The organism is Pseudomonas sp. 43(2021) (assembly GCF_017490805.1).
Taxonomy (GTDB): domain Bacteria; phylum Pseudomonadota; class Gammaproteobacteria; order Pseudomonadales; family Pseudomonadaceae; genus Aquipseudomonas.
In genome coordinates, this window is sequence record NZ_JAFGYJ010000012.1 from 57,672 (window position 1) to 114,656 (window position 56,985).

Genomic DNA, 56,985 nt, shown 5'->3' on the forward strand with positions numbered 1-56,985 from the left:
TCTCCGCCTGCACGGCCATCTGCCCGATCACATTGCCCACGCCAGTGTCCACCAGCATCTGCTTGAAGCCGCCACCGGCACCCACGATCAGCACGATCGCCGCGGTCGGAGCCAGGCTCTGGTCAAGCATCTTCATGATCTGCTGGCGGTTGAAGCCACGGGCCGCGCCGAAGGTGTAGAAGGCCAGCAGCAGGGCGGCGAGCAGGGCGGTGATGGGGTGGCCGATCAGGTCCATCCACTGGCGCACGATGTGCTCGGCGGGCAGCACCACGTCGGCGAAGGTCTTCAGCAGCATCAGCACCACCGGCAGCAGCACGGTGACCAGGGTGATGGTGAAGCTCGGCAGGTTGCCCTGGTCGGACTCCTTGGCGATCTGGTCCATCAGTTCCTGGGACGGGGTACCCGGGATGTAGCGGGAAATGAAGTTACCGAACAGCGGGCCGGCGATGATGGCGGTAGGCAATGCCACGATCAGGCCATAGAAGATGGTCTTGCCGATGTCGGCATGGAAGATGCCGATCGCCAGCAGTGGGCCCGGGTGCGGGGGCACCAGGCCGTGCACCACCGACAGGCCGGCCAGCAGCGGAATGCCGATCTTGATCAGCGACACGCCCGAGCGCCGGGCGACGATGAACACCAGTGGAATCAGCAGCACGAAGCCGATCTCGAAGAACAGCGGGATGCCCACCAGGAAGGCGGCGAACATCATGGCCCAGTGCACGTTCTTCTTGCCGAAGGCGCGGATGAGGGTTTGCGCGATCTGGTCGGCGCCCCCGGAGTCGGCCATCAGCTTGCCGAGCATGGTACCCAGGGCGAGCACGATGCCGACGAAGCCCAGCACGCCGCCAAACCCATCCTGGAACGATTTCATGACCTTGGCCACCGGCATGCCGGAGGTCAGGCCAAGGAAGCCGGCCGCGATCGTGAGGGCGACGAAGGGGTGAACTTTGAAGTGGGTGATCAGCAGGATCAGCCCGACGATGGTAACCAGCGCGTCGAGCAGCAGGAAGGTATCAGTAGCCAGTCCGAACATGGTTTGAAGGCCTCGGTCTTATCGTTGTTTTGGCGTAGCTTTTTTGGAACTTTGCGCGCGTTTACGGGGCAGGATAGCGCTGTCTTTAGTGAACCAGGAAAGTCGGCAAGGTCAGGCCGTTTGTGCCAGGCCCCGCTCACCGCGGCCCTTTAGCCAGCTGTCCACCGCTTCGGCAAGCGCTTCGATGGGCTGGGTGGCGTCAAGCGCCAGGGTCAGGGGTTCGCCGTGTGGCGGTTCCAGCGCAGCGAACTGGCTGTCGATGAGGCTCGCCGGCATGAAATGCCCGGGGCGGGCCAGCACGCGTTTTTCGGCCTCGGCGGGCGACAGTTCGAGGAACACGAACACCAGCCCCGGCATGGCATCGCGCAGGGTGTCGCGATAGCGGCGCTTGAGGGCTGAACAGGTCAGGATCGGACGCTCCCCAGCCTGGGTCGTGGCTTGTAGTTCCTGACCAAGACGCACCAGCCAGCCGGCACGGTCGCTGTCGTCCAGAGGGATGCCAGCGCTCATCTTGCGGATGTTTTCGGCAGGGTGGAAAGCGTCGCCTTCGATCAGGCGGCCGCCACTTCGGGCGGCAATGGCAGCGCCGATGCAGCTTTTGCCGCAACCGGCCACGCCCATCACCACGATGGCGGACAGGGGAGAATTCATCAGTACCTCCTGCGGGTGAGACAGCGCTGTCTCGTCGTCGACGAACAGCCACCTCCCCGGTGTTATTGATCTTGTCCTTACGCAGTATGGACGCTTGGCGGCGAGCGCGTGATGGCGGCTACCAAAGATTACATTGCCTGCGTCCTGAGACAGCGCTACCTTAGTGGCCGTTCCCTTTCCTTGCAAGTAGTAAAATTACAACACTCATGTCCCGCACCGGCTCCCGTACCACAGGTCGTCCCACCCTGGCAGAAGTTGCCAAGCTTTCCGGGGTTTCCCCGATTACCGCCTCGCGCGCCCTGCGTGGGGTCAGCACGGTCGCGCCGGAGCTGGTCGAAAAGGTCGTTGCGGCTGCAGCGAGCCTGGGTTATGTGGCCAATCCGGCGGCCCGGGCCCTGGCTTCGGCACGCAGCCAGTCGGTGGTGGTGTTGATTCCGTCGCTGTCCAACCAGCTGTTCATCGACACCCTGGAAGCCATTCATGAGGTCATGCGCCCGCGCGGGCTCGAGGTGCTGATCGGCAACTATCACTACGACCTTGCCGAGGAAGAGAACCTGATCCGCAATTACCTGGCCTACCAGCCTTGCGGCATGCTGCTGACCGGTTTCGAGCGCAGTGAGGGATCGCGGCAGATGCTGGCGGCCAGTGGCGTGCCCTGCGTGCACATGATGGAACTGAATGGCGAGGCCGGGGCCTTGTCGGTCGGCTTTTCGCAGCAGCAGGCCGGGCGCGCTGCGGCCCGCCACCTGATCGAGCGCGGGCGCAAGCGCCTGGCATTCATTGCCGCGCAGCTCGACCCGCGGGTGATGCAGCGTGCCGAGGGGTTCCGCCAGGCGTTGGCCGAGGCCGGCTTGCAGGCGGCCGAGCTGGAGGTGCTGGCGCCGGAGCCTTCTTCCATCGCCTTGGGCGGCGCGCTGTTCAGCCAGCTGCTGCAGCAGGCGCCGGATGTCGACGGTATCTTCTTCTGCAACGACGACCTGGCCCAGGGCGCGGTGCTGCAGGCATTGCGCCAGGGCGTGGAGGTACCGCGACAGGTGGCGATGGTCGGTTTCAACGACCTGCCGGCTTCGGCGCACATGGTGCCGCGGCTGACTTCGATTCGCACGCCTCGGGCCGCCGTGGGGCGCGGCGCGGCTCAGGCGCTGCTGGCGTTGCTCGATGGCAAGCGGGTAGCAAATGCGCAGCAGGACCTGGGCTTTGAGTTGATGGTGCGGGAGAGTTCCTGAGCTCGTCTTGAGGGGTGGGGTGGTTTCGAGACCGAGCGCCGCCCGCGCGGCGCATCGCGAGCGAAGCTCGCTCCTACATCTGTTTCGGGCCAATTATTCCTGAGGCAGAGGCGCGCGGCCCTTTGGCGTCCACCTCGATATCGTGCGAAACAAACAAGGCGGTCGCGCGCGCTGGTGCAGGCGTTACTGGCCCGAAACAAATGTAGGAGCGAGCTTCGCTCGCGATGCGCCGCGCGGGCGGCGCTCGATTTCACAGGCGCCACAAAAAACACGACTTACACCAGGCGAACTATGCTCAGGACACCGCGCATACAGGAGCCCGGCGTCATGTTCGATTTCCACCGCAAGTCCGACCTGGTAGAGATCCAGCGCAGTCATCAGGCCTTGGCCAGCTTGCAGGCCAAACTGGCGGCGATCAGCCGTTCGATGGCGATGATCGAGTTCGCCCCCGACGGAACAATACTCGATGCCAACGAGCGCTTCTGCCAGGCCATGGGCTACAGCGCCGATGAGTTGCGCGGCAAGCACCACCGGCTGTTCTGCGATCCGGACTACGCGAAAAGCGCCGAATACCAGCAACTGTGGCGTGAACTGGGGCAGGGCAAGGCTATCAGCGGTACCTTCGAGCGCATCGACAAGGCCGGCCGCGAAGTCTGGCTGGAAGCCAGTTACATGCCGGTACTGGATGAGCAGCGCCAGGTCAGCAGTGTGATCAAGGTGGCATCCGACATCAGTCAGCGGGTGGTGGAGGAGCACGAGAGCGAAAGCCTGCTAAAGGCCATCAGCCGCTCCATGGCGGTGATCGAATTCACGCCGCAGGGCCGGGTGATCAAGGCCAACCAGAACTTTCTCGACACCATGGGCTATCGCCTGGACGAGGTGGTCGGCCGCCATCACGGGCTGTTCTGCCTGGCGCATGAGCGCGAATCGGCCGAATACCGCGAGTTCTGGGCGTCGCTCAACCGAGGCGAATACCATTCGCACCGTTTCCAGCGCATCGACAAACATGGCCAGACGGTCTACCTGGAGGCGTCCTACAACCCGATCTTCGACAGCAAGGGCCGCTTGTACAAGGTGGTGAAGTTCGCCAGCGACATCACCCGCCAGGTCAGCACCCAGCAAAGTGCCGCCGATGCTGCCCATGCCAGTTCGGTGCAGACCGACGCCTGTGCGCGCAAGGGCACCGAGGTGGTACAGCAGGCGGTGCAGGTGATCGAGCAGATTTCCCATGAGCTCGACGACGCTGCACGCAGTATCGATGCGGTGAGCAAGCAGTCGGATGTGATCGGGCAGATCGTGTTGACCATCCGGGGCATTGCCGACCAGACCAACCTGCTGGCCTTGAACGCAGCCATCGAGGCGGCCCGCGCCGGCGAGCACGGCCGCGGTTTTGCCGTGGTGGCCGACGAGGTGCGCAACCTGGCGGCGCGAACCAGCAAGGCAACCCTGGAAATCGTCGATGTGGTGAGGCAGAACCACGACCTGTCACTGTTGGCTGTAGCCAGCATGCAGTCGAGCCTGAAGCGCACCGGTGATGGCGTGGCGCTGGCCAACGAGGCTGGCACGGTGATCATGGAAATCCAGCAGGGTTCACGGCACGTGGTGGATGCCATCAGCCAGATCAGTTCGACGCTTCAATTGAACTGAGCGCATCACCCAGCTCGTCCAGCAAGGCCTCCAGGCTGGCTTGTAATTGCAGGCGCAAGTCAGCCGTCGACAGGCCTTGGCCGTGGGCCTGTTCGATGGCTTCGCAATCCTTGACCAGCGTGCGCACCTTGAGCATCTTTGCCCCACCCTTGATCCGGTGAGCCAGTGCGCGCACCGCCTCGCCGGGGGCGTCTGCTGCCAGTGCACGCAAGGTGCCCAGGTCTTCGCTGATGCTTTGCGACAGCTGTTCCAGCAAATGCCGAATCAGTTGTTCGTCGTCCTGGGTCAGGTGGCGCAATTCGCTCAGGTTGAAGCCGCTGCCGGGCCGCGCCGGCGGCTGTTGCCGGGCAAGGGCCTGGGGCAGGTGGGTCTTGAGCGTGCGCAAGCCAATCGGTTTGAACAGGCATTCGTCCATGCCGCTGGCCAGGCAGCGGGCACGCTCTTCGGCCTGGGCGTTGGCGGTGACGCCGAGAATCCGGCATGCCGCCAGGCCGCGCTCGCCCTCGAGGTTGCGGATGCGGCGGGTCAGTTCATGGCCATCCATGACCGGCATGCTGCAATCGGTGATCACCAGGTCAAAGCGCGCTGCCTGCCAGCGCGCCAGAGCGATTTCGCCGTTTTCCGCCAACGTCACGTGGTGCCCCAAGGTCTGCAGTTGCCGCTCCAGCAGCAGCAGGTTGGCGGGGTAGTCGTCGACCACCAGTATGTTCAACGGGCCGCTGCTGCTTTCCAGCACCGGGGCGTGCAGTTGCACCTGCTCCGGTGCTGCGCAGGCGGGCAGTTGCAGGTTGACCTGCACCTTGGTGCCAACGCCTTCGACGCTCTGCAAGCCCAGGTTGCCGCCCATCAGCTCGGCCAAGGTGCGGCTGATGACCAGCCCCAGGCCGGCGCCCTGGCGTGCTCGAGGGCCGTCGGCCTGGACGAAGGTATTGAACAGCCGGGCCTGGTCGGCCGGGCTGATGCCGATGCCGGTGTCTCGCACACTCAGTTCCACTGCCAGGTGGTCGTTGTCGGGGGGCGTGGGCAGCAGCAGGCTGGCGTGGACTTCGCCGCGATCGGTGAACTTGATGGCGTTGCTGATCAGGTTGGACAAAACCTGCTTGAGTCGTAGCGGATCAGCCAGCACCCAGACCGGCGCAGCCGGCAGTTCGCTGTGCAAATGCAGGCCTTTGGCCCTTGCATTGCCTTCGAACACCCGCACGGTGGCACGTACCAGTTCGACCAGGTTGGTGGGCACCGGCTGCAGGGTGATATGCCCGGATTCGATGCGGGAAATGTCGAGAATATCGCCAATCAGTTCAAGCAGGCCGATGGCCGAGTCATGGGCGGTCTGCAGGGTCTGGGTGTCGCAACGGCCGCCGCGGCTGTCTTCCAGGGCCAACTCCAGCAGGCCGATCACGGCATTCATCGGGGTACGGATTTCATGGCTCATGGTGGCCAGGAAGGTGCTCTTGGTCTGGCTGGCCTGTTCGGCGTCGTCCTTGGCCTGGCGCAGTTGTTCGAGCAGGCCGCGGCTCAGCGCCAACTGGGCTTGCAGCGCGTGCTGGGCCTCGGTGCGCTGGTTGATCAGCTTGCGCAGGTAGCTGTTCCAGAACACCACCCCGGCCAGCAGCAAGGCCGACAGCACCAGCACCTGCAGGGCCAGGGTGCGGTAGTCACGCCAGAGGCTGTCACTGACCAGGGTACTGGTGCGCCAGCGGTTGACCAGCTGGTCCAGCTCTTCGGGTGGAATGCTCAGTAGTGCCTTGTCGAGGATTGCCTGCAGCTGGGGTTGGTCCGCGGCCACGGCGAAGGCGGCGACAGCCGGGTCGTCGTCGAGCACACTGGCGATGCGCAGGCGGTCCTTGAATACATGGCTGATGTAGTAGGCGGCATTGATATGGCTGCTCAGGGCGACGTCGGCGGCACCGTTGGCCACGGCTTCCATCAGGCCGAGCGGGTTGTCCACTTCGACCATCCTGGCCTGCGGGTAGCGTTGTTGCAGCAGGGCCCGTTGCGGCGAGCCGCGCACCAGGGCGATGCGCTGGCCATCCAGCGCCTTGGCCTGCGCCGGTGATGCGTTGTCGCCGCGGGTGACCAGCACCCGCGGGCTGACCAGGTAGGGGCGGGTATAGCGCAGTTGTTTCGAACGGTCCGTACCGTAGCCCAATGCGCCGATCATCTGCGCATCGCCGCGTGCCAGACGCTCGACCATTGCCTGTGCCGAAGTGCTTTCGACCGGCTTGAAATGCAGCCCCGTGCGCAGCGAGATCTGCTTGAGCAGGTCGAGGGTAATGCCACTGGGGTGGTGCTGGGCGTCGTTGAAAGTCAGCGGCGCCAGCGATGTGTTGACCAGTACGCTGATGCTGGGGTTGGCAGCGATCCAGGCTTCTTCTTCTGCGGTCAGGTCGGTGACGTGGCGCTGCAGCAGCAGGCTGGTGTTGCCGCTGCCCCAGCGGCGCAGGATGTTCAGGCGTTCGCTTTCGCTGATGCGCGCCAGCGCCTTGTCGACCAGTTGGCGCAGGCGCGGGTTGTCACTGGCCAGGGCAAAGGCAAACGCCCCAGGGGCGACCTGGCAGAAATGGTCGATCTTCAGCGTGCCCTGGTAACTCTTGCCAATCGCGAAGTCGGTACTGATGGCATCGCCCAGGTAAGCGTCGGCCTCGCCCAGTTCGACCGCGGCCAGCCCGGCCAGGGTCGAGCGATACAGGCTCAATTGCGCCTTGGGGTACAGGGTGCGGACGCTACTGGCTGGCAGGTAATGATCGACCATGGCCAGGCGCAGGCCGGCAAGGTCGGGCGTGTTTTTCAGGCTGTGCCCCTCGCGGGTGACGATGACCGGCAGGTCGTCGGCATAGGCCGCACTGAGGCTGAGCTGGGCATCCGCCGCCTCGAAGGCGTTGGAGCTGCCCAGCAGGTCGATTCGGCCCTCGCGTAGCGCAGCGATGGCTTCGTGGCGGCTGTCGTAGCGTCGCACTTCGATAGGGATGCCCAACTGTTCAGCAATGATGCCTGCGTAATCGGCGCTCAGGCCTTCGTAGTCGCGCTGGCTGATATTGATTTCGAGCGGTGGGTAGTCGGGCCGCGAACTGCCCAGCACCAGGTGCTGGCGTTGCTGTAGCCATTGCCGCTCGTCGTGGGACAGCGCGAGTGGGGCGGCGGCGCTGACCGAGCGGGCCAGCAACTGGCGAGGTTCGCTGTTGGCCAGCAGCGCGCCGGAACCGGCCAGGCTGATGGCCAGGAGGGCGCTTGCCAGCAGGCGCTTCATCGCCGTCAAGTGCTCAGCAGATGCCGTTGCGCTTGGCCAGGTCGACCATTTCAACCAGCGATTCGGTCTTGAGCTTTTCCATGATGCGGCCCCGGTAGGTGCTGATGGTCTTGGCACTGAGGTTCATGCAGGTGCCGATATACTTGTTGCTCTCGGCGCGCGCCAGGCGCCGCAGCACTTCCATTTCCCGGTTGGACAGGCTGGCCAGGCGCACCGGCTCGCTTTCCAGCGAGTTGCTGTTGACCGACATCTGCGGGAAGGTCGAGTAGCCCTTGACCAGGGCCTTGAGGGCGAACAGCAACGCCTCGTGGTCTTCTTCCTTGGTCACGAAAGCGCCGATACCGGCATCCAGACAGCGCCGTACATACAGGTCGGTGGCCTGGCCGGTCAGTACCATGATCTTGGGGACCGGCTCCAGGCATTGCAGGCGCTTGATCACTTCCATGCCGTCCAGGCCGGGCAGGCCGATGTCGAGAATGACCACGTCCGGGCGCAGTTCGCGGGCCACCTGCGCCACCTCGCTACCATTGCCGACCTCGCCGATGACATGGAAGCGCTCGCGTTCGAGCAACATGCGCAAGGACAGCCGGACGATGGGGTGGTCGTCGACGATCAGCACGGTAGTCATGAGGAAAACTCCTGTCGGGGTGTGGTCCGCTTCCTGGATCACTCAGGAATACGTCTGCAAGTGGGGTTATCGGAAGCGCTGCACGATACGACCATTCCCGAAATTTGGTAATGCCGAGTATAGAAGTGTTGAAAGTCCCCGCGCTTGTTGTTGAAAAGTCCTACAAAAAAGGGGAAAGACATCACCCTACCAAAGCGGCAATGTCTGTTTTTTGAGGTCGGTCAAGCGCAGGCGGAGTGCGATTTGCTCACGCGCTGGGTCGAGGCGGGGTTGTTGGCCAGCGCCTGGCCGACCCGTGTCGGCCGTGCCACCAACTGGCCAGTGCAGTTCGGGCAACGGCCCTGGAAACGGGTTTCGGCGCAGGTACGGCAGAAGGTGCATTCGAAGGAGCAGATCAGCGCGTCGGGGCTGTCACCCGGCAGGTCGGTATCGCAGCACTCGCAGTTGGGGCGTAGGTCGAGCATGGGCATGACTCCTGTTTGCAGGCGGGAACCTGGAGTCTGCTACGTCCGCGGCGAAGCTGGCAATGCCTGGTCGCCAGGGCGATACAGGTGGGCGTGCCCCGCGCGGTACAAGGCTGATTCGGCAAACGGTGTGTCGCCCAGCACGTGGCCCACCAGGATCAGCGCGGTGCGCCGGAAGTCTTTGGCCGCGACACGTTCGACGATATCGCCGAGGGTGCCGCGTGCCCAGTCCTGGTCCGGCCAGGTGGCGCGATGCACCACCGCCACCGGGCAGTGCGCGCCGTAGTGCGGCAACAGTTCATCGACGATACGCGACAGGTGCTTGACCCCCAGGTGAATCGCCAGGGTGCTGCCGTGGCGCGCCAGGTCGCCCAGTTGTTCGCCGGGCGGCATTGGCGAACTGTCGCCATAGCGGGTGAGGATAACGGTCTGCGCGACCTGCGGCAGGGTCAGTTCGCAGCCGAGCAGGGCGGCGCTGGCCGCCGTGGCGGTGACCCCGGGGATGATCTGGTAATCGATGCCCAGCGCCTGCAGGTGGCGGATCTGCTCACCGATGGCGCCGTACAGGCTGGGGTCGCCACTGTGTACCCGGGCTACATCCTGACCTTGCTCGTGCGCGCTGCGCATGGCGGCAATGATCTGTTCCAGGTGCAGTTCGGCACTGTTGATCACGGTCTCGGCCTGGTGGCCCTCGAGCACGGCGGCCGGCACCAGCGAACCGGCATAGATGATCACCGGGCACTGGCGGATCAGCCTTTGGCCCTTGACCGTGATCAGTTCCGGGTCGCCGGGGCCGGCGCCGATGAAGTAGACCGTCATGGAAAGTCCTTGCAAGAAAGAGGGGGAGAACGTTCAACAGGCCAGGGCGAGAGTGGCCGGGCCCAGTACCTGGCGCGTCAGCAGCAAACTGGCCGTGCCAAGCCGCTGACTTGCCAGGGCCAGCGCCGCACTCTCGGCCACGCCCCAGCAGCCGCTGTGGGTATGGGCTGTGGCGGAGCGGTGGCTGAGTTGGTGTTCGTAGGGTTGCAACTGCGCGGTATCGTACAACACCAAGGGCACGTCGAGGCGTTCGGCCAACTGCTGCAAGCCGGCTTCGTCGGCCTTCAGGCCGATGCTGGCGATGCCATGCAGGTCGGCCAACGCCAGGCCCTGGTTGTCCAGGGCCTGGCGTAGCAGGGTTTCCAGCGTATCCGCCGGGCAACCCCGGCGGCAGCCGATGCCGGCGTAAAAGGCTGGCATCAGGCCTTGCTGGAGCGTCCGAACAGCCAGGCGCTAAGCAGGCCCAGGGCCAGCCAGAAGGCAGCGTTGGTCAGCCAGGAGGCCACTTTGAACTGGGTTTCCAATGCGGCAGGGGCCAGGCTCTCGTGCACCTCGGGTTGCGGTGCACCGATTACATGGGGAATGACCAGCAGCACGGCCCCCAGCGCCTTCAGCAACCAGTGGCGGGCGAACACCAGCAGGGCCAGGCCCAGCGCAGTGGCACTGGCGGTGCCGACCCACCAGGCCTGGCGTTGTCCCAGGTCGGCGGCTGCGGTACCTGGCAGTTCCGGCGGCAGGCCCAGGGTCGGGGCCAGGCAGAACACGGCAAAGCCGGCCAGGCCCCACAACGCACCGGTGGCGGCACGCTTTGGTTCGCGCAGGTTGTAAAGGGCGGTGAGGATCAGGGCGAAACCGACCGCGACCACCAGGTTGCCGCCGGTGGTGGACAGTACCCGCTGCCAGCCGTCTTCCGGCGACCAGGCTTCGGCGCTGTGTTCATGGGCGGCCACTTCGCCAGCATGTTCGTGCTGGGCGGCCGGGGCCGCGGACTCGTAGGTTTCTGCCTCGAGAATCAGCGGGGCGACCCAGAAGCTTTGCAGCAGGGTCAGCAGCAAGGCCGCCAGTAGCCCGCTGAAGCCCGCGGTACGGGCAATGCGTGTGATCATCGGGCGTACTCAGTGGCAGGGGAAGGCGGCGCTGTGGCGGGTGTCGTGGGCGGCGTTGTGCACGGCCTCGATGTGCGAGAAGCCGGCGAAGTACACCAGGCACAGGCCCAGCAGGCTGGCGCCCACGGCGATAACGACACGCTGGCTGAGGGTGACGGGGGTGGTGATGCTATGTTGCTTGGCGCTGGTGACGGGCATGACGCGTTCCTCTGCTTTTTGTGGGCAATGGGCAAGCGCGGCAGCCCCGAGCGTGGCGGCCCAGGGGAATGCAACAGCGCCCGCCCACCGCGGGGTGTTCATGAACGCCAGGCCGGTCTCCGGGCTTGCGAGGAGGAGCCAGGCTCCTGGAAGGCGTCACCTTCCCATGCCGGGTGACCGGGCACAGTGGCAAAGACGCTTCGCTCGCTTACCGTTGCGGGGGCAGCACCGGCCTTGTCCGGCCCTGCTGGAGGGCCTGCGACGCACCGGTTTCCCGTTTCACCCCCATGGGGGGCACCTGAACGCGAGGCATAAGGAGAGCATGGGGCGGGGCTGGCGTCAATTGCCAGAATTGAGTTTGCGGGGGCTCCGGGCATCCTGTGGGAGCGGCTTCAGCCGCGAAGAATCCAACGCGGTGCATGGCACCGGCTGCGCCGGTGTTCGCGGCTGAAGCCGCTCCCACAGTGCCCCTGCCGAGTGATGCGCAGTTCCAGGAGAGCGGGCTTGACCGGAAACCGGACGCAAGCGCCCCCGGTTATCCCCGGGCAAACGCCGCCAGCTTGTCCCCATCCAGCCGGTAGCGCACCCACTCATCCTGCGCCTCGGCCCCCAGCTTCTGGTAGAAGCCGATCGCCGGTTCGTTCCAGTCCAGCACGCTCCATTCCAGCCGCCCGCAATTATTCGCCACTGCCTCGCGGGCAATGTGTTGCAGCAACTGTCGCCCGGCGCCGTCGCCGCGTTGCTCAGGGGTGATGTACAGGTCTTCCAGGTAGATGCCGTTGCGACCTAGCCAGGTCGAGTAGCTATAGAAATACACAGCAAAGCCGATTGCCCGGCCATCGCGTTCGCAAATCAGGCTGTGCACGGTGCTGCCCTCGCCAAACAGGCTGTATTCGATATCGGCAACGCTCGCGATCACCTCGTGGCGGGCGCGTTCGTACTCGGCCAGCTCGGTAATGAAGGCCAGGATCTGCTCGGCATCGGCGCGTACGGCAGGGCGAATGGTGAGACTCATGGTGACGGCTTCCTTGGTCTGGTGGTAGCGGTACAGCGATGTGTATCTACACAATTTAGTAGAACTGTACCGGTCGCAGAGGAGGGCGACTCCATTAGTGTGACAGGACCCATAAAGAATGTGGAATGCCTGCCATGCTTGCCTCTGCCGACCTGCTGACCGCCTTCGTGCTGTTTGCCTTTGTATCTTCCATCACGCCTGGCCCCAACAACACCATGCTGCTGGCTTCGGGGGTGAACTTCGGCGTGCGCCGCTCGATCCCCCATGCCATGGGTATCAGCGTCGGGTTCATGGTGATGGTGCTGGCTGTTGGCCTGGGCCTGGGCGAGGTGTTCAAGGCCTGGCCGCCACTGTACACGGTACTGCGCTACACCGGCGCCACCTACCTGTTGTACCTGGCCTGGAAGATCGCCACCTCCGGGCCGGTCGGCACAGCCTCGTCCAGTGCCCGCAAACCGCTGGGCTTCTGGGGGGCGGCGGCATTCCAGTGGGTCAACCCCAAGGCCTGGGTGATGGCAGTGGGGGCAATCACCACCTACACGCCGGCGCAAGGCTATGTAACCAACGTTATTGTCATTGCCGCCTTGTTCGCCTTGGTCAACCTGCCCAGCGTGGGGGTGTGGGTGATGTTCGGCAGTGCCCTGCGCAACCTGTTGCAGAACCCGCGCTGGCTGATGCTGTTCAATGTCCTGATGGCCTTGTTGCTGGTGATTTCACTGTACCCGCTGCTGTTTGTAGAATCGGCGTTTTCCTGACCTGCGAGTACAGTAAGCCGATGCAGTTGATTCCCTGGTCCCACGAATGCGCCGAAGGCTTCACCCTGCGTGGTTGGCGAACCCCGGCCAGTGGCAGGCCGCTGCTGCACTTTCTGCACGGCAACGGCTTCTGCTGCCTGGCCTACCAACCGTTGCTGCTGCGCCTGGGCGAGCATTTCGACCTGTGGCTCAGCGATGTCCAGGGCCATGGTGACAGTGACCATGGCGGGGTGTTTCGTGGCTGGAACCGTACCGCTGCGTTGGCAGTGGACGCTTTCGAAGCCGGACGAGGCGAGTATGGCGACGTGCCGCGCTTTGCCGTGGGCCACAGCTTCGGTGGCGTACTGACCGGCCTGATCCTGGCCAGTGAACCGCAACTGTTCAGGCGTGCGGTGCTGCTTGACCCGGTACTGTTCAGCCGGCGCATGCTGGGTGTAATGGGGGTTGCAGCCCTGGTCGGCTTGCACCAGCGTCATGCCCTGGCGCGCAAGGCCGCCAGCCGTCGCAGCCACTGGCCTGACCGCGAGGCAGCCCTGGCTTCGCTGCAAGGGCGGGGGATCTTCAAGGGTTGGACCGATGCGGCGCTGCGGGCCTACATCGAGCATGCCATTGGCGACTGTGGCGAAGCGGTGGTGCTCAAGTGCCGGCCCAGCCGCGAAGTGGAAATCTTCAGTTCGTTCCCCAAGCGCATGTGGGCAAGCCTTACGGCGATCCGCACGCCCACGCGGGTGCTGTATGGCGAGCAAACCTACCCCTTCGTGCCCCATTCGGTGAACCGCCTGGCGGCGCTCAACCACAACGTGACCGCACAGCAGGTTGCCGGCGGGCACTGCTTCATGCAGGAAGACCCGGCCACGGCTGCCGAACAGGTGCTCGGTTTCTTGCAAGGCTAATTGTTCCATTGGTGGAACGATGAATGCCAATCCAGCCAGCTACCGCCTGATTGGCGTCATTGATAAGGTTGTCTCAACCAAGAGAGGAGCCTTCTCATGAAAACGATTCTGGGTGTTCACCGCAGTCCTCATGCCCACTGGGTAGGTGATGGCTTCCCGGTGCGCAGCCTGTTCACCTACGACAACCTGGCCAGCAAGATCAGTCCGTTCCTGCTGCTGGACTATGCCGGCCCTCATGACTTCACCCCCACCAGTGCGCGGCGCGGCGTTGGCCAGCATCCGCACCGCGGCTTCGAGACCGTGACCATCGTTTACCAGGGCGAGCTGGAGCACCGTGACTCCACCGGCGCCGGTGGCTTGATCGGCCCCGGTGACGTGCAGTGGATGACGGCTGCCAACGGCATCATCCATGAAGAGTTCCATTCCCCGGGTTTTGCCCGCAGTGGCGGTACGCTGGAGATGGTACAGCTGTGGGTCAACCTGCCGGCGCGGGACAAGCGCGCAGCGGCTGGCTACCAGACGCTGCTGGCCGAGGACATCCCGGTGGTGGCGCTGGACGGCGAGGGCGGTAGCCTGCGGGTGATTGCAGGTGACTATCGTGGCCACTCTGGGCCGGCGCGGACCTTTACCGCCATGGATGTCTGGGACCTGCGCCTGAATGCCGGTGCAGCCTTGCAGTTGCCGGTGGCCGCCGGGCGCAATGCGGCGCTGGTGGTGTTGCGCGGCAATGTGCGGATCAACGGCGAGCGCGAAGCCGGTCCATCCAGCCTGGTGCTGCTTGACCGGAGCGGTGAGGACGTTGCCGTCGAAGCGCTGGAAGGTGCCAGCCTGCTGCTGCTCAGCGGTGAGCCGATCGACGAGCCGATCGTGGGTTATGGCCCGTTCGTGATGAACAGCCAGGCAGAGATTGCCGAGTCGTTCGACGACTTCCATGCCGGGCGGTTCGGGCAGATGCAGGATGCGCGGGACGGTGCGGCGCATTGACCCTGGTTGATTGAATGGCTTGTCCGGCCCTGTCGCACAGATAACTGAATTTGCAAGCGATCCTCGTACCCTGTGCGAGCGGCTTCAGCCGCGAAGAATCCAACGCGGTGCATGGCACCGGCTGCGCCGGTGTTCGCGGCTAAAGCCGCTCCCACAGGGGCCCTGCCAATTCAATGAGTCATGTGCAGTTCCATGAGAGCTGGCTTGCCGGCGACAGGGCCGGTACAGGGCATTAGATTTGCTGGCATGATGCAGCCATGCCCAAGCTAACTCCTTTGCACGCCGTGCGCCGATCATTGCCCACCCCCGGCCACCACACCCTGTGGCTGCGCTACCGTGCTCCTTACCACTGGCCCTCGACCCTGGCCTTCCTTGCTGCACGCTGCATCCCCGGCATCGAGACCTGCTTCCATGGCACCTACCGGCGTACCCTGGTGGTTGCCGGCCGCCACGCCGTGCTGCACGCGACACCTTCGGGCAGCCAGCACCTGCGGGTCCGCCTTGAAGGCGTCCCGGCGCTTGTGCTACCCGGCCTTGTCGCCAGGCTGAGGCGGGTCTTCGACCTCGATGCCGACCCCGCTCGCATCAATGCCGAACTGTCCCGCGATCCACTGATGGCCTGCCTGATACAGCAGCGCCCAGGCCTGCGCGTGCCACAAGGCTGGGACGCCTGTGAGCAGGCCATGCGCACTGTGCTGGGCCAGCAGGTCAGTGTGGCCGGGGCAATGACCCTGGCCGGCCGCCTGGTGCAACGCCACGGCGTGGCCCTGCGCCGGTCCGCACCGGGCCTGAGCCATGTGTTCCCGGCGCTGCCGGTATTGGCAACTGCGCAGTTCGACGGCATGGGCATGCCGCGGGCGCGCGCTGCCACCCTGGGCACGCTGGCCAGTGCCTTGCTGGCCGAACCGGGGCTGCTACGCAGCGGGCAGGTGCTGGACGAATTGCTACGCAACCTGTGCCAACTCAAGGGTATCGGCCCCTGGAGCGCGCACTACCTGGCGCTGCGCCAGGCCGGCGCGGCCGATGCCTTGCCGCTGGGCGACGTGGCGCTGGTCAAGGCGTTGCGCTTGCTCGAAGGCGATGACGCCCAACTGGCGCAAAGAGCCCTGGCCTGGCGACCGTGGCGGGCCTATGCGGCCCAGCACCTGTGGGCATCGCTGGGGCCTGCCGGGACCGCTCGTCGTTAAGTCTGCCATTGCGTTCGAACCCTCCGCCTGCGCAAGCGATCTTCCACTAAGGTGCTAGAGGATTCCCCGCACGATCATTGCCCCGGCGCATGGACGCCTGCCCGGGCATGCGCAATATCAATTGGCGCCTCGCCTGACAAAGGCGTACTCACACAACAGGCCATCCCACAGAGAGGGTCGTACCATGTCGTTGATAGGAGTTTCGATGCTAGAAATGCGGCAGATGATCGAGCAGGCCTGCCTGCCCGACCGTTGTGAAGTCAGCTGCCCGGACGGCGCCAACCTGACCATCCGCCTGGGTCAGGGCCAGAGTCTCGATGAGGGCGTGACCCTGAGCGGGGTTCCGCTGCAAAGCCTCAACAGTTGCCGTGACCTGGTCAACCTGGTCGGGCAGCTGCACGCGCTGCGTGACAGCCACCCGGCGCCGCTCAAGGCGATTGCCTGAGCACGCCCACCGCGCCCTGCTCAGCCCACAGGCTGGCCGGGCGCATCTATCCGCCAGTTGTGCGGCACTGCCCATGCTCAGGCACACTCGCTGATCGCCTCACTGCAGCTCCAGCAGCAGGTTCAGGCCGCCATCACCGCATTTTCCCTGGTCGCGGACCACACCGTGGTAGCTGCGCCCGTCCCAGACAAAGGCCACGCTGTGGGCACGGTCAACCTTGTCAGGCAACGGCGGGCAGATGTGCAGGCGCAGCCCCGGCCGGCCTTGCAGGTTGAGGGCGGCGAGCTGGCATTGGCACACCACGCTCTGCGCCACCGGGCCGAACAGGGTGTCGCGTACGTAATCGAGTTGCAGCGAGGCATTGGGTGCGCGGCAGGGCATTTTCATAGGCGCGCGGCTCCGCTGTGTAGGGTCGGGGAACAGGGCTTGCAGGGCATGCTGGGCTCCAGGCTGAAGAGGGCGTGGCTTATCGTTTGAAGCTTGCCTGGCCAAGATGTTCAACGTGTTTCATGTGCGTTCATCCTGTTTGCGCCGGGTGACGGAGCGCGGGGCCGATTCAGCCACCGGCCTTGCGCAAGGTCAGGTTGATCCGCCGCTCGCCCAGGCGCGGATGCACGCCAGGCTTGATCGGCAGCACGCCGTGAAAGCGCAAGCGGTCTTCGCCACCCCAGACCAACACATCGCCATGGCTCAGCGGGATGCGCCGGGTCTTGTCGACGCGCTGCAGGCCACCGAACAGGAACACCGCCGGAAGCCCCAGCGACACGGACACGATCGGCTGGCCGAAGTCCTGCTCGTCGCGGTCCTGGTGCAGGCTCAGGCGGGTACCCGGCAGGTAATGGTTGACCAGGCAGGCGTCCGGCACGAAATCGTCGAACCCGGCCATGGCCGCGGCGCGGGCGGCCAGGTCGAGCAACACTGGGGGCAGGGCAGGCCACGGTTTGCCGCTGAGCGGGTCGCAGGGGCTGTAGCGGTAGCCGTGTTCATCACTGACCCAACCCAGGGTGCCGCAGTTGGTCAGGCCGACCGCCATGCGCAGGCCGCCCGGGGTGTGCATGTGCCGGAACGGCGCGGCACGCAGCACCGGACGCAGGGCGTCGAGCAGCGCCTCGATATCGGTCAGGGCGAAGCCGGGCAGCAGCACGGTGTGGCTGGCCAGGCGTTGCGGCTGGGGGCCGAACAGGTCGAGGTCGGACTGGATCATGGGCTTTGTATCGGGTTGGGTGGGGTCCATTGTAATGCCCTTGGCAGGCTTGGCCTAATTCGCGGGCACGCCCGCGCCCACCAGGTTTGCACAGGCTTTGACGGCAGTGGAGTACCTGTGGGAGCGGGCGTGCCCGCGAACAGGCCGGCAAAGAAAAGGAAGTTCTGACGAGAATAAAAAGGAACCGCGGCACCAGGGAGAGGAGCACCGCGGTTCAAGGGGGGAGCGATCTACTGCTGGGTCACAGTGGCCAGGTTCGTGCTGCCCAGCTGGCTGATGGTTGCGGTCTGGTTGACACCGCTCTGGTCGACGTACGCTTTGTTGCCCTGGCCTCCCTGGGTCACATAGGCCATGTTGTAGCTGTCAGCCTGCTTGATGGTGGCTTCGTTGCCGCTACCGTACAGCTGGTTGGTGTAGCTCTGGTTGCTGTAGCCGGACTGGTCCAGGTTGATGACGTTGTCCTTGCCCTGGCTGTTGCCGTAGGCATAGTTGTCGGTGCCACGCTGGTCGGCGATCAGGAGGTTGTCAGTGCCGTTCTGCTCGAAGTACAGCTCGTTGTTCATCTCGGACTGTTTGGTCTCCATCTGGTTGCCGGTGCCTTTCTGGGTCAGCGTGGCCAGCTGGTTGTCACCGTTCTGGGTCAGGTTGACGCCGTTGCCATTGCCGTCCTGGTTGATGGTGGCGTTGTGGTTGGTACCGAACTGGCCGCCCATCTTGGCGCCTTTCCAGTTGCTGGCGGTGATGCTGTTGCCATTGCCCTTGGTGTTGATGGTCAAATTGAGGTTTTCACCGTTCTGGTAGGTGAAATGCAGGTTGTTGCTACCGGTCTGGGTGATGGTAGTGGTCGAGTTGTTGGTCTCGAACTGGTCCGACCAGCTGGCGTTGGCCGTGCCCTGTTGTGACAGGCTGACCTTGTTGTTCATGCCGAAGCTCTGGTCGATATAGCCTTCGTTCATCTGGCCGGACTGGGTCACGAATGCCTGGCTGCCGGTCTGGGTGTCCTGCCACACTTCCACCGAGTTGCCGCCACCGTACTGGCCAATGCCGATGGTGCCGCCGGTGCCGTCACGCTGGTCGCCATACGCCCAGTTGCCCTGGCCATCCTGGTAGATCTGGATATCGCCATCGACGTGGTTCAGGTGCTCTGCGGCGGCATAGTTGTCCTGGCCGGTCTGGTTGATGCTGCTGCGGTTGTTGCTGCCACCAAAGGTCTGCTCGATGAAGGCTTCGTTACGCTGGCCGGATTGCCAGGTGGTGGCCTTGCTGCCTTCCTGGCTGTCCTGCCACACGGTCGAGGTGTTCTCGGCGCCTTGCTGGGTTTGCAGCGATTCGTTGCCCAGGCCCAGCGACTGGCTGGCGAAGGCATCGTTGTAGCTGCCGCCGGCGTGCTGGGTGATATGGCTGCCGTTCTCGAACAGTTGCTCGGCGTAGCCGGCGTTGTACTGGCCGGTGGCGCTCTGCCGGATATCGCTGGTGCTTTCGGCCTGCACCGCCATGTGGTTGTGGCCCTTGCCGGTCTGGGTCTGGGTGGCCGAGGCGTAGGGTGCCAGGGTCTGGCTGACTTCGGCGATGTTTTCCTTGCCGTCCTGGGTCTGGGACGAGGTACTGTCAGCAGCCATGGCCTGACCTGCAAGGGCCAGGACGATAGCGGCACTTAACGGAGCGAGCTTGTACATGGTGGTGCCTCCAGGTCTATCGGTATTGGGTGATCTGAACATGCTGGCCACTGCCGGCCTGGGTCACGGAGCTGTTGAGGCCTGTGCCGGACTGCACGATGCTGGCGCTGTTGTCGTTGCCGATCTGCTCGATGGCTGCGCTGTTGCTGCTGCCGCTCTGGCGGATCGACGCGCTGTTGCCATTTCCCTGTTGGCTGATGATGGCCATCAGGTCACTGCCTTCCTGCAGGATGTACGCTTCCTGTGCACCACCGGCCTGGACGATACGGCCCAGCAGGGCCTGGCCGTTCTGGTCGATGGCGGCGCGGTTGCCCGAGCCTTGCTGCCCGATCACCGCAGCCTGGCCGGCACCGGCCGGCAGCAGGCGGATGATCACCGGTTCGCCGAGGTCGTTGCCGGGTGCGAGGTCGGCATTGTCCATCAGGTCCTCGGCCCAACTGGCCTGGCCTGCCAAGGCCAGGCTGAGCAGCAGGGAGTACAGGCGTTTCATTGCAACCTCCGGCCTTCACTGCACCACAACGTTGACGGTGCGCGTGGTGCCTTGGCTGGTGGTGATCGTCGCCGTTGGTGCCGCGGTCGGGATGATCGTGGTGCTATTGCTGACTGCCAGGCGCCAGCGACCGGTCAGCGCTACCGTGGCGGTGCCAAGGGTCTGCACGCCGGTCGTGGTGGTCACCCGTACGGTCACGGTGTTGCCGGTGGTGACCGACGAGGTGCCGCTGAGGTCCCAGTTGTAACGGTTGTTGGAGCGCGCCGTGACCGTGGCTGCCGTGACCGCGAAGGTTTCGGCCGCAGGCCGTGGCGACACGTTGACAGTAACGGTGCCGGGGTTGGACAGCGCCCCCAGCGAGTCACGTGCCTGGTAGGTGAAGGTGGTGGTGAAGGCCGTGGTTACCGTGGCCGGTGGGGTGTAGGTCACCGTGGTGCCGTTGGTGCTGACTGTGCCCCGGCCGGCAGCCGGCTGGGTGAGGGAGGCAGCGGGCACCGTCAGCGGCAGGTTGCCTTCCGGATCGGTGTCGTTGGCCAGCACATTGATGGTCAATGGCACGCCCAGGGTGGCGACGGTTTCCGGGTTGGCGGTCGGTGCCCGGTTGGGCGCGACGTTGATGGTGACCGTTGCCGGTTCCGACTTCAGCCCTTTGGCGTCCACCGCCCGATAGCTGAAGGTGGCCACCACCGGTTGTGTGGCTCCGGTTGGCGGGGTGTAGGTGACCGAGGTGGTGCCGTTCATCACCACGCCGCCAAGACCTGTACCGGGCTGGGTCAGGTCGCTGATGGTCAGCGGCACGTTGCCGTCCGGATCGCTGTCGTTCTGTAGCAGGTTGAGGGTGATCGGGATACCGACGCTGGTGCTGCCAGTATCGGCCTGGGCCAGCGGTGGCTGGTTGGCCGCCTCGACCGGAGCGTTGCCGACCACGACCACTGGTTCGACATCGCTGCCGCCACGCGCCGACTTGACCGTGATGGTGGCCGGTGGCTGCGGCACGTCGTTGACGGTCAGGCTTTGCAGCGTGCCTGCCTTGGACAGGCGACCGTAGCCCTGGGCGAGCAGGTCGGGGATTGCCACCTCGTCACTGGAACTGGCTTCGATCAGCAGGCGCTTGTTGGCCCAGTCATAGCGTGCGGTGCTGACCTTGACCACATCGGTGAGCTTGCTCGACAGCGCGGTCGGCTGGGTGCCGCCGGCGCTGTTGCTGGCGGTGACCACCACCAGCGCAGGCGGTGCGACCTGGCCGAACTGCTGGTGGAAGAACAGCCCGTTGTTGTCGGCGGTGAGGGTGTACTGGCACGGCGAAGGCGGGGTGCCGACCAGGGCGATGCCATTGCGCATGCACAGGCTGGCTGCACTGGGAGCCTTGGCGAATACTTCAGTACGGGTGCCGGTGGCGTTGCGCGAGTAGGTGGCGCGCTCCAGGGTGACCGGTGTTTGTGCGCGCGGGTCCAGCACCTTGCCCGAGACAGTGAAGGCGTTGGTCTGGATGGTGCCAGCGGGGCCTTGAATGCGCACGAAGTTGGTATTGAAGGGGCTGCCCGTCACCGCTTCGGTGATGTTGGGGTCGCCGATGTAGGTTTCGGTGGCGCCAGTGTCGGGATTGACCTCGGTGTAAGGCCCGCCAACCCCCTTCAGCCAAGGGCCGATCGCCCCCGCCAGTGCTCCGCGGAAGTTGCCCGGCGCGCCGATGCCGATGTCGCGGGTGATGTTGATTGCCCGTCGGCCTGGTGTGGTGACGTTGACCGTCTCTACGCCATAGGGGTGGGTGATGGTGTAGGTACCGGCAGTGGGCACCGACACGCGGATACGGATGCGGGCGAAGCTCTGTTGGTCTCCATCCACCGGGTTTTCGGCGGCAAAGGCTGCTTCCACGCCAGCGACGTAAACTTCCAGTTCATAGCCGCTGTTGCCCACGGCCGGGATGGAGGTCTCGGCCAGGAACCAGAACATTTCCGGTGGCCAGTTGTCCGGGAACACCAGCGGCAGGGTGTCGTCGTAGATGCCGGGTTCGGGCAGCAGGGTGCACATGTAGGCCGGTGTACCCGGGGCGCCTGCGGCCCGCGAACTGACGGCACGTGACTGGCACAGCTCCAGGGACTGGTCGAGGCTGTCCTTGTACCACATCGGGAAGCCACCGGTGGCGAAGGTGTAGGGCCCCGGGTCGACATCAGACAGCGCGGCAAAGGCAGCGCTGGTAACGGTAAGGGAGAATCCGGCGGCCAACAGCGCACGGCGCGACCAAGTGTTCATGCTGCCTCCTTGAAGGCTGAGCCTTTGTCTGTTCATGGCACCAGCACCACGTCTTCGGTGTCGCTACCGCCATTGGCACTGGTGACCTGCACCTTGGCCGGCGGGATGGGTGACAGGCTGGTGCTCAATGTCTTCACGGCGCCGTTGCCGCTCAGGTTGCCGATCAGCGTGCCGTTGCCGGTGTGCGCGGTGAGTACCGGCGGCGTGGTTTCGTCGCTGGTGCTGGCCACCAGGGTCAGCTCGCCGGTGGACAGGCGGTACTGGGCCTGGGTAATGGTGACCAGGTCGGTCAGTGGCACGTTGGCGGTGGTCGGGCTGCTGGTGGGGATCGCCACGCTGTTGTTGGCGGTCAGCGTCAGGATCGTCCCGGCGGCCGGGTCGAGGACCGACTGGGCGTACCAGGTGCCAGTGCCGTTGGCCTCGGTGAGGTTCAGGTTGGGAGTCTGGCTGGTCAGGGCGACGCTGGCCGGTGGCGGCGGGGCCATGACGAAGATGTCCTGCTGGGCGCGCAGGTCGCCGTTCTCGGTATGCCGCGAGTAGGTACTGCGTTGCGGCATCAGCGGGGTTGGCAGGGCCACTTCGGAAAGCTTGCCCGAAATCGCGAACAGCTCGGTGCGCAGGTCGATGCCGCCGGGGCCTTCGATGCGTACATAGTTGGTGTTGAACGGGCTGCCGGTCACCCGTTCTTCCAGGTTCGGGTCGCCGATGAAGCGCTCGCTGCCCTCGGTGTAGGGGCCGTTGACACTGCGCAGGAATGGCCCGACATCGCCTTTGAGGGCGCCGGTGAAGTCGCCTGCGCCGCCAATGCCGATGTCGCGGGTCATGTTGATCGCCCGCCGCCCGCCGGCTGGCACGTCGAATACTTCGACGCCGTAGGGGTGGGTGATCACATAGGTGCCGGCGGTAGGGACATCGACCCGGATACGCACCCGGGCGAAGCTGACCTGGTCGCCATCGACAGGGTCTCCGGAGCTGAACGCAGCTTCTATCGCCGTGCCATAGCCCAGGTTGATGCCGCGCGCTGCGTCGACGATGGTGGCGTCGGCGGTGAACCAGAACGCCTCATCGGGGAAGTTGCCGGGGAAGGCGATGGGTTGGGTATCGTCGAACACGCCGGGTGTGGGCAGCAACGTGCACATGTACGACGGTGCGCCGGGCGCGCCGGCGACCCTGGAACTCACCGCCTTGGTCAGGCACAGGTCGAGGGTGCGACCGTGACTGTCCTGGTACCAGGCGGGGAATTTACCGTTGGCGGGTACATAGGCGCCTGGATCGACAGCATTCAAGGCAGCTTGCGCCGGGAGCTGGAGCATGCCGGCGATAATCGCCACTGCCAGCGGGTGGGGTATCGGTCGGTGCATGAGTCATTTCCTCCTGCAAACGGGCCCATGGACTTGGGGCGTCTGGCAGGAGATCGGCAATAGGCGTGCCAAACCCGGGAAAATGTGCTGTAGCCCTTGCAGGGCAAGGGATCCAATTCTCTTGCAAGGGGATTTGCAGGCGTTTGCCGGTGGGCACCGTGCCCCCAAGGTTGGGGGACTGGGGCAGGTCGTGTCGACCCAATCCTGACATTTGCGTGAACGCGGTCGCTGTAGCAGCGGGCGTGCCCGCGAAGCAGGCGACACGGTGCCTGGCACCGGCTGCGCCGGTGTTCGCGGCTAAAGCCGCTCCCACAGGTATTACGCGAAGTCCGGAGCCCGCGTACTACCTATCGCAGGGCTGTGCTCCGGTGCTTGCAAAGCGATGCGCCCATAGAAGAACAACGCAGTTATCCAGGTGGTAAACCAGACAAAAATACCGGCCCAGAACGTATGGGACATGTAGTGCCAGCCCTGCAACACCCGGGTAGTACCGTACACGAACCCGATCAGCAGAATCGCCACCAGGAGCTTGCGGGCATGCGCCCAGCGGTGACGCAACGCCACGAAATACAGCGCCAACAAGGTAAACCCGCTGGAGGCATGGCCACCCGGCCAGCAGCGGCCATCACCGGCCTTGCCCCACCAGGAGAAGTTCTCGAACCATTCGACCCGGGCGTGCGAGCCGCCATACAGCGTGGTTTCCACCGGGCAATACACACTGGTATGGCTTTTAAGGTAGTGAATCACCGTGGTGCTCAGGGCGAACGCCACCACCACGAACAGCAGGTCGCGGCGGTGGTTGGTGGTAAAGCGTAAGGCCGGTGCGATTCGGGCATTTTCCAGTAACCGTGTCAGGCCCGCTTGCGGGCGGTTGGCCAGGCGTGGCCAGATGAACGAAAGCACGCTGCCGATGACCGCCAGTTCACCGGTCCAGTCCGGCAGGACCCTTGGCCACTTGTGGGTGACTTTCTCGAACCACTGGTTGTGCAACAGCGGGAACTGGCCAGTGACCGGGTCGAGTAGCAGGTTGCTGATCCAGCGATCGAGCTCTGTGAGGTCGAATGCCATGAACACGGTAGCGGCCAGCAACAGAGGCAGCAGCAGGTTGTTGCGGTAGAAAGCGGCGCGCGGTGGCATGTTCAGAGCTCCTTGGCGTCGACGAGTTCGCGCCATTCACTGGCAGCCATCTGGCCCAGCAGCTTCTCTTTGCCATCGCTGCCCTGGCTGATGAACAGGGCGCTGGCATAGCCGTTCGAGCGCGCGCTGCCAGGCACGTCAAGTGTGCGTTCCAGTTGTTCCATACAGCCGCTGTGGCTGACCAGCACCAGGTTGTGGCCGATTCGCTTGTGGGCAAAGGCGGTCTCGGCAAACTGGCCATCACACTGCTTGAGCCAGCCCTGCGTGGCAATGGTTTTAGCGAACATGGCGTGTGCAGTCTGCTGGGTACGCACCTCCGGGCTGGCCCATACATCGGCTTTGCCCAGGCCAAGGCGTTGCAGGCCGTGACCTACATCGGCGGCCACCCGGCTGCCCGCGACCGTGATACCGGTTGGGTCACCCAGGCAGGCTCCGCGCGAGCGGTCGCAGCGTTCGGCATGGCGCAGCACCACAATCACCGAGCCGTTCGCCCAGGCGGCCTCGAGCCCACTGTGCTGCAGGTGATGGGGGTTGCCCAGGTCGGGGATGGCCATGCGGGTATGCGCCCAGGCTGCCGCTGCGCCAAGGATGAACAGCAGGCACAAGACTGCGAATAGCGCCGTGCCCCAAGGCAATCGGTATACCTGGGCAAGCCGTGAGGCGGGGAATTTGTCGATAACGCCTTGCAGCATGTTTGCCACTCCAGTCAGCTCGCTCCACACAAGAGCGTCGGCACTGTAGGTAGCGGGATGTCGGTAGAGAGTGAGGCAGATGTGAAAAAAGCCTTGGCCCGACAGCAGTGCGGAAGTGGCTTAGGCAGTGGGAAGTCAAGGATGAAACCGGTTTCAAAACATTTCTGAACGCGCTAGATTATCCGGCTGTTTTCTTGATGACCTATCAAGACCACCCCCCACATTGAAAATCAGATGGCGCTTTTCAAGGCCGCACACAGCCGATGAGGACTCGCAATGCCTGAGCATGCCCCAGACAACCCGCGCAGGGATTTTCTGCGCAAGACCTTGACCTTGATCCCTGTGGTCACCGTGGCCAGCGCGGGGCTTGGCGTGGGCGCCGGTCAGCTGCTTGCGGCCCCGCAACACGAACCCAAAGTGCCTGCCACGCCACCAGCGGGCAAGTACCAGCCGACTTTCTTCACTGCCGAGGAGTGGGCCTTCGTGCAGGCGGCCGTCTCGCGCATCATCCCGGCCGACGAGCTTGGCCCCGGCGCACTGGAAGCCGGCGCTGCCGAATTCATCGACCGGCAGATGAACACCCCCTATGCAACCGGCGCGCAGTGGTACATGCAGGGCCCGTTCAAGGCCGACGCCGCGCCCGAACTGGGTTACCAGCTGCAACTCAGCCCACAGCAGATCTACCGCCTGGGCATCGCCGCCGTGGACGGCTGGTGCAAGGCCAACTCCGGGCAAGTTTTTGCTGCGCAAGATAGCGCTACCCGAGACCATGTTCTGAGCAAAGTCGAAGCTGGAGAGCTGGTTTTCGACACCGTGCCGGCCAAGGTGTTTTTCAGCTTGCTGGTGCAGAACACCCGTGAAGGGTTCTTCTGCGACCCGATCCATGGTGGCAACAAAGGCATGGTTGGCTGGACCCAGATCGGCTTCCCCGGCGCTCGCGCCGATTTCATGGATTGGGTCGAGCGCAACGAGCCTTACCCGTTCCCGGCTGTTTCGATCCGTGGCGAGAGGGCCTGAGGCATGGCGACCGTGATGAAGAAAGTGGATGCGGTGATCGTCGGGTTCGGCTGGGCCGGCGCGATCATGGCCAAGGAACTGACCGAGGCCGGGCTGCAGGTGGTGGCCCTGGAGCGGGGGCCGATGCAGGACACCTACCCGGAAGGCAGCTACCCGCAGGTGATCGACGAGCTGACCTACAGCGTGCGCAAGAAGCTGTTTGTCGACGTGTCGAAGGAAACCGTCACCATCCGCCACGGCATGAATGACGTGGCACTGCCCAATCGCCAGCTCGGTGCCTTCCTGCCGGGTAAAGGTGTCGGTGGCGCAGGCCTGCACTGGTCGGGCGTGCATTTCCGGGTAGACCCGATGGAACTGCGCATGCGCAGCCACTACGAAGAACGCTACGGGCGCAAGTTCATCCCTGAAGACATGACTATCCAGGACTTCGGTGTTACCTACGAAGAACTGGAGCCGCACTTCGACTTTGCTGAAAAGGTTTTCGGTACTTCTGGCCAGGCCTGGACCGTCAACGGCCAGGTAGTGGGTGAAGGGAAGGGTGGCAACCCCTATGCGCCGGACCGTTCCAGCCCGTTCCCGCTGCCTTCGCAGAAAAACGTGGTGTCGGCCAGGCTGTTCGAAAAGGCGGCGGCCAGCCTGGGCTACAAGCCCTACAACCTGCCATCGGCCAACACTTCCGGGCCGTACACCAACCCGTACGGGGCGCAGATGGGGCCGTGCAACTTCTGCGGTTTCTGCAGCGGCTACGTGTGCTACATGTACTCCAAGGCCTCGCCCAACGTGAACATCCTGCCGGCGCTGCGCCAGGTGCCGAACTTCGAATTGCGGCCCAATGCCCATGTGTTGCGGGTGAACCTGGACGACAGCAAGCGCAAGGCCACCGGTGTGACCTACATCGACGCGCAGGGGCGGGAAGTGGAGCAGCCGGCGGACCTGGTGATCCTGGCGGCGTTCCAGTTCAACAACGTGCGCCTGATGCTGTTGTCCGGCATCGGCAAACCGTACGACCCCGTCAAGAATGAAGGCGTGGTCGGGCGTAACTTCGCCTACCAGAACATGGGTACGGTCAAGGCGTTCTTCGACAAGGACACCTACACCAACAACTTCATCGGCGCCGGTGGCAACGGCATTGCCATCGATGACTTCAACGCCGACAACTTCGACCATGGCCCGCACGGCTTCGTCGGCGGTTCACCGATGTGGGTGAACCAGGCCGGCACACGGCCGATTGCCGGTGGCGCAACTCCGCCTGGCACACCGGCCTGGGGTAGCGCCTGGAAGAAGGCCACCGCCGATTACTACACCCACCAGGTGTCGATGGACGCACACGGCGCCCACCAGTCCTACCGTGGCAACTACCTGGACCTTGACCCGACCTACCGGGATGCCTATGGCCAGCCGCTGCTGCGCATGACCTTCGACTGGCAGGAAAACGACATCAGGATGAACCAGTTCATGGTCGACAAACTCAGCCAGATCGCCCAGGCGATGAACCCAAAGACCATTGCCGTGCTGGGCAAGAAGGTCAAGGACCATTTCAACACCGCCAGCTACCAGACCACACACCTCAATGGTGGCGCGATCATGGGCACCGACCCGAAAACCAGTGCATTGAACCGCTACCTGCAGAGCTGGGATGTGCACAACGTGTTTGTCCCGGGGGCTTCGGCGTTTCCGCAAGGCCTGGGTTACAACCCGACCGGCCTGGTGGCTGCGCTGACCTACTGGTCGGCCCGCGCCATCCGCGAGCAGTACCTGAAAAACCCTGGCCCGCTGGTCCAGGCTTGAGGAGCGATGCACATGAAGACAATGTTGATCGCAACCCTGCTCGGTGCCAGCGTGGCTGCTCAGGCCGCGCCCAATGACGATGCGCAGGTGCGCCAGGGCGAGTACCTGGCCCGCGCAGGCGACTGCGTCGCCTGCCATACCGCCAAGGGCGGCAAGCCGTTCGCCGGTGGGCTGCCGATGGAAACGCCGATCGGTACGGTGTACTCCACCAATATCACCCCGGCGGCCAGCGGTATCGGCCAGTACAGCTTCGAAGACTTCGACCAGGCTGTGCGCAAGGGCATCGGCAAGGACGGCAGCACCCTGTATCCCGCCATGCCATACCCGTCCTATGCACGCGTCAGCGAACAGGACATGCAGGCGTTGTATGCCTACTTCATGAAGGGCGTGCAGCCGGTCGAGCAGCCGAACAAGGCCACCGACATTCCCTGGCCGTTGAGCATGCGCTGGCCACTGGCGATCTGGCGCGGGCTGTTCGCGCCTGAGGCCAGGCCCTGGCAGGCGTCGGCGGCGGCCGACCCGGTAGTCAACCGCGGTGCCTACCTGGTCGAGGGCCTGGGGCACTGCGGCGCGTGCCATACGCCGCGAGCGCTGACCATGCAGGAAAAGGCACTGAGCCCACAGGATGGCGAGCAGTTCCTGGCTGGCAGTGCACCGCTGGAAGGCTGGATTGCCAAGAACCTGCGTGGCGACCACAAGGACGGCCTGGGTAGCTGGAGCGAGGAGCAGCTGGTGCAGTTTCTCAAGACCGGCCGTAGTGACCGCAGCGCCGTGTTCGGTGGCATGAGCGACGTGGTCGAGCACAGCATGCAACACATGAGCGACGCCGACCTGACCGCTATCGCCCGCTACCTGAAGACGCTGCCGCCGAGCAACCCTGACGACCAGCCGCACGTCTATGACAAACAGGTGGCGGATGCGCTGTGGAAGGGCGACGACAGCAAGCCCGGAGCGGCGGTGTACATCGACAACTGCGCGGCCTGCCACCGTACCGATGGCCAAGGCTATACCCGCGTGTTCCCGGCCCTGGCCGGCAACCCGGTGGTGCAGACGGCGGATGCCACATCGCTGATCCACGTGGTGCTGGCGGGGGGCACGGTGCCGGCGACGCACACGGCACCGTCCAACTTCACCATGCCGGCGTTCGGCTGGCGCCTGAGTGACCAGGAGGTTGCCGAGGTGGTGAATTTCATTCGTACCAGCTGGGGTAACCAAGGGGATGCCGTCACCGCCAGTGATGTGAAAGCCCTCCGTTAACTGCATCCCTTTGTCTGCACCCCCAATCCACTGTGGGAGCGGGTTTACCCGCGAATGCGTCGGCACATTCAACATCGCATTCGCGGGTGAACCCGCTCTCACCGGGTTTCGCATGTGCATTCCTATATATATCAGTTAGTTAAAACGTATTCTTGTTGTATTTTCTACGCATCAATATCGCACTCCCGACCAACGGCAGGTTGACGAACGCGTGCGATTTTGCTGTATTGAAACCGGTTTCATCGCGATCACAACAATCATAAGGACAGCCCATGACCGACGCGCCTGCCCATGCCCGCGAACGGGTCACCATCAGCGAAGTAGCGCGTGTCGCTGGCGTTTCCAAGGCCACCGTTTCCCGTTACATCGGTGGCGACCGCCAGTTGCTCGCCGAAGCCACCGCCAAGCGCCTGGAAGAGGTCATCGAGCGCCTCGGTTACCGCCCCAATCAGATGGCCCGTGGCCTGAAGCGCGGCCAGACACGCCTGATCGGCATGCTGGTGGCCGATATCCTCAACCCCTATTCAGTGGCCGTGATGCATGGCGTGGAAACTGCCTGCCGCCAGCACGGCTACAGCCTGGTGGTGTGCAACACCAACCGCGACGACGAGCAGGAGCGTCACCACCTGGTGGCCCTGCAGTCCTACAACGTCGAAGGGCTGATCGTGAACACGCTTGGCCATCACCCCGGCGAATTGCTCAACCTGCAGCGCGACATCCCCATGGTGCTGGTCGACCGCCAGTTGCCCGAACTGAATGTCGACCTGGTGGGCCTGGACAATGCCGACGCGGTCGAGCAGGCCCTCGACCACCTGCAAGCGCAAGGCTACCGCGACATCCTGGCGGTAACCGAGCCCCTCGATGGCACCAGTTCGCGCCTGGAACGGGTGCAGGCTTTCAGCGCATCGGTCAGCCGTCGCCCCGGCATGCGCCAGCAGGTGCTGGAAATCGGCACCGGGCTGGATGGCCAACTGGCTTCGTTCCTCGCCGGCAGTGGCCATGGCCCGCAGGCCATCTTCACCTTCAACGGCGTCGCCACCCTGGCCGTGACCCGGGCCCTGCATGAGGCAGGGCGCAATCTGTTCGCGGACGTCGGGCTGATCGCCCTCGACGACCTCGACTGGTACCCCTTGGTCGGCAGTGGCATCACTGCACTGGCCCAGCCCACCGAGCGAATCGGCGTGGCAGCATTCGAGAGCCTGCTTGGCCGCCTGCGCGGCGACAGCGGGGCAGCCCGGCGCATCGACTTCAAGGCCGAACTGATCATCCGAGGTTCAACCCAGCCACAGTAATCACAAGCAGGCACCTGCGTGCCTGCTGTCATCAAAAAATGAAACCGGTTTCATAAGGACAACAACAATGCACTCGAACCCCGTTTCCATCAGCCTTTCCAGCTACGGCGCCGACTGTGTCCGGCAACGTGGCCAGGAGCAGTTCCTTGACTTGCTGGCTGCCGCTGGCGTTACCCGCGTGGAACTGCGCGAAGAACTGTTCACGTGTGCGCCAGACACTGCAGCGCTGTCTTCAGCCATTGCCGCGCTGCGCCTGGAGTGCCTGTATTCCACGCCCCTGGAGCTGTGGACCGCACAAGGCGTGCCAGACCCGCAATTGGCGCAGAAGCTGGACACCGCCCGCGCCCTTGGCGCGGTCGCGCTCAAGGTTTCCCTGGGCCACTACCATGCGGGCTGTGACGTCGCGGCCCTGGCGACGCTGTTGCCGGCGCACGGGCCGTTGCTGCTGGTGGAAAACGACCAGACCGCGCAAGGTGGACGAATCGAACCGCTGCGGCAGTTTTTCCAGCGCGTCGACGAACTCGGGCTGGCCCTCGGCATGACCTTCGATATCGGTAACTGGCAGTGGCAGGGCGAGCCTGCCCGCCACGCCGCACGCCAACTTGGCCGCTGGGTGAGCTATGTGCATTGCAAGGCCGTGCGGCGCCGGTCCGATGGTCGCCTGGTAGCCGTCCCGCCAGAGACTGCGGACCTGCAGGAGTGGGCTGAGCTGATGGCCGAGTTCACCCCCGGCGTGGTGCGTGCTGTCGAGTACCCGCTGGTGAGCGACGATCTGCTGGCGCTGACCCGTGCCCAGGTGCGCGACCTCGCGGCGCTGGGGCAGGGCGTATCGAGTGAGGAGCTGAGCCATGCATGAGCATGACGTGCTGTGTTTCGGTGAGACCATGGCCATGTTCGTCGCCGAGCAGGCTGGCGACCTGGCCAGTGTCGGCCAGTTCGCCAAGCGCATCGCCGGTGCCGACAGCAACGTGGCCATCGGCCTGGCGCGGCTGGGCTTCAAGGTCCGCTGGCTGAGCCGGGTGGGCGACGATTCGCTGGGCCGTTTCGTGCTCGACAGCTTGCGCCGCGAAGGCCTGGACTGCTCCGGCGTCGAGGTGGATGCCAGCTACCCCACCGGCTTCCAGCTCAAGGCCCGCTGCGATGACGGCAGCGACCCGGCGGTGGAGTACTTCCGACGTGGTTCGGCGGCCAGCCGACTGTCGCCGGCGCTGCTGCGTCCGGGCTCTCTGCAGGCCCGCCACTTGCACGCCACCGGCATTCCACCGGCGCTGTCGGAGGGCTGCCGGGCGCTGTCCCATGCGTTGATGGACGCCATGCGTGCCGCCGGGCGCAGCATTTCGTTCGACCCCAACCTGCGCCCCTCGCTGTGGCCTGACCAAAGCAGCATGGTGCGTGAAGTCAATGCCCTGGCGGCCAAGGCCGACTGGGTTCTGCCCGGCCTGGAAGAGGGCCGCCTGCTGACTGGCCAGCACACCCCGGCAGACATCGCCGCGTTCTACCTCGACCAAGGGGTGGAACTGGTGGTGATCAAGCTGGGCGACGCCGGTGCCTACTTCCGCAGCGCCAAGGGTGAAGGCCAGGTGGCGCCAGTGCCGGTCAGCCATGTGGTGGACACCGTCGGCGCCGGGGATGCCTTTGCCGTTGGCGTGCTCAGCGCGCTGCTGGAGGGCCGCCCGGTGGCCGAGGCAGTGGCGCGTGGCAACTGGTGCGGCAGCCGCGCCGTGCAGTCGCGTGGCGACATGGAAGGGTTGCCGCTGCGTCATGAACTGCAAGCCCACGACCTGCGCAGAAGCGCGTGAACACTTGACCCCGAAACACCTGTTGCAACAAAAACAACAAGCTCAGGAGAAACGAACCATGCAAAGCCAAAGCCTGGCACCTCGCCGCTGGTGGTACATCATCCCGATCGTGTTCTTCACCTATAGCCTGGCGTATCTGGACCGTGCCAACTACGGTTTCGCCGCCGCGTCCGGCATGGCTGAAGACCTGCATATCACCCCCGCATTGTCTTCGCTGCTGGGAGCACTGTTCTTCCTCGGTTACTTCTTCTTCCAGGTGCCTGGCGCCATCTACGCCGAAAAGCGCAGTGTGAAGAAGCTGATCTTTGTCTGCCTGATCCTCTGGGGGGGCCTTGCCACGCTTACCGGCGTGGTCAGCAACGTCTACATGCTGATCGGCATCCGCTTCCTGCTTGGGGTGGTGGAGGCGGCAGTGATGCCGGCGATGCTGGTGTACCTGTGCCACTGGTTCACCCGTGCCGAACGTTCGCGCGCCAATACCTTCCTGATCCTCGGCAACCCGGTGACCATCCTGTGGATGTCGGTGGTGTCGGGCTACCTCGTCAAGCATTACGACTGGCGCTGGATGTTCATCATCGAAGGCCTGCCAGCGGTGATCTGGGCGTTCTTCTGGTGGCGCCTTGTGGATGACCGCCCGGCCCAGGTGAACTGGCTGAGCGAGCAGGAGAAGGCCGACCTGGAGCAGGCGCTGGCCGCCGAGCAGCAAGGCATCAAGCCGGTGAAGAACTACCGTGAGGCGTTCCGCTCGCCGCAGGTGATCATCCTCGCGCTGCAGTACTTCTGCTGGAGCATCGGTGTGTATGGCTTCGTGCTGTGGTTGCCGTCGATCCTCAAGCAGGCGGCGAACCTCGATATCGTGCAGGCCGGCTGGCTGTCGTCGGTACCTTACCTGGTGGCGGTGCTGGCCATGGTCGGCGTGTCGTGGGCGTCCGACCGCCTGCAGAAGCGCAAGCGCTTCGTCTGGCCGCCACTGCTGATCGCCGCCGTGGCGTTCTATGGCTCGTACGCCCTGGGCAGCGAGCACTTCTGGCTGTCGTACGCGTTACTGGTGGTCGCCGGCGCCTGCATGTACGCACCCTATGGCCCGTTCTTCGCGATCGTGCCCGAGATCCTGCCGGCCAACGTCGCGGGTGGTGCCATGGCGCTGATCAACAGCATGGGCGCGCTGGGCTCGTTCGGCGGTTCGTGGCTGGTGGGCTACCTCAATGGCGCCACGGGTGGGCCCGGTGCCTCTTACCTGTTCATGTGCGGTGCGCTGCTGACTGCAGTGGTGCTTACCGCCGCACTCAATACTACCCAGACGCCTGGCCGGGCCAAGCGCGGCAGCTCGCGTCTGGCCATGAACCATTAGGAAATCTTTGCAATGAAGAAGCGAATCGTCCTGTACAAACGCCTGTCCGACGACTTGATGGCACGCCTGCAAGAGCACGTCGAGGTGACCTGGGTGGATACGACCCAGCCCGATGGCCTGGCGCGTCTGCGCGACGCCTTGCCGGGTGCACACGGGCTGCTGGGGGCTAGCCTGCGCCTGGACGCCAGCCTGCTCGACCTGGCGCCACAACTTGAAGTGGTGTCCAGCGTTTCGGTCGGCGTGGACAACTACGACATCGCCGAACTCAGCCGGCGCGGCGTGATGTTGACCAACACGCCCGACGTGCTGACCGAAACCACCGCCGACACGGGCTTTGCCTTGATTCTGGCCACTGCCCGGCGGGTGGTGGAACTGGCGAGCTGGGTGCGAGAAGGTCACTGGCAGGCCAACCTTGGTCCGGCGCATTTCGGCAGCGATGTGCATGGCAAGACACTGGGCATCGTCGGCATGGGCCGCATCGGCGAGGCCCTGGCCCGGCGCGCCGCGGCTGGCTTCGGCATGCGGGTGCTGTATCACAGTCAGCGTGCCAAGCCTGATGTGGAAGCGCGCTATGGCGCGCGTCAATGCAGCCTGGATGAACTGTTGCAGCAGGCGGATTTCGTTTGCCTGACCGTGCCGCTGAGTGCCAGCACCGAAGGCCTGATCGGCGCGCGGGAACTGGCGCTGATGAAGCCAGAGGCCATCCTGGTGAACATTTCCCGCGGGCGCGTGGTGGATGAGCCGGCACTGATCGAAGCGTTGCGTGCCCGGCGCATACGCGGCGCCGGCCTGGATGTGTTCGTGCAGGAACCGTTGCCGGCGCAGTCGCCGTTGTTGCAACTCGACAACGTGGTGGCGACCCCGCATATCGGCTCGGCGACCGAGGAAACCCGCCAGGCCATGGCGCGCTGCGCAGTGGACAACCTGCTCACTGCGTTGGCCGGCGAGCGCCCGGCGAACCTGGTGAATGGCTAGCGCCAGATCCAAAAGCCGGCGCGGCCCCTGTGGGAGCGGGCATGCCCGCGAAGCAGGCGACGCGGTGGATGGCACCGGCTACGCCGGTGTTCGCGGGCGCGCCCGCTCCCACAGGGTCCCTGCTAACTCATTGAGTCATGTGCAGTTCTTTGGGAGCGGCCTTGTGTCGCGAAAGGGCTGCAAGGCAGCCCCCGAAGTCAATGCGATTCTGAACGCTGCGCCTGCGCTGGCGCTGCGCTCTCCACCGGCTCCAGCGGCGGATGCTCCTGCGCCGCATGCATCAGGTCTTCGGTCACCCGCAGCTCGGCACCGGTCGGCGAGAAGGTGGTCGAAGCGGTGAACGGGGCCGGGTGCTCTGCCGCCGGGCGCTTGCCTCGGCGCCACATGAAGAAGCACACCATGGCCAGGTTGACCACGGCAAAGGCCCAGAACAACCCGGCCTCGCCAAACTCGGTCATCATCGGCGAAATCGCCACCGGCGCCATGGCCGAACCCAGCGAGTTGATCAGCAGCAGGCCCTGGATCATCGGCACCAGCGCATCGGACGGCGCCCGGTCGGCCGCATGGCTGACCGCCACCGGGTACAGGGTGAACACACCACCGCCGAGCAGGAACAGCATGGCCGGCAGCAGGATCGAGTCCGACGGCAGGAATACCGTGACCAGCGACAGCAGCACGCACAGCGCGGCCAGGGCGATCAGCACATCCTGGCGGTCCTTGCGGTCGGACCAGCGCCCGACCGGGTACTGCAGCAGCATGGCACCCAGAATGACCCAGGCCATCATGTTGCCGACTTCACCCACATCCAGGCCAATGCGCTGCAGGTACAGCGGCAGCAGGGCATAGATCCCGGCAATGGCCACACCCGAACCGAAGCAGCCGACCAGCCCCGACGGTGCCACGCCCAGCAATTGGCGCGGCTTGAGCGGTTCGACCTGGTCCAGCAGCGGTGACACCCGCGGCAGGATCACGATGGGCAGCACCGACAGGGCGGCGAGTACGCCGGCCAGCATGAACGGTGCGGTGTCACCCATGTGGGTGATTTCGCCAAGGCCGGCCTGGGCGATTACCCCGGCGCCGTAGAAGGCGATCATGTACAGCGCCAGCAGGCGGCCGCGGATCTTGGCGTCACCGGCCAGCAGCAGCCAGCTTTCGATCACCAGGAACACGCCCACCGCCGCCCAGCCGTTGATCAGGCGCAGCACAGACCACCAGGTGACGTCGTAGAACAGGCCTTGCAGCAGGATGGTCACGCCAATCAGCGAGGCGAAACTGGTGTAGGCGCGGATATGGCCGATGCGCAGGATAAGCCGGTCGTTGAAGATGGCACCCAGGGTCAGGCCAATGAAGTAGGTCGAGGAAACGACACCGATGGTAGTGGCTGACTCACCTGCAGTGCCCAGGCGCAAGGTGGTAAGGGAAGACATGAAGCCGTTGCCCAGGGCAATGATGAACAGCCCGAGCAGGGGCGCCAGCGCCATGGCCAGCAAACGCGGAGACATATGTACCTCTAGTTGGATGAGCGGAATGAGCGCCTTTTCGGACGCGCACACCGGCTCGACCCGAACGGGGCCGAGGGGCTGCACGGAGTGCCTGGGCGGGATGCGACTGTCATTGCTGCCGGTTGCCACCGTTCAAGGCGACAGGCGAAAAGGAAGCGCGATTCTACGGGCTTCAGCGGTTTTGCCCAAGAGCCCTGGGTGTGCGACGAGACGCCGCAGTCTGCGGCATAATGCTGGGCCCACCCCCAAGGAAGGCCCCTATGTTCGCGTCACTGTTCGCCGTCCTGGCCCCGGTTTTCATCGTCGCTGGCATCGGCTATGCCTGGGCCCGCAAGGGCCTGGAATACCCCACCGAATTCATCGCCCGGGTGGTGATGACCGTTGGCACCCCGTCGTTGGTGCTGTCCACGCTCAGCCGCACCGAACTGGACCCGAACGCCTTCACCAGCATGGCCATGGCCTGCCTGCTGTGCACCCTGGGCATGGCCCTGGCCGGCTTGCTGGTGTGTCGCGCTTCAGGCCGGCACTGGCGGGTGCTGTTGCCGGCGTTCATGTTCCCCAATACCGGCAACATGGGCCTGCCGATCAGCCTGTATGCCTTTGGAGAACACGGCCTGGCCCTGGCCGTGGCGTTCTTCCTGACCCTGTCGATCGTGCAGTTCACCCTTGGCATGGCCATCTCCGGTACTGCGGCTTCATTCAAGGCACTGTTGCGCAACCCCATCGTGATCAGCCTGGCCGGCGCCATGCCGATCATCTTTCTCGATTTCGAATTACCGCGCTGGCTGGCCAATACGGTAGGCCTGCTGGGCGGCATGACCATCCCGCTGATGTTGCTGACACTGGGCGTTTCGCTGGCCAGCATTCGCCTGCGCCATGTGGGCAGCGGCATGCTGCTGGGCGGTTTGCGCATTGGCCTGGGGGCTGCCGTGGGCTGGGCAGTAGGCGCCGCGTTGGGCATGGCCAGCCTGGAGCGCGCGGTGCTGGTGGTGCAGTCGGCGATGCCGGTGGCGGTGTTCAACTACCTGATGGCAGTGCGCGCCAACCGCGAACCGGAGCAGGTGGCGAACCTGGTGATGTGTTCCACGGTGCTGTCGTTTGCCTGGTTGCCGGTGGTGCTGGCCTGGTGGATGTAAGGCTGTACCGGCCCTTTCGCGGGTAAACCCGCTCCCACAGGTACAGCGCAGGTCTCAAGGCCAGTGGTGCACCTGTGGGAGCGGGCAAGCCCGCGAAAAGGCCGGTACAGCAAACGGCTATTTGTCGTGCAACCGCCAACCCTGGCTGGTCAGCACCATTTCCCGGGTGTCCTTGAGCGGCATTTCATTGCTGGCCACCGCCTTGCCCAGTTCTTCAACGCTGGCCTTCACTTCTTCATTGGCAGCCCAAGCCGGCAGCCCGGTGATCTTGTAGGCATAGGTCACACGCGACATCTTCTGCCCGGTCGCTTCGCTCGGCTCACTGAAATGCTCGATGGCCGTGACTTGCGCCTTGCCGAAGCACAGCCCGTTATCCGCCTTGTAATACTTGCGGCCTTCGTCGGTGAGGTCGTAGGCGTAGTAGATGTCCGTGCGTGCCGCTTGCCACAGGCGGGCGGGCACCTCGGTGCGCGAGATCTCCTTTTCGCTGACCACGCCTACCTGGGCCAGGGCATGCAACGCCTTGTTGGTGCCATGGAGGTCGAAGTCCTGGGTTTTGGTGGGGAATGAGCTGATGACGAAGCAGTGCGGGTATTGGGTATCGAGGTAGGCCTGGGCAGCCTTGTGGAAACTGGCCTCGCTGGTGTCCTCGCTGTTCGAGCAACCGGCCAGGGGTGCCAACAGCGCCAGCGGCAGGATCTTCCTGTACATGGTGACACTTCCTTGAGTGACAAAGGCAAACGGGTCGTGCGCGATTAGAACCTACGGACTAGAGCGGCGCAATCGTGGCAAGACGGCATCTCGGCATGTGCTGCGGTGGCCTCTTCGCGGGTAAACCCGCTCCCACAGGTTCACCACAGACCTTGCAAGCTGTGAGTACCCGCGAAGAGGCCGGTGCAGGCGCTACAAGGCCTTGGTCAGAAACGCCGCAGTGCGGCTTTCAGCACATCCGGCCACCACTTGCGGCGTGCCGCTGACCACCACCTGCCCCCCGGCATCCCCGGCCCCCGGCCCGATGTCGATCACCCAGTCGCTCTGCGCCACCACCCGCATGTCATGCTCGACCACCACCACGCTGTGCCCGCCATCGACCAGGCGGTTGAGCTGCACCAGCAGCCGGTCGATGTCCTGCGGGTGCAAGCCGTTGGTAGGTTCGTCCAGTACATACAACGTCGCCCCACGGGCCATGCGTTGCAGCTCGGTGGCCAGCTTGATGCGCTGCGCCTCGCCGCCGGACAGTTCGGTGGCCGGCTGGCCCAGGCGCAGATAGCCCAGGCCGATGTCCTGCAACACTTGCAGGCAACGCCGCGCCGCTGGCTGTTCGGCGAACACCTGCAGGGCCTGGTCGACGGTCAGCTGCAGCACCTGCGCAATGTTCATGCCTTGCCAGCTCACCGCCAGGGTTTGCGGGTTGTAACGGGCGCCATGGCAGGTCGGGCAGGGCGCATAGACGCTGGGCATGAACAGCAACTCGACGCTGACGAAGCCTTCGCCTTCGCAGTTCTCACAGCGGCCCTTGGCAACGTTGAAGGAAAAACGCCCGGCATCGAAGCCTTGTGCCTTGGCCTGTTCGGTGGCGGCGAACAGCTTGCGCACGTGGTCGAACAGGCCGGTGTAGGTGGCCAGGTTGGAGCGGGGCGTGCGGCCGATCGGCTTCTGGTCGACCTGCACCAGGCGCCTGATGCTGCCAAGGCCCGCGCTTACATGCCCGCTGCTGGCCTGTTCGGGTTCATCTTCCAGGCTCTGCTCTTCGGGCTCGTTGCGCTGCTCGGCATGGCCCAGGTGCGCACCCACCAGCTCCAGCAGGGCCTGGCTGACCAGGCTCGACTTGCCCGAGCCGGAAACACCGGTCACGGCGGTGAAGCAGCCCAGCGGGAACTCGGCGCTGAGGTTGTCCAGGTTGTTGCGGCAGATGCCTTCGAGCTTCAGCCAGTCGTGGGCCTGGCGTGGCGTGCGTGTGGCCTGTGCCGCCGTATTGAACAGGTAGGCCCGGGTGCATGACTGCTCGACCTGGGCCAGGCCCTTAGGTGGCCCGCTGTAGAGGATGGTGCCGCCATGTTCGCCAGCAGCAGGCCCTACATCCACCAGCCAGTCGGCGCGCCGCATGGTGTCCAGGTCGTGTTCCACCACATACACCGAGTTGCCAGCCTGCTTCAGGCGCTGCAGCGCGTCGAACAGGGCTTCGCTGTCGGCCGGGTGCAAACCGGCAGACGGCTCGTCGAGCACGTAGATCACGCCGAACAGTTGCGAGTTCAGCTGAGTGGCCAGGCGCAGGCGCTGTAGTTCGCCAGAGGACAGGGTCGGGGTGCTGCGCTCCAGGGCCAGGTAGCCCAGGCCCAGGTCGAGCAGGGTGTCGATGCGTTCGAGCAGTTCGTTGGCGATGCGTTGCGCCGCCAGGCGCTTTTCCAGGGTCAGGTCGTCCTGCTGTTGTGCCAGGTAGTCTGCTGCCGCCACTTTGCGGAACACCTCGGCCAGCGCCTGCAGCGACAGGTGCGACAGCTCGGCGATATCCAGGCCGGCGAAGGTCACCCCCAGCGCTTCGCGCTTCAGGCGCTTGCCCTGGCACAGCGGGCAGGGGCTGGGGCGCATGAACCGGGCCACGCGCTTGCGCATCTGCGCGCTCTGCGAGTGCATGAAGGTGTGCAGGACGTAACGCCGGGCACCCATGAACGTGCCCTGGTAGCTGGGCTCCTGCTTGCGCTTGAGGGCGGCGCGGGTCTGCGCCGGGGTCAGCCCGGCATACACCGGTGCAGTGGGTGTTTCTTCGGTGAACAGGATCCAGTCGCGCTGCGCCTGTGGCAGGTCGCGCCAGGGGATATCGACGTCATAGCCTAGGGTCACCAGGATGTCGCGCAGGTTCTGCCCCTGCCAGGCCATGGGCCACGCGGCTACGGCGCGCTCGCGGATGGTCAGCGACGGGTCGGGGACCATGGTCGCTTCGCTCACTTCGTAGACCCGGCCCATGCCATGGCATTCCGGGCAGGCGCCCTGCGGCGTGTTGGGCGAGAAGTCCTCGGCATACAGCATCGCCTGGCCGGCCGGGTAGTGGCCGGCGCGGGAATAGAGCATGCGGATCGAACTGGACAGGGTGGTCACGCTGCCCACCGAGGAACGTGCACTCGGTGTGCCGCGTTGCTGCTGCAGGGCCACGGCCGGTGGCAGGCCTTCGATGGCGTCGACATCCGGCACGCCGACCTGGTCGATCAGGCGCCGGGCATAGGGCGCGACCGATTCGAAGTAACGGCGCTGGGCTTCGGCATACAGCGTCGAGAAGGCCAGCGAGGACTTGCCCGAGCCGGACACGCCGGTGAACACCACAAGTGCGTCACGGGGGATATCGACATCGATGTTCTTCAGGTTGTGCTCGCGGGCGCCACGGACGCGGATGAAGCCGGTGGGGGCGGGTGAACGTGGCGGCATCTGAGCGGTCCTTGGCGGTTGAGAGCACTCACGTTAGCAGTATTTGCGGTGGCTGTACTGGCCTCTTCGTGGGCATGCCTGCTCCCACAGGCATGCGCAGTGTCCAGGTTGTAGGCGGTCCCTGTGGGAGCGGGCATGCCCGCGAAGAGGCCGGTGTGGCCGATACAGCATCAGGACCTTGGCTCGCGGGTACCCAGTACATCGCGAATGTTGTCCACCACGTTGCTGTCCTTGATCACATCGCTCAGCCAGCCTTCCAGCGGCATGTTGCCCCACTTGATGGCGCGTTCGATCAGGTAAGGCACCGGGCTTTGCGGTTCGCTCTGCTTGAAGAACTGGGCGATGCCCGCAAGCATGGTGAACGCCTCGTCGCGGGTCAGTGGGGTAGTGCGCATGGGCGCAGGCGCGGTGGCCTGGACGGGCGTGTTCATCGGTTCACCTGCTTCGCTGGCGGGGGCAACGGTGGCTTCGGGTTCTGCAACCGCCACGGCTGCAGGGTGCAGTTCGACGCCGCGGTCCTTGAGCAGCTTCTCCGCCAACTGGCTGGCGCGCGACAGAATGTCGGCGAGGCTGGCAAAGCTGGGCGCCTCATGGCCGAACAGGCGGTCGGCACTGGCTTGCAGGCGTTTGCAGGCCTGCAGGCTGGCACCGATCTGCAGGGCCTTGGCGCGCAGGTGTTCGGTGTCGCTAAGCGCCACCGAACGCTGGAAGATCTCGGCGTTGATCTTGCCTTCGTTCAGCGCGGCCTGCATCGCCTTGGGGTTCTGCAAGGCGAGGTTTTCTACGTGGCGTGATTCGTCATAGCGCAACACGCCAAAATTCTGCCCTTGGGTAATGGGCAAGCCACCGGCGATGTCGGTGAGCGTGGTCTTGAGCCAGGAAAGCCGGGCGGCGCGTTCGTCCAGGCCGTCTTCGAGCGTTGGATACAGGGTGTCCCAGAATGCTTCCAGGATCTGTTCGGTCAGCTGGAGGCCAAAGGTAATGCCTTCGAAATGTTCTCGCTGGGCCAGCCCTTCGCTGAGCCAGGCTACCAGCATCAAGTCTTTGCTTTGCTGCGCCAGCCCCTGGGCCGACAGGTCGATCACCTGCTCCCAGTCGGCGGTCTTCAAGTCGGTTTGCCAGTCGCCCTGGGTCAGGTAGTCAGGGTCCGCCCGGCGCGCCTCCTTGATCTGGTCGAACAAGGCAGAGAAGCTCAAGTCTTCGCCACTGCCACCCGCGATAGGTGCGGCCAGCATGGCCTGCGAGAGGTCATTGAGGATTTCAGGCATAAAACACTCTGGTCAGGCGGATGAACAGCGTGCCAGATCACCTGGCACGCTGTGGGATGTGGGCCGCCGTAGCGGCCCCCGGGCACACTGGTTATCAGGCAAACACTTTGTTCGCGGTGCGGTCCCAGCCACCGACGATGTTGCCGCCAGCCTGGCCGTCGGTGCGGTTCTGCTGGGTGTAGGTGGTCTTGATACGGGCGAAGTTGAAGCTGATTTCTTCGATCGGCAGGTCGCTCACAGCCTTGTCTTCACCACCCTGGTTGCCACCGGCGACGAAGCGCACCGAGGACACCACGACTTCTTCCATGTCGATGGTCAGGTAGGTGACCTTGTCACCACCGGCGCGGTTCACGTTCAGCTTCAGCTTGGCGATGTGCTTGCCGGTGCAGCAGTGTTCGAACAGCTTGGCCGAAGCCTTGTCGACCGCCTTGCGGATCTTGAAGTCGCTCAGGGCAACACGCTCGGACGACGCACCGCCCGAGGAGCTGGCGGTAGCCGAGGTGGCCTGGGTGGCGCCGTACTCGTAGCCCAGCACTTCGATCCAGTCCTTGTGCTTTGCATCCAGTACTTCGCCCGGGATGCCGTCGATTTGGATATACGCGTCAAATGCCATTGTGAAACTCTCCATTAACAACATTTAAAGGGTTGCTCATGCGCCCCTTGGTTTTGACCTCGCCGAATACCTCGGCAGAGGTAGCTTTCCGCCACCCGGGCCTCCTCCTGTGAGGCCTGGGTGGCCGGTTCTTGCAGCGGGCCTCAGTTGAGCCCGCGGACTTCGATTTCCACCCGGCGGTTGGGCTCCAGGCACTTGATCAGTTGCGCCCGTGGCTGCTGCAGGTCGCAGTTGACCAGCGGCTTGCGGCTGCCTTCGCCTTGGGCGACCACCAGTTCGGCGGGTACGCCCTTGCCGACCAGATAAGTGCGAATGGTCTGTGCCCGTTGTTTCGAAACTTGCAGGTTGCCTTGGCTGTCACCGAGCTGGTCGGCATGGCCGGAAATGATGATCTTGCCGATGTTGGGGGTGTTCAGCAGTTTGCTGGCGATCGCGCTCAGCTGGCTCTGGCCTTCGCTCTTCAGGCTTTGGAAGTCTGCACGGCCAAAGGCGAACAGGGTGTCGGACTCCAGCGTGATCGTCTCGATCGAACGCAGCGACTGGGCGCGCAGGCTGTCGATGTAATTGCGCGAACTGGACATCAGGAAGGCGTTGTCGAGAATACGTGGCACATCCGGTTCACGGATCTGGTCGCTATAGAAGGTGATCTGGCGGCTGGCGTACAGGTAGTCCTGGTTGCCGCCGGCCTCGCTGGCGGCGGCGGCCATGCTCTTGCCGGTGTGGCGGGCGATGGCCGGGTACCAGTAGTCCGGCAGGCGCGCCTTGAGCAACGCCGGGTCGGCGCTCTCGCGGCGGGCGGGCGAGAGCATCACGTAGGTGTCCAGGGCCGCCTTGCCGAAGTCGGCGATCGACTGCGCGCGGTTGTCATGTGGCAGTGCCTCGGCCTCGACGCTATCGACGCCGCTCACCGGTTGCAGCTCGCGGGTGTTGCGCTGGTAGACCTTGAGGGTGGTCAACAGGTACAGGGTGCGGGTCAGGTTGTCGGCCGTGGGCTTGAGCATCACGTTCTGCAGCGTGGCGAAGTAACGGCTGCGCAGCAGCGGCTCGACCTCATGGCCCTGGTACAGGCCCAGGCGCATGCCGAGCGGCACGCCTTGCTCGTGGTGTTGCTGATAGTAGTGCGCGGCCCAGAAGCGCAACCGGTCAAGGCTGCGCCAGGCAGTGTACTGGCCGCTGGCAGCCTGGTCGTCGGCCTTGGCCTGGGCCAGTTCGCCGGCAATGCTGGCCAGGGTGGCGCGGTTGTTCAGGTACGACCAGCCCCACAGGCTGCACAGCACCAACCCTGCGAGGCCTGCAGCGCCAATCCAGCCAGCCTTGCGTCGGCGCTCCCGCTGGTTGCTGGTGTACAGCGCCACCAGGTGCTGGTCGGGGATGATCACCTTGCGGAACAGGCTGTTGATGAACAGCGGTGCCGGCTGGCTGCCGGCCGTGGCAGTTCCTTCGGCGTGCTCTAGGGCGAAGCGTTCGGCCACATGCTGGCCATGGCTGCCCCACTGGGCTTCGTCAGCCTGCAGCGCGGCGGTGAAATAGAACCCGCGCAGCATTTCGGCATTCTGGTAGGGGTTGGCACGCAACAGGCTGTCGACGAACTGTTGCAGGCGCGGCTTGAGCGCGGCCAGCTCCAGCGGGAAACGGTAGGCAGCATTGTTTTGTCGGGTGACCTGAATGTCCTGCTGCACCAGTTGCTGGCTCGCCACGTGCTGCCAGTAACCGGTCAGCTCGTCCATTGCCTTGCCGAAGCGCTGGCCCCAGTCGGCCTGCTCGTAACCCTTGTGCGAGAAGGTCTTGCCCAACACTTCACCACGCGCGGCGTCGTCCAGCTGGCGATAGAACGGGGTGAAACCGGGGATCAGGTCACACTTGGTGAACACCAGGTAGATCGGCAGACGCACTTCCAGCAGCGCGCAGCTTTCCTGGATGCGTTCGCGCAGGCGCTTGGCCACGCGCTCCTGGTCCTCGGCCGAACCATGCAGGATGTCGGCAATGCTGACGCTGACGATCAAGCCGTTGAGCGGGCGGCGTTGGCGATGCTGGCGAAGCAGTTGCAGGAAGCCGCGCCACTTGCCGGCTTCTTCGGGGCTGTTCATGTAGCGCCCGGCGGTGTCCAGCAGCACCGCTTCGGAGCTGAAGAACCAGTCGCAGTTGCGTGTGCCGCCAAGGCCCGCCACCCGTGCGCCTTCGCGCTCGGCATAGGGGAAGTTCAGGCCCGACTGCAGGATCATGGTGCTCTTGCCTGCAGCCGGCTGGCCGATCACCAGGTACCAGGGCAGGGCGTAAAGCGCATCCTTGGCCGAGGTGCCGCGTGGCTTGTTGCTGTGCAGGCGCTCGATGCTCTGCAGCAGGCGCTCGCGCAGCAGGCTGACTTCTTCACGGTCTGCCGGGGTGGCGTTGAGAACCGCCTGGTCGGCGTCGTCGCGCAGCAGGCCTTCGAGGTTGTGGTGCTGGCCGGCGCCGCGGTACAGCAGCAGTACATAGCCCGCCGACAGCAGCAAAAACACACCGATGCCGGCCAGCAGGCTATGCAGCGAGGCAAAGCCCAGGGCGCAACCGATGGCCCAGACCAGGAAGATCGCCAGGAAGAACGCCACTCCCAGCAGGTAGGGTTGGTAGCGCAGGCAGTAGTACTTGATCTTGTTCATACAGGCGTCGCATCCAGCGCATCGACGAACTGGTCGATGACGTGTTCAAGAGGGCGGTCGTAATCGTGCTGCCATGGCGCCACGGCCAGCGGGCTGAGCAACTCCAGGTGCTGGCGTGCGTCGGCGCAGCCACTGAGCAGGCGGTAGGCACAGTTGGCGTGGCGCGACGGGAAGCAGTACAGCCGGGGGAGCATGAAGTCGTCGGCCAGCAGGCTCACCGCCGGCACGCCGGGGTGTCGGCTCATGCGGGCCAGCCAGGTCAGCCAGAGGTCGGCCGTGGGGTTTTTCAGGCCGCGTTCGGCCGGCAACGGCAACTCGATACCACCCTCGAAGTCGCCGTGCAGCACGGCCCGGCTTGCCTGCAGCCCTGCCAGCGCAGTGGCACTGTCGAAGCCGGGCCAGGAACCGTGCAGGGCACGGGCGATATCGCTGAAGCTGAAGTCATGTAGGAACTTGGCATGTACCCTGCGGAACAGGTCCAGGTCCTGGGGCTGTAATGGGCGCAGCGCCTTGATCCGTTCGAACAGGTTGGCGCAGTCGGCCCCTTGCACAGCCTGGTGCAGCAACGGCTTGATCTGCGTGCTGAACAGCTCGGCGAGGGTGAACGGGTTCGCCAGCGCCGCACCTTCCTCGCCCTTGAGCAGCTGGAAGATGAAAAACGGGTAGCGCCGCTGGCTGGCATCGCGCGAGCTCAACAGGCCGCCCAGCAGCCAGTTGCCATTGCGTGCGCGGTAATTGAAGAAGCACATCGGCAGTGAGTCGAACAACGCCTGCCAGTCCTCGCGGTGGCGCATCGCCGCCAGCGCGGACTGCAGCCAGGCGTCGAACTCGCAAACTTCCTCCGCCGCGCCATGCAGGCTGACGAAGTCTGCGCTCGACGGCAGCTTGCCGAAGCAACCGATCATTGGGCGCCCCTGTCGTTGAGGGCACTCAGGGCCTTGACGTCACCCAGGTCGGTCAGTTTCACCCCACCGAAGTTGCGCACTACGAGGCTCACCCGGCCATTGGCGGTATTCCAGCTGAAGCGCTGCTGAATGCCGTCCAGGTCGTCGACGCGGGCACTTTCGTTCATGCGCAGCAGGCCCCAGCGCCCCGGGAAGTCGAACACCGTGACCCGCGCGCCACTCAGGGTGACCACGTCCAGGCGGGCGCCGGGGGCGTTGCTGGTGCCCGGCCAGGCGAAGCGGTTCCAGCTGCTGCGGCCGTTGCGGTAGTGCTGCTCCTGGCCATCGAGGGTGAACACGATGTCGGTGAAGTTGGCTGAAGGCTCCAGCATGATTTCGAAGCCGTTGTCACGGTCCGACAGGCTGGCGATCACCTGGCCCACGGAGCTGGCCTTGTCGATGCTGTTGAGCATGCCGGGGTTGACCAGCGCCGGCCCCTTGCCATCGCCCACACCCAGGCCTTCACCACCGGCCAGGTTGCCGATTTCGTTGCGCTTGAAGGCAGGGAGCAAGCCGCTGTCAGGGTCGACGAAGCGCTGCAGGTCTTTCACCGACGCCTCGTTGCGGCTGCTGCCGGCAATCGGGTAACGGTGTGCCATGACCTGTTCCCAAGGCTTGGCGATCTGCTGCGCCCAGGCCTTGGCTATCTGCTGGCCAGCCGGGTCGCGCAGGGTTGCCCAGGCATACTGGATAGGCAGGCTGAACAGCCCCTGCAACGCGCGCGACAGGCTGTCCTGGCTGGTGTCGACGCTGCTTTCCACGTAGTTGCGCACGGTGGTGACTTCGCTCGGCTGGCCTTCCAGGGTCTCGCTGATCAGCTGCTTGCTGCTCTTGCCCACATCCTGCGAACGCTGGATGTTGTTCATGCGCACCTTGAGCTTGCGCAAGGCGGCCAGGTAGCGGTCCATGATGGTGCTGTCGGCGCCTTCGGCGTTGTTTTCGGCAAATACCCGCGCCACCGGCTCGAAGCGCTTGGCCAGGCTGCCGTCGTCCACCGCCGGCAGGGCCGGTGCGACGTTGGCGGGCAGGGCGTCCTTGGTGTCGAGCAGGCCGCTGACCTTGCTCCAGAAGCCGTCATCGCGGGTGCTACCGGGGGCCGGGATGGCGTGCTTGACCGGCAGGTCCCACTGGGTGTTGTCATTGACTGCCGCCAGCAGGTTCTTCACCGGCGAATTCTGCACGTCGCTGAGCAGCCCCAGCTGCTGGGTGGCCGAGGCCAGGTCGGCGAAGTGGCGCACACCCACGCTGCTGACCATCTTGTACCAGGCCTGGGTGTAGTCGCGCTTGTAGCGGGTCATGAACTCGCGCACGAAGTTGGCCTTCTGCACGATGGCATCGCCGCCTTCGCCGTCCAGCACCCAGTCCGACTCGTTGCGCAGGTTGCCCGACACCAGCTTGATCAGTTCGGGTTTGACGAAGGTGTCCCAGCCCTGGCGGGTATAGATTGCCGGCACGCCGGCGGAGCTGTACAGCAGTGCGCGGCCAGGTAGTGGGACCAGGTCGTTGAGGCTCAGCGCCGGGAACTGGCGGCTCGATTCGAGTTGCAGGCGCAGGTACTCGCGATCGACCAGCGAGCTGGAGATCATGAACGACTTGAGGTTCTGCCGGGTTTCGTTGATCAGCTGTTCGTTGCGCGGCAACGACGGCGCCTGGCCCTGTTCCAGCAGCTGCACGTACAGCGGGGCATTTTCCGCGATCACGGCTGCGTCGGCCGGGGTGCCTTCGGCGGCGGCGCTGGCCCAGGCCTGGGGCAGGCTGGCAGCGACGAAGGCCGGGTCGGGATGGCCCTGGGGCTCGGTCAGCAACAGGTACAGCTTGAGGGTGTTGTAGGCATCGATGATCGAGGCCACCTGCTGCTCGTCGAGGCGCCCGAGCATTTCTTCGGACAGTGACAGGCCACCGGTGGTGGCGGACAGCTCGGCGGCATCACTGGCGGTGGCCAGGTTGACCTTGGCGGCATAGGCGCCGGCGCGGGTGTTGCCCAGCGCGGCTTGGGCCTTGGCCGCAACGGCCGGGGCCAATGGCTTGCCATTGCGTTTTTTCGGCAGCGGCGCTGGGGTGAATTCCAACTCCTGGTTGATACCGCTGGCGAAGGTGTTGAACGCCCGCATCTGCACCTGCAGGCTGCGGGCGATCGGTTCCAGCGCCTGGCTGCGCAGTTGCGCCAGATAGGCATTGCGAGTCACCTGGTGGATTGCCTCGCCATGGTACAGGCCGCCACCCAGTTGCAGTGGCACACCCTGCAGGCGATGGGCCTCGACGTTGGCCATCTGTTCACGCAGTACTTCCAGGCCCTTGCCTGCGGCCAGTTGCTGCTCGCGGTCTTCTGCCTGCTCGATTTGCGCCAACTGCCCGCGCAGGCTGTCCAGCCATTGGCGGTTATTGGCGAACGACAGCGCCTGCCAACCGATGAACAGCAACCCGGTGGCGGCAGCAAGGCCAAGCAGCAGCGGGCTGAAAGTGGCCTGGCGGCCCAGGCGCGACTGGTACAGGGTCAGGTCGCGATCGGGGAAGATCACTTGGCGGAAGGTGTCGGTTATGAAGAAGCTGCGGTTGCCCACGGCCTTGCCGACGTTCTCGGCGTGCTCATCGTACGCGGCTTGCAGGGCGAATTCGTCGGCGATGACGTCCTCATAGACCTGCCCCAGCTGCTGTCCGGTCTGCAGCGCACTGGTGAAGTACAGGCCGCGCAGCAGCAGCGGGGCACCGCCGCGATGGCCGCGGGTGAAGTGTTCGAGGAACTGCTCGAGGACACCGCTGAGGGCGGCGAAGTACTGCGGGAAGTTCAGCAGGGTGCTGTCGGCTTCGGCACCGAGGGCGATCACCTGCGCGTCGACATGCTGGCGAATGTGGCTTTGCAGATTGCCCAGGCGGGTCTGGAGCACGGCGTGCAGGCCGTTGTTGCGGACTTCCGACAGACCGAAGGTCATGCCCAGCGGCTGCTGGCGCTCGTGCAGGTCGAGGCCGTCGAAGGCCTGGCTGAAGCCCGGCAACTGGTCGGTCTTGCTCAGCATCAGGTAGACCGGCGGGTTGGCATCGAGGCACTCGGCGTACTCTTCTACCCGCGCCACCAACTGGGCCGCTAGGGCATTGCGCTCATCGCCGTTGGCCGCCAATAGCTCGGGCAGGCTGACCACCATTACCAGGCCATTGATCGCCGCCTTGCCGCGCTGCTTGCGCAGCATGCGCAGGAAGGCCGAGAACTCACTGGCCGACTGGTCATCGCGCAGATAGCGGCCGGCGGTGTCGATCATCACCGCGTCGGGGCTGAAGTACCAGTCGCAGTGCTGGGTGCCGCTCTCGCTGTCGTTGGCCGTGGCAATGCTGGCCGACAGGCCGGAATGGGTCAGCAGCGAGGTCTTGCCGGCCGCCGACATGCCGACCACCAGGTACCAGGGCAGGTCGGACAGCGCCGCCTTGCCACCGCCACCGGCGGAGCGGTCGGTGCGCAGCATGGCGATGGCATGCTTGAGGCGCTCGCGCAGCACCTGCTGGTCACGGAACTCGCCGGTGGCATTCCACGACCGATCCACTTCGATCTGCAGCAGGTTTTCCAGGTTGTGCTCGGCGCGAATGCGCTGGTACTGGCGTAGCACGATCACCAGCAGGAAGCAGGCGCTTATGATCGCCAGCGCTTCGGGGACGTGCTGGTGCAGCCACGGCAGCAGCGGGGCGACCAACCAGCAGGTCAACAGGCTCGCCAGCCACAGCAGCAGCAGGAGAAACCAGAAGTTCTTCAAAAGGCGCAGTAATGTTTTCATGTCTTCCTGACTCGGCTACCTGAAGTGCACTCAGGCACTGAACAGCTGGCGGATTTGTTCGGAAAGGGCGGCAACGTCCTTGTCCAGCAACCAGTCCAGCGTCAGGTACACGGCGACGCAGACCAGCGCGATCAGCGCCAGGTACACCCACAGCGGCACCTCATGGCGCAGCATCTGCGACACCTGATCGGGCAGCGCCCAGTCCGGTGACAGTGCTTTGGGCGCCTTGCGGTAACGGGCAATATCCTGGCCCAGGGTATTGGCCAGGTAGCGCAGCTGGTCTTTCTGGCCGAGGCTGAACTTGCCCTCGAAACCCAGGGCCAGGCACAGGTGGTAGACCTCGAGCACATCGATGTTCTGCTTGACGTCGGCGCGCAGCGCATCGACCTTCTCGAAGAAGCCTTCACCAGCCAGGTGCACGCCGAAGTAGCGGAACTGCAGTGGCTGCAGTTCGAAGTGCTGGCGCAGTTGGTTGTCGCCAGCGCGCAGCACGCTCTCGTCGAGGAAGGCGCACAGCGCGTACTGGGTGTCCTTGACCTGTTCGACGCTGTAGTCGGCGGCGCGGGCTTCACGCTCCAGGTTGGCGAAGAAACGTTCCACGCTCCCTTCGAAGGCCTGCACCGAAGTGACCTGACGGCCACGACGCACGATCAGGGCCATGCTGATGAAGTCCTGGACCAGGTCCTTGAGCGTCGGTTTGTCGTTGGCGGCCGCGACGGCGCCCTGTTGCAATACGGCTTCGGTCATTTGAGCACCGCCATCAGTTCAAGCTTGAGGTTGGTAAAGGCGCTGGGCGCGTAGAAGCAGATGGTCTGGGCATTCATCATTCGCTCGTAGACATGGCCGTGCGGCTCGATGGCGAAATACTGGTTGTCCAGGCGCACCGGGATCGCATTGGGCAGCCGTGCGGCATGGTTGAGGGTGACGCCGGGCATGGCGCTGTTGACCACCACCTCGATGTCTTCCGGCGAGCCGACCTTGAACGCCCGCGGCACCAGTTCCAGCAGGCTGGCGCCGGGCATGTCGGCGTGTACCGAGATATAGAAGTCGGCCTCGGTCAGGCGCGGGTCGCGCAGCTGGCCCTGCCAGTACGACGGTTTGTTCTGGGTGAGGTTGATGACGATGCACTGGTTGGGCACGACGTTGTCGAGCATCACCCGGATCATCTCGTCGAGCTTGACCAGCGACGCGGCCGGGTCGTGGTGGTCGTACTCGGGGATGTTGCTGAGCTGGGTGTCCAGGGTGAAGGTCAACAGGCCACCAGCCAGGTCGGCAAGGAACAGGTACAGGCGTTCCGGGTGCAGGCGCGGGTGGGCCAGCAGATGGGCCAGTTGCGGGTGTGCGCGGTTGACGGTGTTCAGCAGCCAGAACAGGGTAACGTCGCTGGAGCCGAACTCGGCGATCTGGTCGGCACGCTCGCGGCGCCGGCCGGACAGGGCCTTGCTCTTGGCCTGCAGGGCGCCGAGCAGGCGCTTGCCGATGCCGGCCAGGGTCTCGTGGCTGCCCAGGTGCAGGGTCGGGTGGACGAAATGCGGGTCGAGATTGAAACCACCCATGCTGTTGCGGGTCAGCTTGGCCAGCGGGCAGTGGCTGTAGCCGTCCAGGCTGTCACCGTCCACCAGCAGCACCACGTTCAGACGCAGGCTGGTGATTTCGTTTTCCAGCTCGCCCTCGTTGAGGTCGGGCAGGGTATCGAACTGCTTGCGGAAACGCCGCGCGGCCTTGTGTTCCTGGCCGTCCTCGACGTAGTTCAGGCCAAACGGCTCGGGCAGCTTCAAGGCGGCATAGACCTTCAGGTCGTTGGCCTTGAGCAGGTCCTTGAGATCGCGGGCAGCCGGCAGCGGGTCGTGCTGCGGTGCGTCGTACAGGCTGCCATCGGGGAACACCAGCTTCAGGCGTTTGAGCTGCAGCGAACCACTGGCCAGGGCGTCCTCATCCACCTGCAGTGCCTGCACACCCCAATGGAACGGGGTAGTGCGCAGGGTCGCCTCGGCCAGCTGGTGCTGGTGGAACTCATCCTGGTACTGGAAGTGCTGGGGCAGCAGGAACATGCCTTCCGACCACATCACCCGGCTCTGCTTGCTCATTTGACGCTATCCACTAAAGAGTTGAAGGTTGAATCCATGGCGTTCTGCGCCGATTTGCCGGCGGCATCGCTGGCCTTGTCGAGCACGGCGTCCTGCACCTTGTCGGTGAGCGTCGGTGCGTTGTCCCCGGCCTTCTGCGCGGCTGCCAGCTGGTCGGCGGTCGGCGGTTTGTTCAGTACGTCCACGCCACGCATGGCGCTGATTTCGGTGTTGTCCACCAGCACCCGCAGGCCGTCGGAGGAGAACCAGATACCGTCCTTGCGCAGCGAGTTGGCGTCGAAGGCGACTTTCCAGCGCGCGTCCTGTTCGTCACGGAAGAACGCTGCCACGCCGACGTAGCGCGCGCTCTTGGCCAGCGGCCACTGGTCGATCTGGCCGATGCCCGGCAGCAGGGTGATTTCGCGGGCTTCCACCAGGGTGTTGCCCAAGGCCTTTTCCGGGGTGTCCCACAGGGTCTCGGCATCGGTCGCGGCGAAGCGTTCGAGGTCGGTCAGCTGGTACACGCGCATCACCACCGACAGCGGCTTGCCCTCGGCATCGGGGTTGAGCTGGTTGCCGCCGTCGGAGGTCAGGATGACCTTTTCGCTGTCGGCCAGCATGTCGGCCGCCCAGCTGTCTTCCATGCGCTTGCCGATACGGTCGGTGACCCCGCAGCCGGCCAGCGCCACTAACAGGGCAGCTGCGGTCAGGCGTTTGAGGGTGGTGTGCTTGTGTTGCATGACGGCAAAACCTCCGGGTACTGGTCAGGCCAGGCGATAGGCGAAATCGCCATCGCTGCCCAGCTCGATCGCAAGGCGCTCGATCGGCGCGTCCTGGGCCATGCGCTCGAGCACGCGCTGGGCGAGTTCGGGCATCAGGGTCTGGGACAGGATGTTGTCGATGTTGCGCGCACCGCTGTCGACCTCGGTGCAGCGCGCAGCGATGGCCTTGACCAGCGCCTCGTCGTAGCTGAGCTCGGCCTGGTGGTTGCGGGCGAAGCGCTTGGCGATGCGTTGGAGCTTGAGGGCGACGATGCGCTCGAGGATCTGGTCCTGCACCGGGTAGAACGGCACGATGCTCAGGCGGCCGAGGAAGGCCGGCTTGAACACATGGTTGAGCTGGTCACGCAGGTCTTCGACGATCGCTTCGGGCGTCGGCAGCCCGGTGGCGTTCAGGCAGGTCTGCATGATGCGCTCGGTACCGGTATTGGAGGTGAGGATGATCACCGTGTTGCGGAAATTGATCTCGCGGCCTTCGCCATCGTCCAGCACGCCCTTGTCGAACACCTGGAAGAACAGTTCGAGCACGTCGGGGTGGGCTTTTTCCACCTCGTCGAGCAACACCACGCTGTATGGCTTGCGGCGCACCGCCTCGGTCAGCACGCCGCCTTCGCCATAGCCGACATAGCCGGGTGGCGAGCCCTTGAGGCTCGACACGGTGTGGGCTTCCTGGTACTCGGACATGTTGATGGTGATCAGGTTGCGTTCACCGCCGTACAGGGTATCGGCCAGGGCCAGGGCGGTTTCGGTCTTGCCGACGCCGCTGGGGCCAAGCAGCAGGAACACGCCGATCGGTTTGTTCGGGTCTTCCATGCGCGCCCGGGAAATCTTGATGCGCTTGCCGATTTCGTGCAGGGCGTGGTCCTGGCCCAGCACGCGTTCACCAAGCAGGGCCGGCAGGCGCTGCACGGTGTCGATCTCGTCCCGCAGCATCTTGCCCAGCGGGATGCCGGTCCAGCCGCTGATGACCTGGGCGATGGCGCCGCCGTCGACCAGGGCGTGGACCAGTGGCTGGTCGCCCTGCACGCGTGCCAGCTCGGCACGCAGCGCCTTGAGCTGGCCGGCATCGGCGTCGCTGGCGACGTCCAGCGCCTTGAGCTGTTCGACCAGTTCCAGTTCCCGCTGCCACTGCGTGTTCAGCTGGTGCTCCTGCTGCTGTTCGGCCTGCAGCGCGGCCTGCAGCTCACCCAGGCGGCGGGCGTGGTCGTGGCCCTTGCCGGCTTCGTGGCCGAGCACGGCGATTTCGGCATGCAGGTTGTCGATCTGGCGGCGGCAGTCTTCCAGGGCGCCAGGCTGCGACGATTGCGCCAGGGCAATGCGCGCGCAGGCGGTGTCGAGCACGCTGACCGCCTTGTCCGGCAGCTGGCGGCCGGTAATGTAGCGGTTGGACAGGCGCACGGCCTGCACCAGCGCTTCGTCCATCACCGCTACCTTGTGGTGCTCGCGCATCTTGCCGAGCAGGCCGCGCAGCATGTGGATGGCCTTGTCTTCGTCGGGTTCTTCCACCTTGACCACCTGGAAGCGGCGGGCGAGGGCGGCATCTTTCTCGAAGTACTTCTTGTATTCGGCCCAGGTAGTGGCGGCGATGGTGCGCAGCTCGCCACGGGCCAAGGCCGGCTTGAGCAGGTTGGCGGCATCGTTCTGCCCGGCCTGGCCACCGGAACCGATCAAGGTGTGGGCTTCGTCGATGAACAGGATGATCGGGTGCAGGCTGCGTTTTACCTCTTCGATCACTGCCTTGAGACGGTTCTCGAACTCGCCCTTGACCCCGGCACCGGCCTGCAGCAGGCCCAGGTCGAGGGTGTGCAGGGCTACATCCTTGAGCACCGCCGGTACGTCACCCTGGGCGATGCGCAGGGCCAGGCCTTCGACCACGGCGGTTTTGCCGACCCCGGCTTCGCCGGTAAGGATCGGGTTGTTCTGCCGGCGGCGGGTAAGGATATCGACCATCTGCCGTACTTCGAACTCGCGGCCCAGTACCGGGTCGATGCGGCCTTCGCGGGCGCTCTGGGTGAGGTTGACCGTGTACTGGTCCAGCGCCGGGGTCTTGCCGCCGGCCTTGCTCGTACTGTTCACTGGCGCTGCAGGGCTGGCCAGCGGGCTGGCCTGCCTGGACTCGGCGCTGCCTTCCACCAGCGCGGTAAGGTTCAGGCGCAGGTCATCGGCGTTGATTTTCTCCAGCTCCGGCGCCGAGGCGATCACCACGCGACGCAGTTCGGCATCATCGAGCAGGGCCTGCAGCAGGTGAGCGCTGCGCACCTGGCCGACGCCGTATTCGATCGATGCCAGCAACCAGGCTTGTTCGATCATGCGGGTGATGTGCGGCGACAGCGCCGGGGTGCGGGTATTACCTTTCTTGAAGGTGCCCAGGGCTGTGACCAGTTGCGCCTGCAGGCGTTCGGCGACTACCTCGTAGTGGCGCAGGATCGGCGCCAGGTCGCTGTCGCTGTTGTCGAGCAACTGCAGCAGCAGGTGCTCCACCTCCACGTCGTAATGGTGCTCCGACAGGCACAGGGCCGCCGCGCTTTCCGTGGCCGTGCGGCTGGTTTCGTTGAGCTTGGCGAACAGAGACTTCAGGTTCACAAGGCGACCCCATCGTAAGGAATGTGGAAGACGGCGCAACGCGAAGGCTCCGCGTCACGACCAGGGCGTTTGAGCCAGCCCAGCCAGCCCAGGGCGACATTGCCGCTGCGGCCCAGCTGGGCGCGTGGCACCGCCTCGCGCTTGAGGCGCGGGGCAATTTCGAAATCCAGTTCGGCGCCTATATAGAAGCGCACCAGTTCGACCAGCTTGCGGTAGCACGCGGTGCCCGGCTGGAAGCGCTGGTAATCGGCCAGGCCGAGCGGGCCCAGCTCGATGCGGATGCACGACTGGTAGTCCCACACCCGGTTGCCGGCTACGGCGCTGTGGCCGAGCTGGGCATTGCGGCGGCCGAGCTGGGTGCATTGTTCGGGCTGCAGGTGCAGCCAGCGCCCGGCGAACTGGCGGACCTTGATCGGCAGCGAGAAATAGAAGCCGAGCATGCGTTCGAGGTTCAGCGCATTGCGCGGCTTCTGGCTGAGCAGGCCGGCAAAATAGCTGAACAGCTCGCGGCGCAGCGCCATCGGTTGCTGCTCGAACTTGAGTTGCTGCGCGCGCGGGCCGAGGCCGACCAGGTTGAGCAGGTAGCCATCGAAGCCCGAAGTGCCATTGCGCTCGTGCTCGATATGGAATTTGTACTTCTGCCAGGCCTCGTAGAACAGCGTGGTCATGCGGTGCGAGAAGATGTCGAGAAACGCATGGGCGGCATCGTCGCGATACTGCACGTGGCGTTCCAGCAGCAGCTCTGTGTACGGGCGCGGCAGCACGCCCGACGGCCCGACCAGGCCCATGAAGGTGACCTGCACTTCCGACAGCGGCAGGCCGGCCGGCGACACCTTGCCTTCGCGCTCGAAGTGCAGGTCGCTGACCTCGCTGGCCGGGAACGCCAGCGACAGCTGGGTACGAAAACGCAGCGGGTCTTCGTGCGGCCGGGTTGCCAGGTCCATGCGCCCGGTGCGGCTGTAGTGCAGGCGGAGCAGGCGCACCAATTGAAAGAATTCGAATCGGTGCGGCTCGGCTCGGGCCTGATCGATCAGACCAGGGGCTGATCGCCGGTACGTGCTGGCCATTGGACGACTCTCTTTTCTCGTTGTTGGGTGCGCAGGGTCAGTTGGGTGAAGCTGTTCATCGAGCAGTACTGGCCGAAGAAGTGGTCCAGCACCATGCCGAACAGGAACACGCCGCTGCCGGTGAACTGGCTTTCGTCCAGGGTCAGGGTGATGCCGACGCCACGCACGAAGTTCGGCCGTGGGTGGCCGATGCGTGCGACCACCGGCTCGCTGCTGATCGCCTTGATGCCGTTGATCTGTTTGCGAATGGCGGAAACATTGCGGTAGTTGTACAGCGACAACAGCTCCAGCAGTACTTCGCGGCCCTGGCTGACCAGCGACATATGGTTCAGCGACAGGTGGGCAATCAACCGCCAGATCAGGCCCTTGCCCAGGGGCACACGCACCGTGGCGGTGGGCTTGCGCAGGCAGCGGATATCCTTGATCACCGAGTTGGCGGGAATGTTGAAGTCACCACGTTCGCCGCCGAACGGCAGCATCAGCGGTACATCGCGGTTGCTGCAGGTAAGGCCGATGCTGAGGGTGTCGCTGCTGGCGTCGATCAGCTCCAGGTCGCGGTCGACCACGCGGATGCTCATGGCAGTGGCGTCGCCCTGGTTGCGCCGGCGCGCCACCCA

At 64.7% G+C, this 56,985-nt stretch carries 48 protein-coding genes and 1 riboswitch (2 of these 49 running past the window's edge); of the genes, 16 read left to right on the forward strand and 32 right to left on the reverse strand.

Annotated features, from left to right (window positions below; all coding sequences use genetic code 11):
- Positions 1-1,033, reverse strand: the 5' portion of a protein-coding gene (locus J5M71_RS12590) for a GntP family permease (RefSeq protein WP_063914215.1). Its footprint begins 320 nt before the window's first position; only the first 1,033 of its 1,353 coding nucleotides appear in the window; its start codon is at positions 1,031-1,033; its stop codon lies beyond the left edge, outside the window.
- Between the two features lie 111 nt (positions 1,034-1,144).
- Complete coding sequence (locus J5M71_RS12595) at positions 1,145-1,684, reverse strand: gluconokinase (RefSeq protein ID WP_207832586.1); 540 nt, start codon at positions 1,682-1,684, stop codon at positions 1,145-1,147.
- A 206-nt stretch (positions 1,685-1,890) separates the two neighbouring features.
- Between J5M71_RS12595 and J5M71_RS12600 the strand changes: the two genes are divergently transcribed.
- The gene (locus J5M71_RS12600) at positions 1,891-2,910 is read left to right on the forward strand and encodes a LacI family DNA-binding transcriptional regulator (protein WP_207832587.1); all 1,020 of its coding nucleotides are present in this window, start codon (positions 1,891-1,893) and stop codon (positions 2,908-2,910) included.
- A gap of 327 nt (positions 2,911-3,237) precedes the next feature.
- Positions 3,238-4,557: a PAS domain-containing methyl-accepting chemotaxis protein gene (locus J5M71_RS12605; protein WP_207832588.1), complete on the forward strand. Its 1,320-nt coding sequence runs from the start codon at positions 3,238-3,240 to the stop codon at positions 4,555-4,557.
- On the opposite strand, the gene J5M71_RS12610 is transcribed toward J5M71_RS12605, so the two are convergent.
- The 8 genes from J5M71_RS12610 to J5M71_RS12645 all read right to left on the reverse strand — a co-directional run bounded on the left by J5M71_RS12610 (position 4,532) and on the right by J5M71_RS12645 (position 12,034).
- On the reverse strand, positions 4,532-7,804 hold the full coding sequence (locus tag J5M71_RS12610) for a transporter substrate-binding domain-containing protein (protein WP_207832591.1): 3,273 nt from the start codon (positions 7,802-7,804) through the stop codon (positions 4,532-4,534). The genes J5M71_RS12605 and J5M71_RS12610 overlap by 26 nt on opposite strands.
- A gap of 13 nt (positions 7,805-7,817) precedes the next feature.
- Positions 7,818-8,432, reverse strand: a complete 615-nt coding sequence (locus J5M71_RS12615; RefSeq protein WP_207832593.1) for a response regulator transcription factor — start codon at positions 8,430-8,432, stop codon at positions 7,818-7,820.
- 221 nt (positions 8,433-8,653) lie between these two features.
- Positions 8,654-8,896, reverse strand: coding sequence for a DUF1272 domain-containing protein (locus J5M71_RS12620; protein ID WP_013972792.1), 243 nt, complete (start codon positions 8,894-8,896; stop codon positions 8,654-8,656).
- 39 nt (positions 8,897-8,935) lie between these two features.
- A complete protein-coding gene (gene cobM / locus J5M71_RS12625; protein ID WP_207832595.1) occupies positions 8,936-9,715 on the reverse strand; it encodes a precorrin-4 C(11)-methyltransferase in 780 nt (259 codons plus the stop codon).
- Between the two features lie 33 nt (positions 9,716-9,748).
- Positions 9,749-10,135, reverse strand: coding sequence for a cobalamin biosynthesis protein (locus tag J5M71_RS12630; RefSeq protein WP_207832597.1), 387 nt, complete (start codon positions 10,133-10,135; stop codon positions 9,749-9,751).
- Positions 10,135-10,821, reverse strand: coding sequence for a CbtA family protein (locus J5M71_RS12635; RefSeq protein WP_207832599.1), 687 nt, complete (start codon positions 10,819-10,821; stop codon positions 10,135-10,137). The genes J5M71_RS12630 and J5M71_RS12635 overlap by 1 nt, the downstream gene beginning before the upstream one ends.
- Positions 10,822-10,830: 9 nt before the next feature.
- Entirely contained in the window at positions 10,831-11,019 is a 189-nt protein-coding gene (locus J5M71_RS12640; protein ID WP_025339304.1) for a CbtB domain-containing protein, read from the reverse strand.
- A gap of 92 nt (positions 11,020-11,111) precedes the next feature.
- Positions 11,112-11,336, reverse strand: a riboswitch (cobalamin riboswitch).
- A 218-nt stretch (positions 11,337-11,554) separates the two neighbouring features.
- Positions 11,555-12,034, reverse strand: coding sequence for a GNAT family N-acetyltransferase (locus J5M71_RS12645; protein ID WP_207832601.1), 480 nt, complete (start codon positions 12,032-12,034; stop codon positions 11,555-11,557).
- A 125-nt stretch (positions 12,035-12,159) separates the two neighbouring features.
- Here J5M71_RS12645 and J5M71_RS12650 point away from each other — a divergent pair, with 125 nt between their 5' ends.
- From J5M71_RS12650 to J5M71_RS12670, 5 genes are all read left to right on the forward strand, one after another.
- Positions 12,160-12,789 carry a LysE family translocator gene (locus J5M71_RS12650; RefSeq protein ID WP_207832603.1) on the forward strand — a complete coding sequence of 210 codons (630 nt, stop codon included), beginning with the start codon at positions 12,160-12,162 and terminating at the stop codon, positions 12,787-12,789.
- 20 nt (positions 12,790-12,809) lie between these two features.
- Entirely contained in the window at positions 12,810-13,682 is an 873-nt protein-coding gene (locus J5M71_RS12655; protein ID WP_207832605.1) for an alpha/beta hydrolase, read from the forward strand.
- 96 nt (positions 13,683-13,778) lie between these two features.
- Entirely contained in the window at positions 13,779-14,666 is an 888-nt protein-coding gene (locus tag J5M71_RS12660; protein WP_207832607.1) for a pirin family protein, read from the forward strand.
- Positions 14,667-14,923: 257 nt separating this feature from the next.
- Positions 14,924-15,853 carry an AlkA N-terminal domain-containing protein gene (locus J5M71_RS12665; RefSeq protein WP_207832609.1) on the forward strand — a complete coding sequence of 310 codons (930 nt, stop codon included), beginning with the start codon at positions 14,924-14,926 and terminating at the stop codon, positions 15,851-15,853.
- 184 nt (positions 15,854-16,037) lie between these two features.
- Entirely contained in the window at positions 16,038-16,298 is a 261-nt protein-coding gene (locus tag J5M71_RS12670) for a DUF1652 domain-containing protein (protein WP_063914185.1), read from the forward strand.
- A gap of 99 nt (positions 16,299-16,397) precedes the next feature.
- On the opposite strand, the gene J5M71_RS12675 is transcribed toward J5M71_RS12670, so the two are convergent.
- The 8 genes from J5M71_RS12675 to J5M71_RS12710 form a co-directional block, all read right to left on the reverse strand.
- Entirely contained in the window at positions 16,398-16,685 is a 288-nt protein-coding gene (locus J5M71_RS12675; RefSeq protein WP_207832611.1) for a hypothetical protein, read from the reverse strand.
- A 169-nt stretch (positions 16,686-16,854) separates the two neighbouring features.
- Positions 16,855-17,502, reverse strand: a complete 648-nt coding sequence (gene alkB, locus J5M71_RS12680) for a DNA oxidative demethylase AlkB (protein WP_207832612.1) — start codon at positions 17,500-17,502, stop codon at positions 16,855-16,857.
- Positions 17,503-17,732: 230 nt separating this feature from the next.
- Complete coding sequence (locus J5M71_RS12685) at positions 17,733-19,178, reverse strand: curlin (protein WP_207832615.1); 1,446 nt, start codon at positions 19,176-19,178, stop codon at positions 17,733-17,735.
- 16 nt (positions 19,179-19,194) lie between these two features.
- Positions 19,195-19,668, reverse strand: a complete 474-nt coding sequence (locus J5M71_RS12690) for a curlin (RefSeq protein ID WP_207832617.1) — start codon at positions 19,666-19,668, stop codon at positions 19,195-19,197.
- A 15-nt stretch (positions 19,669-19,683) separates the two neighbouring features.
- A complete protein-coding gene (locus tag J5M71_RS12695; protein WP_207832619.1) occupies positions 19,684-21,921 on the reverse strand; it encodes an Ig-like domain-containing protein in 2,238 nt (745 codons plus the stop codon).
- Between the two features lie 32 nt (positions 21,922-21,953).
- Positions 21,954-23,282, reverse strand: a complete 1,329-nt coding sequence (locus tag J5M71_RS12700) for a hypothetical protein (RefSeq protein WP_207832621.1) — start codon at positions 23,280-23,282, stop codon at positions 21,954-21,956.
- A 318-nt stretch (positions 23,283-23,600) separates the two neighbouring features.
- Positions 23,601-24,419 carry a phosphatase PAP2 family protein gene (locus J5M71_RS12705; protein WP_207832623.1) on the reverse strand — a complete coding sequence of 273 codons (819 nt, stop codon included), beginning with the start codon at positions 24,417-24,419 and terminating at the stop codon, positions 23,601-23,603.
- A 2-nt stretch (positions 24,420-24,421) separates the two neighbouring features.
- Positions 24,422-25,111: a histidine phosphatase family protein gene (locus J5M71_RS12710; protein ID WP_207832625.1), complete on the reverse strand. Its 690-nt coding sequence runs from the start codon at positions 25,109-25,111 to the stop codon at positions 24,422-24,424.
- Between the two features lie 276 nt (positions 25,112-25,387).
- Here J5M71_RS12710 and J5M71_RS12715 point away from each other — a divergent pair, with 276 nt between their 5' ends.
- From J5M71_RS12715 to J5M71_RS12750, 8 genes are all read left to right on the forward strand, one after another.
- Positions 25,388-26,128 (forward strand): gluconate 2-dehydrogenase subunit 3 family protein, encoded by a 741-nt coding sequence (locus J5M71_RS12715; protein WP_063914176.1) that lies wholly within the window; start codon positions 25,388-25,390, stop codon positions 26,126-26,128.
- Between the two features lie 3 nt (positions 26,129-26,131).
- Positions 26,132-27,916, forward strand: a complete 1,785-nt coding sequence (locus tag J5M71_RS12720) for a GMC family oxidoreductase (RefSeq protein WP_207832627.1) — start codon at positions 26,132-26,134, stop codon at positions 27,914-27,916.
- Between the two features lie 12 nt (positions 27,917-27,928).
- The gene (locus tag J5M71_RS12725; protein ID WP_063914174.1) at positions 27,929-29,173 is read left to right on the forward strand and encodes a cytochrome c; all 1,245 of its coding nucleotides are present in this window, start codon (positions 27,929-27,931) and stop codon (positions 29,171-29,173) included.
- A 272-nt stretch (positions 29,174-29,445) separates the two neighbouring features.
- Positions 29,446-30,465, forward strand: coding sequence for a transcriptional regulator PtxS (gene ptxS, locus J5M71_RS12730; protein WP_207832629.1), 1,020 nt, complete (start codon positions 29,446-29,448; stop codon positions 30,463-30,465).
- A gap of 67 nt (positions 30,466-30,532) precedes the next feature.
- Positions 30,533-31,321 (forward strand): TIM barrel protein, encoded by a 789-nt coding sequence (locus J5M71_RS12735; protein ID WP_207832631.1) that lies wholly within the window; start codon positions 30,533-30,535, stop codon positions 31,319-31,321.
- Positions 31,314-32,264, forward strand: a complete 951-nt coding sequence (locus tag J5M71_RS12740) for a sugar kinase (protein WP_207832633.1) — start codon at positions 31,314-31,316, stop codon at positions 32,262-32,264. The genes J5M71_RS12735 and J5M71_RS12740 overlap by 8 nt, the downstream gene beginning before the upstream one ends.
- Before the next feature lie 58 nt (positions 32,265-32,322).
- Positions 32,323-33,615, forward strand: a complete 1,293-nt coding sequence (locus J5M71_RS12745; protein ID WP_207832635.1) for an MFS transporter — start codon at positions 32,323-32,325, stop codon at positions 33,613-33,615.
- A gap of 12 nt (positions 33,616-33,627) precedes the next feature.
- Entirely contained in the window at positions 33,628-34,590 is a 963-nt protein-coding gene (locus tag J5M71_RS12750; protein ID WP_207832637.1) for a D-glycerate dehydrogenase, read from the forward strand.
- Positions 34,591-34,787: 197 nt separating this feature from the next.
- Here the strand turns inward: J5M71_RS12750 and J5M71_RS12755 are convergent, their stop codons facing one another.
- A complete protein-coding gene (locus J5M71_RS12755; protein ID WP_207832639.1) occupies positions 34,788-36,092 on the reverse strand; it encodes an MFS transporter in 1,305 nt (434 codons plus the stop codon).
- Between the two features lie 260 nt (positions 36,093-36,352).
- On the opposite strand from J5M71_RS12755, the gene J5M71_RS12760 reads away from it, so the two are divergent.
- Complete coding sequence (locus J5M71_RS12760) at positions 36,353-37,228, forward strand: AEC family transporter (RefSeq protein WP_207832641.1); 876 nt, start codon at positions 36,353-36,355, stop codon at positions 37,226-37,228.
- Positions 37,229-37,345: 117 nt separating this feature from the next.
- Here the strand turns inward: J5M71_RS12760 and J5M71_RS12765 are convergent, their stop codons facing one another.
- The 13 genes from J5M71_RS12765 to tssF all read right to left on the reverse strand — a co-directional run.
- On the reverse strand, positions 37,346-37,939 hold the full coding sequence (locus J5M71_RS12765; RefSeq protein WP_063914166.1) for a hypothetical protein: 594 nt from the start codon (positions 37,937-37,939) through the stop codon (positions 37,346-37,348).
- Between the two features lie 192 nt (positions 37,940-38,131).
- Positions 38,132-40,648, reverse strand: a complete 2,517-nt coding sequence (gene uvrA, locus J5M71_RS12770; RefSeq protein WP_207832643.1) for an excinuclease ABC subunit UvrA — start codon at positions 40,646-40,648, stop codon at positions 38,132-38,134.
- 170 nt (positions 40,649-40,818) lie between these two features.
- The gene (gene tssA / locus J5M71_RS12775) at positions 40,819-41,916 is read right to left on the reverse strand and encodes a type VI secretion system protein TssA (RefSeq protein WP_207832645.1); all 1,098 of its coding nucleotides are present in this window, start codon (positions 41,914-41,916) and stop codon (positions 40,819-40,821) included.
- A 94-nt stretch (positions 41,917-42,010) separates the two neighbouring features.
- Positions 42,011-42,529: a type VI secretion system tube protein Hcp gene (locus J5M71_RS12780; protein ID WP_070091480.1), complete on the reverse strand. Its 519-nt coding sequence runs from the start codon at positions 42,527-42,529 to the stop codon at positions 42,011-42,013.
- A 143-nt stretch (positions 42,530-42,672) separates the two neighbouring features.
- The gene (tssM, locus tag J5M71_RS12785; RefSeq protein WP_207832647.1) at positions 42,673-45,168 is read right to left on the reverse strand and encodes a type VI secretion system membrane subunit TssM; all 2,496 of its coding nucleotides are present in this window, start codon (positions 45,166-45,168) and stop codon (positions 42,673-42,675) included.
- Positions 45,165-46,073, reverse strand: a complete 909-nt coding sequence (tagF, locus tag J5M71_RS12790) for a type VI secretion system-associated protein TagF (protein ID WP_207832648.1) — start codon at positions 46,071-46,073, stop codon at positions 45,165-45,167. Before tagF ends, tssM begins: the two co-directional genes overlap by 4 nt.
- Positions 46,070-49,873, reverse strand: coding sequence for a type VI secretion protein IcmF/TssM N-terminal domain-containing protein (locus J5M71_RS12795; RefSeq protein ID WP_207832651.1), 3,804 nt, complete (start codon positions 49,871-49,873; stop codon positions 46,070-46,072). Before J5M71_RS12795 ends, tagF begins: the two co-directional genes overlap by 4 nt.
- Before the next feature lie 30 nt (positions 49,874-49,903).
- Positions 49,904-50,620 (reverse strand): type IVB secretion system protein IcmH/DotU, encoded by a 717-nt coding sequence (gene icmH / locus J5M71_RS12800; RefSeq protein ID WP_207832653.1) that lies wholly within the window; start codon positions 50,618-50,620, stop codon positions 49,904-49,906.
- Positions 50,617-51,960, reverse strand: a complete 1,344-nt coding sequence (gene tssK, locus J5M71_RS12805; protein ID WP_207832654.1) for a type VI secretion system baseplate subunit TssK — start codon at positions 51,958-51,960, stop codon at positions 50,617-50,619. The genes icmH and tssK overlap by 4 nt, the downstream gene beginning before the upstream one ends.
- The gene (gene tssJ / locus J5M71_RS12810) at positions 51,957-52,679 is read right to left on the reverse strand and encodes a type VI secretion system lipoprotein TssJ (protein ID WP_207832656.1); all 723 of its coding nucleotides are present in this window, start codon (positions 52,677-52,679) and stop codon (positions 51,957-51,959) included. Before tssJ ends, tssK begins: the two co-directional genes overlap by 4 nt.
- 24 nt (positions 52,680-52,703) lie before the next feature.
- The gene (gene tssH / locus J5M71_RS12815) at positions 52,704-55,301 is read right to left on the reverse strand and encodes a type VI secretion system ATPase TssH (RefSeq protein WP_207832658.1); all 2,598 of its coding nucleotides are present in this window, start codon (positions 55,299-55,301) and stop codon (positions 52,704-52,706) included.
- Positions 55,298-56,368, reverse strand: coding sequence for a type VI secretion system baseplate subunit TssG (tssG, locus tag J5M71_RS12820; protein WP_207832661.1), 1,071 nt, complete (start codon positions 56,366-56,368; stop codon positions 55,298-55,300). The genes tssH and tssG overlap by 4 nt, the downstream gene beginning before the upstream one ends.
- A protein-coding gene (gene tssF / locus J5M71_RS12825) for a type VI secretion system baseplate subunit TssF (RefSeq protein WP_207832663.1) crosses the window boundary here: on the reverse strand, positions 56,332-56,985 show its 3' portion. 1,167 nt of this gene lie beyond the right edge of the window; 654 of the gene's 1,821 nt are visible here — the last part of the coding sequence; its start codon lies beyond the right edge, outside the window; its stop codon occupies positions 56,332-56,334. The genes tssG and tssF overlap by 37 nt, the downstream gene beginning before the upstream one ends.

What these genes read in the sequence shown, in the direction of transcription:
- tagF (WP_207832648.1), bottom strand. Translation starts at nt 46,073, where the DNA reads ATGATCGGTTGCTTCGGCAAGCTGCCGTCGAGCGCAGACTTCGTCAGC.
- J5M71_RS12720 (WP_207832627.1), top strand. Translation starts at nt 26,132, where the DNA reads ATGGCGACCGTGATGAAGAAAGTGGATGCGGTGATCGTCGGGTTCGGC.
- J5M71_RS12595 (WP_207832586.1), bottom strand. Translation starts at nt 1,684, where the DNA reads ATGAATTCTCCCCTGTCCGCCATCGTGGTGATGGGCGTGGCCGGTTGC.
- alkB (WP_207832612.1), bottom strand. Translation starts at nt 17,502, where the DNA reads ATGATCCAGTCCGACCTCGACCTGTTCGGCCCCCAGCCGCAACGCCTG.
- J5M71_RS12600 (WP_207832587.1), top strand. Translation starts at nt 1,891, where the DNA reads ATGTCCCGCACCGGCTCCCGTACCACAGGTCGTCCCACCCTGGCAGAA.
- tssA (WP_207832645.1), bottom strand. Translation starts at nt 41,916, where the DNA reads ATGCCTGAAATCCTCAATGACCTCTCGCAGGCCATGCTGGCCGCACCT.
- J5M71_RS12660 (WP_207832607.1), top strand. Translation starts at nt 13,779, where the DNA reads ATGAAAACGATTCTGGGTGTTCACCGCAGTCCTCATGCCCACTGGGTA.
- J5M71_RS12700 (WP_207832621.1), bottom strand. Translation starts at nt 23,282, where the DNA reads ATGCACCGACCGATACCCCACCCGCTGGCAGTGGCGATTATCGCCGGC.
- J5M71_RS12705 (WP_207832623.1), bottom strand. Translation starts at nt 24,419, where the DNA reads ATGCCACCGCGCGCCGCTTTCTACCGCAACAACCTGCTGCTGCCTCTG.
- icmH (WP_207832653.1), bottom strand. Translation starts at nt 50,620, where the DNA reads ATGACCGAAGCCGTATTGCAACAGGGCGCCGTCGCGGCCGCCAACGAC.
- J5M71_RS12650 (WP_207832603.1), top strand. Translation starts at nt 12,160, where the DNA reads ATGCCTGCCATGCTTGCCTCTGCCGACCTGCTGACCGCCTTCGTGCTG.
- J5M71_RS12675 (WP_207832611.1), bottom strand. Translation starts at nt 16,685, where the DNA reads ATGAAAATGCCCTGCCGCGCACCCAATGCCTCGCTGCAACTCGATTAC.
- J5M71_RS12760 (WP_207832641.1), top strand. Translation starts at nt 36,353, where the DNA reads ATGTTCGCGTCACTGTTCGCCGTCCTGGCCCCGGTTTTCATCGTCGCT.
- J5M71_RS12615 (WP_207832593.1), bottom strand. Translation starts at nt 8,432, where the DNA reads ATGACTACCGTGCTGATCGTCGACGACCACCCCATCGTCCGGCTGTCC.
- J5M71_RS12645 (WP_207832601.1), bottom strand. Translation starts at nt 12,034, where the DNA reads ATGAGTCTCACCATTCGCCCTGCCGTACGCGCCGATGCCGAGCAGATC.
- tssM (WP_207832647.1), bottom strand. Translation starts at nt 45,168, where the DNA reads ATGAACAAGATCAAGTACTACTGCCTGCGCTACCAACCCTACCTGCTG.
- J5M71_RS12750 (WP_207832637.1), top strand. Translation starts at nt 33,628, where the DNA reads ATGAAGAAGCGAATCGTCCTGTACAAACGCCTGTCCGACGACTTGATG.
- J5M71_RS12640 (WP_025339304.1), bottom strand. Translation starts at nt 11,019, where the DNA reads ATGCCCGTCACCAGCGCCAAGCAACATAGCATCACCACCCCCGTCACC.
- J5M71_RS12715 (WP_063914176.1), top strand. Translation starts at nt 25,388, where the DNA reads ATGCCTGAGCATGCCCCAGACAACCCGCGCAGGGATTTTCTGCGCAAG.
- cobM (WP_207832595.1), bottom strand. Translation starts at nt 9,715, where the DNA reads ATGACGGTCTACTTCATCGGCGCCGGCCCCGGCGACCCGGAACTGATC.
- tssG (WP_207832661.1), bottom strand. Translation starts at nt 56,368, where the DNA reads ATGGCCAGCACGTACCGGCGATCAGCCCCTGGTCTGATCGATCAGGCC.
- J5M71_RS12670 (WP_063914185.1), top strand. Translation starts at nt 16,038, where the DNA reads ATGTCGTTGATAGGAGTTTCGATGCTAGAAATGCGGCAGATGATCGAG.
- J5M71_RS12690 (WP_207832617.1), bottom strand. Translation starts at nt 19,668, where the DNA reads ATGAAACGCCTGTACTCCCTGCTGCTCAGCCTGGCCTTGGCAGGCCAG.
- J5M71_RS12755 (WP_207832639.1), bottom strand. Translation starts at nt 36,092, where the DNA reads ATGTCTCCGCGTTTGCTGGCCATGGCGCTGGCGCCCCTGCTCGGGCTG.
- J5M71_RS12745 (WP_207832635.1), top strand. Translation starts at nt 32,323, where the DNA reads ATGCAAAGCCAAAGCCTGGCACCTCGCCGCTGGTGGTACATCATCCCG.
- uvrA (WP_207832643.1), bottom strand. Translation starts at nt 40,648, where the DNA reads ATGCCGCCACGTTCACCCGCCCCCACCGGCTTCATCCGCGTCCGTGGC.
- J5M71_RS12735 (WP_207832631.1), top strand. Translation starts at nt 30,533, where the DNA reads ATGCACTCGAACCCCGTTTCCATCAGCCTTTCCAGCTACGGCGCCGAC.
- J5M71_RS12610 (WP_207832591.1), bottom strand. Translation starts at nt 7,804, where the DNA reads ATGAAGCGCCTGCTGGCAAGCGCCCTCCTGGCCATCAGCCTGGCCGGT.
- tssK (WP_207832654.1), bottom strand. Translation starts at nt 51,960, where the DNA reads ATGAGCAAGCAGAGCCGGGTGATGTGGTCGGAAGGCATGTTCCTGCTG.
- J5M71_RS12765 (WP_063914166.1), bottom strand. Translation starts at nt 37,939, where the DNA reads ATGTACAGGAAGATCCTGCCGCTGGCGCTGTTGGCACCCCTGGCCGGT.
- J5M71_RS12620 (WP_013972792.1), bottom strand. Translation starts at nt 8,896, where the DNA reads ATGCTCGACCTACGCCCCAACTGCGAGTGCTGCGATACCGACCTGCCG.
- J5M71_RS12695 (WP_207832619.1), bottom strand. Translation starts at nt 21,921, where the DNA reads ATGAACACTTGGTCGCGCCGTGCGCTGTTGGCCGCCGGATTCTCCCTT.
- J5M71_RS12710 (WP_207832625.1), bottom strand. Translation starts at nt 25,111, where the DNA reads ATGCTGCAAGGCGTTATCGACAAATTCCCCGCCTCACGGCTTGCCCAG.
- J5M71_RS12665 (WP_207832609.1), top strand. Translation starts at nt 14,924, where the DNA reads ATGCCCAAGCTAACTCCTTTGCACGCCGTGCGCCGATCATTGCCCACC.
- J5M71_RS12780 (WP_070091480.1), bottom strand. Translation starts at nt 42,529, where the DNA reads ATGGCATTTGACGCGTATATCCAAATCGACGGCATCCCGGGCGAAGTA.
- J5M71_RS12630 (WP_207832597.1), bottom strand. Translation starts at nt 10,135, where the DNA reads ATGCCAGCCTTTTACGCCGGCATCGGCTGCCGCCGGGGTTGCCCGGCG.
- J5M71_RS12795 (WP_207832651.1), bottom strand. Translation starts at nt 49,873, where the DNA reads ATGAAAACATTACTGCGCCTTTTGAAGAACTTCTGGTTTCTCCTGCTG.
- J5M71_RS12740 (WP_207832633.1), top strand. Translation starts at nt 31,314, where the DNA reads ATGCATGAGCATGACGTGCTGTGTTTCGGTGAGACCATGGCCATGTTC.
- J5M71_RS12655 (WP_207832605.1), top strand. Translation starts at nt 12,810, where the DNA reads ATGCAGTTGATTCCCTGGTCCCACGAATGCGCCGAAGGCTTCACCCTG.
- ptxS (WP_207832629.1), top strand. Translation starts at nt 29,446, where the DNA reads ATGACCGACGCGCCTGCCCATGCCCGCGAACGGGTCACCATCAGCGAA.
- J5M71_RS12635 (WP_207832599.1), bottom strand. Translation starts at nt 10,821, where the DNA reads ATGATCACACGCATTGCCCGTACCGCGGGCTTCAGCGGGCTACTGGCG.
- tssJ (WP_207832656.1), bottom strand. Translation starts at nt 52,679, where the DNA reads ATGCAACACAAGCACACCACCCTCAAACGCCTGACCGCAGCTGCCCTG.
- J5M71_RS12685 (WP_207832615.1), bottom strand. Translation starts at nt 19,178, where the DNA reads ATGTACAAGCTCGCTCCGTTAAGTGCCGCTATCGTCCTGGCCCTTGCA.
- J5M71_RS12605 (WP_207832588.1), top strand. Translation starts at nt 3,238, where the DNA reads ATGTTCGATTTCCACCGCAAGTCCGACCTGGTAGAGATCCAGCGCAGT.
- J5M71_RS12725 (WP_063914174.1), top strand. Translation starts at nt 27,929, where the DNA reads ATGAAGACAATGTTGATCGCAACCCTGCTCGGTGCCAGCGTGGCTGCT.